Origin of the sequence: Rhodococcus sp. NPDC057529 (assembly GCF_042802055.1) — a bacterium.
Lineage (GTDB): Bacteria > Actinomycetota > Actinomycetes > Mycobacteriales > Mycobacteriaceae > Rhodococcus_F.
Genome location: NZ_JBHVEY010000003.1, coordinates 330,831 through 388,501 on the forward strand (window position 1 = coordinate 330,831; position 57,671 = coordinate 388,501).

Annotated in this window: 46 protein-coding genes and 1 pseudogene (1 of these 47 only partly in view); 20 read left to right on the plus strand and 27 right to left on the minus strand. The window is 65.0% G+C overall.

The genetic code is table 11. From position 1 onward, the window contains the following. Window positions 1-100: 100 nt before the first annotated feature. Window positions 101-937, minus strand: coding sequence for a mycofactocin-coupled SDR family oxidoreductase (locus tag ACFU5V_RS07485; RefSeq protein ID WP_276138991.1), 837 nt, complete (start codon window positions 935-937; stop codon window positions 101-103). Window positions 938-978: 41 nt separating this feature from the next. Beyond that, complete coding sequence (locus ACFU5V_RS07490; protein ID WP_378698072.1) at window positions 979-2,520, minus strand: aldehyde dehydrogenase family protein; 1,542 nt, start codon at window positions 2,518-2,520, stop codon at window positions 979-981. Window positions 2,521-2,797: 277 nt separating this feature from the next. On the opposite strand from ACFU5V_RS07490, the gene ACFU5V_RS07495 reads away from it, so the two are divergent. Next, the gene (locus ACFU5V_RS07495) at window positions 2,798-4,120 is read left to right on the plus strand and encodes an MFS transporter (protein ID WP_378439412.1); all 1,323 of its coding nucleotides are present in this window, start codon (window positions 2,798-2,800) and stop codon (window positions 4,118-4,120) included. Between the two features lie 79 nt (window positions 4,121-4,199). Here the strand turns inward: ACFU5V_RS07495 and ACFU5V_RS07500 are convergent, their stop codons facing one another. Both ACFU5V_RS07500 and ACFU5V_RS07505 read right to left on the minus strand, forming a co-directional pair. After that, the gene (locus ACFU5V_RS07500; RefSeq protein ID WP_378698074.1) at window positions 4,200-5,126 is read right to left on the minus strand and encodes an alpha/beta hydrolase; all 927 of its coding nucleotides are present in this window, start codon (window positions 5,124-5,126) and stop codon (window positions 4,200-4,202) included. A gap of 36 nt (window positions 5,127-5,162) precedes the next feature. After that, window positions 5,163-6,089 carry an alpha/beta hydrolase gene (locus tag ACFU5V_RS07505; protein WP_378698076.1) on the minus strand — a complete coding sequence of 309 codons (927 nt, stop codon included), beginning with the start codon at window positions 6,087-6,089 and terminating at the stop codon, window positions 5,163-5,165. Window positions 6,090-6,341: 252 nt separating this feature from the next. Here ACFU5V_RS07505 and ACFU5V_RS07510 point away from each other — a divergent pair, with 252 nt between their 5' ends. Beyond that, the gene (locus ACFU5V_RS07510) at window positions 6,342-7,208 is read left to right on the plus strand and encodes a helix-turn-helix domain-containing protein (protein ID WP_378698078.1); all 867 of its coding nucleotides are present in this window, start codon (window positions 6,342-6,344) and stop codon (window positions 7,206-7,208) included. 27 nt (window positions 7,209-7,235) lie between these two features. Here the strand turns inward: ACFU5V_RS07510 and ACFU5V_RS07515 are convergent, their stop codons facing one another. Next, on the minus strand, window positions 7,236-8,375 hold the full coding sequence (locus tag ACFU5V_RS07515) for a low temperature requirement protein A (RefSeq protein ID WP_378698080.1): 1,140 nt from the start codon (window positions 8,373-8,375) through the stop codon (window positions 7,236-7,238). A 25-nt stretch (window positions 8,376-8,400) separates the two neighbouring features. Further along, a complete protein-coding gene (locus tag ACFU5V_RS07520; protein ID WP_378698082.1) occupies window positions 8,401-8,775 on the minus strand; it encodes a DUF2255 family protein in 375 nt (124 codons plus the stop codon). A gap of 184 nt (window positions 8,776-8,959) precedes the next feature. On the opposite strand from ACFU5V_RS07520, the gene ACFU5V_RS07525 reads away from it, so the two are divergent. Both ACFU5V_RS07525 and ACFU5V_RS07530 read left to right on the plus strand, forming a co-directional pair. Beyond that, complete coding sequence (locus ACFU5V_RS07525; protein ID WP_378698085.1) at window positions 8,960-10,132, plus strand: CaiB/BaiF CoA transferase family protein; 1,173 nt, start codon at window positions 8,960-8,962, stop codon at window positions 10,130-10,132. 59 nt (window positions 10,133-10,191) lie between these two features. Beyond that, window positions 10,192-10,911 carry a nitroreductase gene (locus tag ACFU5V_RS07530; RefSeq protein WP_378698087.1) on the plus strand — a complete coding sequence of 240 codons (720 nt, stop codon included), beginning with the start codon at window positions 10,192-10,194 and terminating at the stop codon, window positions 10,909-10,911. A gap of 4 nt (window positions 10,912-10,915) precedes the next feature. On the opposite strand, the gene ACFU5V_RS07535 is transcribed toward ACFU5V_RS07530, so the two are convergent. From ACFU5V_RS07535 to ACFU5V_RS07570, 8 genes are all read right to left on the minus strand, one after another. Beyond that, complete coding sequence (locus tag ACFU5V_RS07535) at window positions 10,916-11,812, minus strand: helix-turn-helix transcriptional regulator (protein ID WP_378698090.1); 897 nt, start codon at window positions 11,810-11,812, stop codon at window positions 10,916-10,918. A gap of 38 nt (window positions 11,813-11,850) precedes the next feature. Next, window positions 11,851-13,257, minus strand: coding sequence for an MmgE/PrpD family protein (locus ACFU5V_RS07540; RefSeq protein WP_378698092.1), 1,407 nt, complete (start codon window positions 13,255-13,257; stop codon window positions 11,851-11,853). 129 nt (window positions 13,258-13,386) lie between these two features. Next, window positions 13,387-14,196 carry an IclR family transcriptional regulator gene (locus ACFU5V_RS07545; protein ID WP_378698094.1) on the minus strand — a complete coding sequence of 270 codons (810 nt, stop codon included), beginning with the start codon at window positions 14,194-14,196 and terminating at the stop codon, window positions 13,387-13,389. A 33-nt stretch (window positions 14,197-14,229) separates the two neighbouring features. Beyond that, the gene (locus ACFU5V_RS07550; RefSeq protein WP_378698096.1) at window positions 14,230-15,729 is read right to left on the minus strand and encodes an aldehyde dehydrogenase family protein; all 1,500 of its coding nucleotides are present in this window, start codon (window positions 15,727-15,729) and stop codon (window positions 14,230-14,232) included. 85 nt (window positions 15,730-15,814) lie between these two features. Continuing rightward, entirely contained in the window at window positions 15,815-16,834 is a 1,020-nt protein-coding gene (locus ACFU5V_RS07555) for a zinc-binding dehydrogenase (protein WP_378698098.1), read from the minus strand. Continuing rightward, a complete protein-coding gene (locus ACFU5V_RS07560) occupies window positions 16,834-18,801 on the minus strand; it encodes a hydantoinase B/oxoprolinase family protein (protein WP_378698100.1) in 1,968 nt (655 codons plus the stop codon). The genes ACFU5V_RS07555 and ACFU5V_RS07560 overlap by 1 nt, the downstream gene beginning before the upstream one ends. Before the next feature lie 5 nt (window positions 18,802-18,806). Further along, complete coding sequence (locus ACFU5V_RS07565) at window positions 18,807-20,846, minus strand: hydantoinase/oxoprolinase family protein (protein ID WP_378698102.1); 2,040 nt, start codon at window positions 20,844-20,846, stop codon at window positions 18,807-18,809. Between the two features lie 14 nt (window positions 20,847-20,860). After that, window positions 20,861-21,079, minus strand: a complete 219-nt coding sequence (locus ACFU5V_RS07570; protein ID WP_160097466.1) for a hypothetical protein — start codon at window positions 21,077-21,079, stop codon at window positions 20,861-20,863. Window positions 21,080-21,324: 245 nt separating this feature from the next. On the opposite strand from ACFU5V_RS07570, the gene ACFU5V_RS07575 reads away from it, so the two are divergent. Both ACFU5V_RS07575 and ACFU5V_RS07580 read left to right on the plus strand, forming a co-directional pair. Further along, window positions 21,325-22,290 carry an AraC family transcriptional regulator gene (locus ACFU5V_RS07575; protein WP_378438206.1) on the plus strand — a complete coding sequence of 322 codons (966 nt, stop codon included), beginning with the start codon at window positions 21,325-21,327 and terminating at the stop codon, window positions 22,288-22,290. 84 nt (window positions 22,291-22,374) lie between these two features. Further along, on the plus strand, window positions 22,375-23,244 hold the full coding sequence (locus tag ACFU5V_RS07580; RefSeq protein ID WP_378698105.1) for an alpha/beta fold hydrolase: 870 nt from the start codon (window positions 22,375-22,377) through the stop codon (window positions 23,242-23,244). A 21-nt stretch (window positions 23,245-23,265) separates the two neighbouring features. Here ACFU5V_RS07580 and ACFU5V_RS07585 read toward each other — a convergent pair whose 3' ends face one another. Next, complete coding sequence (locus ACFU5V_RS07585) at window positions 23,266-23,958, minus strand: GntR family transcriptional regulator (RefSeq protein WP_378438202.1); 693 nt, start codon at window positions 23,956-23,958, stop codon at window positions 23,266-23,268. A gap of 267 nt (window positions 23,959-24,225) precedes the next feature. Here ACFU5V_RS07585 and ACFU5V_RS07590 point away from each other — a divergent pair, with 267 nt between their 5' ends. Further along, window positions 24,226-25,512: an MFS transporter gene (locus ACFU5V_RS07590; protein ID WP_378438201.1), complete on the plus strand. Its 1,287-nt coding sequence runs from the start codon at window positions 24,226-24,228 to the stop codon at window positions 25,510-25,512. A gap of 64 nt (window positions 25,513-25,576) precedes the next feature. Here the strand turns inward: ACFU5V_RS07590 and ACFU5V_RS07595 are convergent, their stop codons facing one another. Further along, window positions 25,577-26,695, minus strand: coding sequence for an NDMA-dependent alcohol dehydrogenase (locus ACFU5V_RS07595; RefSeq protein WP_378431996.1), 1,119 nt, complete (start codon window positions 26,693-26,695; stop codon window positions 25,577-25,579). Between the two features lie 38 nt (window positions 26,696-26,733). Then, window positions 26,734-28,218 (minus strand): aldehyde dehydrogenase family protein, encoded by a 1,485-nt coding sequence (locus ACFU5V_RS07600; protein WP_378698107.1) that lies wholly within the window; start codon window positions 28,216-28,218, stop codon window positions 26,734-26,736. A 146-nt stretch (window positions 28,219-28,364) separates the two neighbouring features. Here ACFU5V_RS07600 and ACFU5V_RS07605 point away from each other — a divergent pair, with 146 nt between their 5' ends. After that, complete coding sequence (locus ACFU5V_RS07605; protein ID WP_378698109.1) at window positions 28,365-29,159, plus strand: N-acyl homoserine lactonase family protein; 795 nt, start codon at window positions 28,365-28,367, stop codon at window positions 29,157-29,159. Window positions 29,160-29,174: 15 nt separating this feature from the next. Here ACFU5V_RS07605 and ACFU5V_RS07610 read toward each other — a convergent pair whose 3' ends face one another. After that, window positions 29,175-29,384, minus strand: coding sequence for a hypothetical protein (locus tag ACFU5V_RS07610; protein ID WP_378698441.1), 210 nt, complete (start codon window positions 29,382-29,384; stop codon window positions 29,175-29,177). 138 nt (window positions 29,385-29,522) lie between these two features. Then, window positions 29,523-29,798 carry a hypothetical protein gene (locus ACFU5V_RS07615; protein WP_378698111.1) on the minus strand — a complete coding sequence of 92 codons (276 nt, stop codon included), beginning with the start codon at window positions 29,796-29,798 and terminating at the stop codon, window positions 29,523-29,525. 1,038 nt (window positions 29,799-30,836) lie between these two features. Between ACFU5V_RS07615 and ACFU5V_RS07620 the strand changes: the two genes are divergently transcribed. Both ACFU5V_RS07620 and ACFU5V_RS07625 read left to right on the plus strand, forming a co-directional pair. After that, window positions 30,837-32,105: a Glu/Leu/Phe/Val dehydrogenase gene (locus tag ACFU5V_RS07620; protein WP_378698113.1), complete on the plus strand. Its 1,269-nt coding sequence runs from the start codon at window positions 30,837-30,839 to the stop codon at window positions 32,103-32,105. A 324-nt stretch (window positions 32,106-32,429) separates the two neighbouring features. Further along, a complete protein-coding gene (locus ACFU5V_RS07625; RefSeq protein ID WP_378431987.1) occupies window positions 32,430-33,104 on the plus strand; it encodes a TetR/AcrR family transcriptional regulator in 675 nt (224 codons plus the stop codon). A 528-nt stretch (window positions 33,105-33,632) separates the two neighbouring features. Here ACFU5V_RS07625 and ACFU5V_RS07630 read toward each other — a convergent pair. Beyond that, window positions 33,633-35,153, minus strand: a complete 1,521-nt coding sequence (locus ACFU5V_RS07630) for a flavin-containing monooxygenase (RefSeq protein ID WP_378698115.1) — start codon at window positions 35,151-35,153, stop codon at window positions 33,633-33,635. 13 nt (window positions 35,154-35,166) lie between these two features. Next, complete coding sequence (locus ACFU5V_RS07635; RefSeq protein WP_378698117.1) at window positions 35,167-36,030, minus strand: alpha/beta fold hydrolase; 864 nt, start codon at window positions 36,028-36,030, stop codon at window positions 35,167-35,169. 739 nt (window positions 36,031-36,769) lie between these two features. Here ACFU5V_RS07635 and ACFU5V_RS07640 point away from each other — a divergent pair. Continuing rightward, window positions 36,770-38,329: a PucR family transcriptional regulator gene (locus ACFU5V_RS07640; RefSeq protein WP_378698119.1), complete on the plus strand. Its 1,560-nt coding sequence runs from the start codon at window positions 36,770-36,772 to the stop codon at window positions 38,327-38,329. Window positions 38,330-38,416: 87 nt separating this feature from the next. Next, window positions 38,417-39,640 carry an aminotransferase class III-fold pyridoxal phosphate-dependent enzyme gene (locus ACFU5V_RS07645; RefSeq protein ID WP_378698122.1) on the plus strand — a complete coding sequence of 408 codons (1,224 nt, stop codon included), beginning with the start codon at window positions 38,417-38,419 and terminating at the stop codon, window positions 39,638-39,640. Between the two features lie 348 nt (window positions 39,641-39,988). Here the strand turns inward: ACFU5V_RS07645 and ACFU5V_RS07650 are convergent, their stop codons facing one another. After that, a complete protein-coding gene (locus tag ACFU5V_RS07650; RefSeq protein ID WP_378431980.1) occupies window positions 39,989-41,110 on the minus strand; it encodes an ABC transporter ATP-binding protein in 1,122 nt (373 codons plus the stop codon). A 155-nt stretch (window positions 41,111-41,265) separates the two neighbouring features. After that, entirely contained in the window at window positions 41,266-42,504 is a 1,239-nt protein-coding gene (locus tag ACFU5V_RS07655; RefSeq protein ID WP_378431979.1) for an aspartate aminotransferase family protein, read from the minus strand. A gap of 414 nt (window positions 42,505-42,918) precedes the next feature. On the opposite strand from ACFU5V_RS07655, the gene ACFU5V_RS07660 reads away from it, so the two are divergent. Genes ACFU5V_RS07660 through ACFU5V_RS07685 form a run of 6 tightly spaced genes read left to right on the plus strand, consistent with a single transcriptional unit; the run spans window position 42,919 to window position 48,413 of the window. Next, a complete protein-coding gene (locus ACFU5V_RS07660; RefSeq protein ID WP_378431977.1) occupies window positions 42,919-43,956 on the plus strand; it encodes an extracellular solute-binding protein in 1,038 nt (345 codons plus the stop codon). 12 nt (window positions 43,957-43,968) lie between these two features. Next, window positions 43,969-44,868 carry an ABC transporter permease gene (locus ACFU5V_RS07665; protein WP_378431976.1) on the plus strand — a complete coding sequence of 300 codons (900 nt, stop codon included), beginning with the start codon at window positions 43,969-43,971 and terminating at the stop codon, window positions 44,866-44,868. Beyond that, window positions 44,865-45,686 (plus strand): ABC transporter permease, encoded by an 822-nt coding sequence (locus ACFU5V_RS07670; protein ID WP_378431974.1) that lies wholly within the window; start codon window positions 44,865-44,867, stop codon window positions 45,684-45,686. Before ACFU5V_RS07665 ends, ACFU5V_RS07670 begins: the two co-directional genes overlap by 4 nt. Further along, window positions 45,686-46,747, plus strand: a complete 1,062-nt coding sequence (locus ACFU5V_RS07675) for an Ldh family oxidoreductase (protein ID WP_378698124.1) — start codon at window positions 45,686-45,688, stop codon at window positions 46,745-46,747. Before ACFU5V_RS07670 ends, ACFU5V_RS07675 begins: the two co-directional genes overlap by 1 nt. Beyond that, window positions 46,744-47,964 (plus strand): M24 family metallopeptidase, encoded by a 1,221-nt coding sequence (locus ACFU5V_RS07680; RefSeq protein WP_378698126.1) that lies wholly within the window; start codon window positions 46,744-46,746, stop codon window positions 47,962-47,964. The genes ACFU5V_RS07675 and ACFU5V_RS07680 overlap by 4 nt, the downstream gene beginning before the upstream one ends. Continuing rightward, entirely contained in the window at window positions 47,958-48,413 is a 456-nt protein-coding gene (locus ACFU5V_RS07685) for a RidA family protein (protein ID WP_378698128.1), read from the plus strand. Before ACFU5V_RS07680 ends, ACFU5V_RS07685 begins: the two co-directional genes overlap by 7 nt. 1,449 nt (window positions 48,414-49,862) lie before the next feature. Here ACFU5V_RS07685 and ACFU5V_RS07690 read toward each other — a convergent pair. Next, window positions 49,863-50,696 (minus strand): fumarylacetoacetate hydrolase family protein, encoded by an 834-nt coding sequence (locus ACFU5V_RS07690; protein WP_378698130.1) that lies wholly within the window; start codon window positions 50,694-50,696, stop codon window positions 49,863-49,865. Window positions 50,697-50,878: 182 nt separating this feature from the next. Then, window positions 50,879-52,330 (minus strand): amidase, encoded by a 1,452-nt coding sequence (locus tag ACFU5V_RS07695; RefSeq protein ID WP_378698133.1) that lies wholly within the window; start codon window positions 52,328-52,330, stop codon window positions 50,879-50,881. A 98-nt stretch (window positions 52,331-52,428) separates the two neighbouring features. Here ACFU5V_RS07695 and ACFU5V_RS07700 point away from each other — a divergent pair, with 98 nt between their 5' ends. Then, window positions 52,429-53,466 carry a LacI family DNA-binding transcriptional regulator gene (locus ACFU5V_RS07700; RefSeq protein WP_378431965.1) on the plus strand — a complete coding sequence of 346 codons (1,038 nt, stop codon included), beginning with the start codon at window positions 52,429-52,431 and terminating at the stop codon, window positions 53,464-53,466. A 164-nt stretch (window positions 53,467-53,630) separates the two neighbouring features. Here ACFU5V_RS07700 and ACFU5V_RS07705 read toward each other — a convergent pair whose 3' ends face one another. Further along, on the minus strand, window positions 53,631-56,672 hold the full coding sequence (locus ACFU5V_RS07705) for a protein kinase (protein WP_378698135.1): 3,042 nt from the start codon (window positions 56,670-56,672) through the stop codon (window positions 53,631-53,633). Between the two features lie 342 nt (window positions 56,673-57,014). After that, a pseudogene (locus ACFU5V_RS07710) lies at window positions 57,015-57,593 on the minus strand (transposase); the annotation flags it as partial. A 19-nt stretch (window positions 57,594-57,612) separates the two neighbouring features. On the opposite strand from ACFU5V_RS07710, the gene ACFU5V_RS07715 reads away from it, so the two are divergent. Then, a protein-coding gene (locus tag ACFU5V_RS07715) for a LysR family transcriptional regulator (protein ID WP_378698137.1) crosses the window boundary here: on the plus strand, window positions 57,613-57,671 show its beginning. 835 nt of this gene lie beyond the right edge of the window; the window shows 59 of its 894 coding nt (coding positions 1-59); the start codon lies at window positions 57,613-57,615; its stop codon lies beyond the right edge, outside the window.

Genomic DNA, 57,671 nt, shown 5'->3' on the forward strand with positions numbered 1-57,671 from the left:
GCGCGAACCCGCACGGGCCCCCACGGAACCCAGAACACACCGAGGGTGACAAACCCTCCCGTCGGGGGGGAGGCGGGTTTCCGCCGCGGGAATTACCCACCTACTTGAGCGTCTGTCCGGCGTCGACCTTGAGCTCGAGGCCGGTCACGTAGCGCGCCTCGTCCGACGCGAGGAACGCGACCGCGTTGGCGATGTCCTCGGGCTCCACCCAGGGCACGTCCATGACGGGGATGGTGGCGAACCGGTCGGCCACGCTGTCGGGAGTGCGTTCCGCTTCGGGGATGTCGGGCGCGAACAACGCGTACGTCGGCGCGTTGTGGATCAGCTTCGTGTTGACCGACGTCGGCGCGACGCAGTTGACTCGGATGCCGAACGGGGCCAACTCCAGCGCCTGCGATTTCATCAGCCCGACGACGCCGTGCTTGGCTGCGACGTACGGCGACAAGTTCTGCATCCCCTTGATCGCCATGGTCGAACTGGTGAAGATCAGCGACCCGCCGGTTCCCTGGCGCTTGAGAATCGGGATCGCGGCCTTGGCGGTGTGCCACACGCCCTTGAGGACGACGTCCTGCGTGACCTGCCATTCGAGGTCGGAGACCTCCTCGCTGAGCCCGTACGACCAGATCCCCGCATTGGCGACGACGATGTCCAGCCGGCCCAGCTGCCGCACACCTTCGTCGAGCGCATGCTTCAGGGCGTCGTAGTCACGCACGTCGACCTGGGCGGTGACGACGTTGCGGCCCAGCGCCTTCACGCCCCGCTCGGTCTCTTCGAGGTCCGCCGGTGTCGACGGCGGAGCCACGTTGGTCTCGACGGGTGCGGCGACGTCGACGGCGATGATGTCGGCTCCGTCCCGTGCCAGGCGAAGCGCTTCCGCCCGCCCCTGACCGCGCGCCGCCCCCGTGACGAATGCGACCTTTCCTTCGAGTCTCGGCATCTGCCTGTCCCTTCTCGTGTCCTGAATGGGTTGTCGGTTGTTCAGTGCTGCGGCGGTGTCCCGAGGACCAGGCCGTAGGCGCGGCGGCTCAGATCGCCGGACATGTCGACCGTGATGGATTTATCCTGGGTGAACTCCGTGAGTGCGTCCGGGCCGAGCTCTCGACCGATCCCGCTCTGCTTGTGGCCGCCGAACGGGAGATGCTGAGACATGTTGTGCCAGTCGTTGATCCACACGGAGCCGGCTTCGAGTCGGTCTGCGACGTCCAGTGCGCGCTGGTTGTCCCGGCTCCAGACGCCGGCGGCCAGGCCGTATTCGGTGTCGTTCGCGATCTTGACGGCCTCGTCCACCGAGTCGTAGGCGATGATCGACAGCACCGGTCCGAAGATCTCTTCGCGCGCGATGCGCATGTCGTTGGTGACGCCGGTGAACACCGTCGGTTGAACCCAGAAGCCGCGGTCGAACTCGGGACCCGCAGGTGTTCCGCCGCCGTGGACGAGCCGGGCTCCTTCGGTCTTGCCGCTCTCGATGTAGCCGAGGATGCGTTCGCGCTGCGCCGCATTCATCACGGCGCCGACGTCGGTCGACGGATCCAGGGGGTCACCGATTTTCAGCGTTTCCAACCGCGCGACGAGACGGTCGACGAACTGGTCGTGAATCGAGGTCGGAAGGAGCAGTCGGGTGCCGGACTCGCAGGCCTGACCGGCGTGCAGGACGAACCCGTAGATGGTGCCGTCGACGGCGAGGTCGATGTCGGCGTCGTCGAGGACGATGTTCGGTCCTTTGCCGCCCAATTCCAACAGCACGCGCTTGATCGTCTCGGACGCGTTGGCCATCACCCGGCGGCCGGTGGCGGTCGAACCGGTGAAGGACACGAGCCGCACATCGGGGTGCTTGACGAGGTGCTCACCGACCGTCGGACCGTCGCCGATCACGACGTTGAGCACACCGTCGGGGAGGCCCGCGTCGCGCAGTATCGCCGCCAGTTCGAGGGCGAAACTCGGAGTCTTCTCGTCCACTTTCAGGACGACGCTGTTGCCGGCCGCCAACGCGGGGATCGACTTCCACACGGCGATGCTCGCCGGGAAGTTCCACGGACAGATTCCGGCGCACACTCCGACCGGTTCCTTCTTGACGAGCCCGCTGTGCAGTACCTGGCCGGTAATCGGTGCCGGCCGTACCCATTCGAACGTGCGGGTCAGCTCGGCGTAGTACTGCAGGTGCATCTGCGGAAATCCCACGGCGATCGCGAGCGCCGATCGGATCGGCATTCCGGTCTCGCGGGAGCTGATCGTCGCGATCTCCTCCATCCGGGCGGCGAGAGCGGTTGCGGCCCTGTCCAGTACGGCGGCCCGCTCGACGGGCGGTGTCCGGCGCCAGGAACCCTCCTCGTACGCGCGTCGCGCGGCAGCGACCGCGGTATCGACGTGATCCGTCGTCGCCTTCGCCGCGGTCGCCGTGATGTCCTCGGTGGCCGGGTTCACGATCTCGTAGCACTCCGCAGTGTCGACCCACCCGCCGTCGATGAACATCCGATAGTGCGGAATCCCGTTCTTCGTCACCGTGGGGCCTTCGTCTCGCATGCGCACACTCCGTTCTCGACTCCCGATCTGGTGGGTCCGAGATTCGCCCGGAGGCGACACGGGCGGAAGTGGCTTTCTCGGCCACCGAGAAGCAAAGAGTGAGGCCGGTCTCAATTCGCGGCCGCTGAGATCCATTTCATAAAAATGGATAATGTGTGATACACAATCACCGCGCGGCTGTTCCGGACGAACGACCTCGCCGGACAGCCGGTCTCGCACGCGATGTGCAAGCTTGCAGCAAGTGCGGATCCGCACACGAGCAGATTGGAACCCCGACATGTCACCAACGGCACCATCGACGGTGGCTGAATCGCCACAGCGCGAGCGCAGCCGATCCGAATCTCGTGGTAGGGCATGGGGGTTGACCGGACTCCTGGTGACCCTGTACGTCCTCAGCTCGGCCGACAAGGCCGTCTTCGGCCTGATCACGGTGCCGCTCCGCGAGGAGTTGCACCTGTCCGCCACCCAGATCGGCATGACCGGCAGCATCTTCTTCCTCGCCTACTCGCTCGGCGGGTTCCTCGCCGGTCCGCTGAACCGGATGCTGACGCTGAAGTGGGCGATCGCGCTCATCGCGGTCCTGTGGAGCGTGGTGCTGCTGCCGTTGATCGTGTGGGCGACGTTCGTCGCGCTCCTGATCAGCCGCACGCTGCTGGGTATGGCGGAGGGCCCGGCTTCGGCCCTGCAGCACACGGCCGCTTACTCGTGGCACGCACCGGCCAAGCGCGGGCTGCCGGGCGCAATGATCACCTCGGGCACGACCATCGCAAAGATCGTCGTCGTCCCCACTTTGGCGTTCATCATGCACGCCTACGGATGGCGGGCCACCGTCCTGGTGCTCGCCGCGGCATCTGCGCTGTGGGTCGTTCCGTGGCTGCTCACGTGGCGTCCCGGCCCGTACCTCGGTGTGGGCAAGCCCGGGGCGGAACAGGGCACCGCCGAACCCGCGGTGCCGTGGCGCCGCATCGTGTACTCGCGTACGTTCCTCGGTGGACTCCTCGCGGTGATCCCCGCGTACATGCTGATCAGCGTTGTCCTGCAGTGGCTTCCCTCGTACTTCGAGAAGGGTCTCGGGTATTCGCAGCTCCAGTCCGGCTGGATGTTCGCGTTCCCGAGCTTCGTCGGTTTCGCGGCGTTGATCGGCGGCTCGTACCTCAGTGACCGTGCGGTGGCACGCGGCAAATCGGTGCGCGCGGTCCGGGTCGTCGCGCCGGCGATCGGCATCATGATCGCCGGAGGCCTGTTGCTCGCGCTGCCGACGATTCCGTCACGCATGCTGACCGTCACCGCGATTTCCCTGGCCTACGGCCTGACCATCTCGGTGTTCCCGCTCTTCACGGCCACGATGTCGGAGATCTGCCCGCCCCGGCAGTTGGCCGGGACCCTAGGAGCATTCCTCGCGATGCAATCGATCGGCGGCGTCGTCGGGCCGTTGGCCACCGGCATCATCCTCGACGCGGCCGCCACGCCGGTCGCGGGCTACCAGACGGCGTTTCAGCTGATCGGCGCCGTCAGCGCGGTTCTGGCGCTGCTCGCCGTGGTGATTGCGGATCCGGCGAAGGACCGGAGCCGGAACCGGCAGACCGTCAGCGCGAGTTGATCCGACACTGGCCGAGCCGAGTCCGCCCGAGCCCCTGGTGATCCCAGGAGCTCGGGCGGATTTGATCGGGCCGGTGTTATCAGTTCTCGCCGGCGCGAGCCGCGAGGTTCTCCCGGAAGAACGGGGTCGCCTCCGCCACGGCGTGGTCGACGTACTTCGGCACGTCGTAGAAGTCCATGTGGGCGCCGCCCTCGACGACCACCAGCTTCTTGGGGCTGCGAACCCGGCTGTGCAGTTCAGTGGACATCCACAGCGAACCGGCTTCACTGCCCGCCACGATCAGCAGCGGTGCCGTGAACAGGTCCTCGACCAGGTGGAACGCGTCGAACGTGAAGATCCGCGAGATGCTCTTGGTGAACAGCTGCTTGTTCTTCGCGTTCGGGTGCTGCGCACGCGGGGTGAGGTAGTAGTCGTGCGCCTCGACCAGGTCGCGCGGAGTGCTGTCGTCCGGCTGTTCCGGAACGTACGGGATGTACGCCGGGTCGGCGCCCTGGGCCTCGGCGGTCCGCTGCTGCGCGACGGCCTGCAGTGTGGGCACCGCGGCCGCGTCGGAGTCGGTTCCGTACCAACCGCGTCGGAACGAGGTGCCGATGTTGACGGCGCTGACGGTGGTGACGGCCTTGATCCGGTAGTCGGTCAGGGCCGCGTTCACGGCGTATCCGCCGCCGGCGCAGACACCGAGAACACCGATCCGCTCGGCGTCCACGTAGTCCAGGCTCTGCAGGAAGTCGACGGCCGCGCGCACGTCGTCGACTCGCGCTGCCGGGTCCTCGAGGTGGTGGGGTTCGCCGCCGCTCTCACCCTGGAAGGACGCGTCGTAGGCCAGTGCCACGAAGCCTTCCTCTGCCAGCTTCGCGGCGTAGAGACCCGCGGTCTGCTCCTTCACACCGCCGCCAGGGTGCACGGTGACGACCGCCGCGTAGCTGCTCTGCGGATCGAAGTTGTCGGGCAGAAACAGGTTGCCGGCCATGGCGATCGGGCCGTTGGGGAAGGTGATGCTGTCCATTGCTGTATCTCTTTCTGATGGGGTTGTGCTGTTTGGTCAGAGGTTGGTGTCGTAGAACGGGATCAGGGCGTCGAGGGCGATCTTGACGGGCTCGGGCTGGTCGTAGAGGTCGTAGTGGGAGAAGCCTTCGGCGACTACGAGCTGCTTCTTCTCGGAGCGGGCGCGGCGGTAGATCTCGAGGCCGTCGCGGTAGGAGCCGAAGGCGCCGGGCTTGTCGCCGACGACGACGCACAGCGGCTGGGTGAGGAGTACTTCGGCGTGGGTGAAGGCGTCCCAGCCGTATCCCGCTGCTCGTCGTGAGACCAGGCTGCGGGTGGCGCCGTTGGGCTTCTCCCCGCGGGACGTCTTGTAGTACTCGGTGGCCTCGACCACGTCGAGTCCCATCCCGGCCGCCGCGTCCACGGTGGGCGGCAGCAGATTCTCGACGTTCGGTTCGGTGCCGCGGGCCTCGGCGGTGCGCTGCGCCGCGATCGCGTCCAGTGTGGCGATCGGGTCGTAGGCACTGAAGGCCTCGTGCAGCAGGTGGCCGAAGTTGACGCCGACGACGCTGCCGACGACCTTGATGCGACGGTCGGTCTTCGCGGCGCTGATGGAGTATCCGCCGCCGCCGCAGATGCCGAGCACACCGATCCGGTCGGCGTCGACGTAGGGGACGGTGACGAGGTGGTCGACGACGTAGCTGAAGTCCTGGACCCGCTGCGCGGGGTCTTCGATGAAGCGGGGTTCGCCGCCGCTGGCGCCCTGGTAGCTGGCGTCGAATGCGATGACGACGTAGCCGGCGTCGGCGAGGGCGGTGCCGTACACGTTGCCGGACGTCTGCTCCTTGCAGCTGCCGATCGGGTGTGCGCTGATGATGGCCGGGTATTTCTTCGATTCGTCGAATCCGGGCGGGAAGTAGATGTCCGCCGCGATGTCCCAGTACGGGGTCTTGACGCTGACGGTCTCGATCCTCTCCGTGGCCATGAATTGATTTCCCTTCGTCGTCCGCCGGAGCCCGGCGGTATGAATCTCACTGCGTCGTGGACGCTGAATGTCACTGCGTCGTGGACGCTGAATGTCACTGCGTCGTGGACGCTCGATGTCACTGCGTCGTGGGCGATGTCCTCGACCCGCACTCATCACTCTGCTGCGATCCGCGGGGCCCTACCAGAGGCCGGTTATCGGGGGTACCGGCAGCCACTCCCTCGGGCCGTCGGAGGTCCCTAGGCTGCAGGTATGGAGATCGCCAAGGAAATCAAGGACTTCCTGACGACCCGTCGCGCGCGCATCACGCCCGACCAGGTGGGCCTGCCCGCCGGCGGCCGGCGTCGGGTCGCCGGGCTACGTCGCGAGGAGGTCGCAATGCTTGCCGGAGTGAGCGCGGAGTACTACGTACAGATCGAACGTGGCGGCGTGTCGGGTGTGTCCGACGAGGTGCTGGACGCCATCGCGACCGCGCTGCGACTCGACGACGAGGAGACGAAGCATCTGTTCACCCTCGCCCGCGCCGCGGCCACGAAGCCCCGCAGGCGTAAGCCCGCCCGGGCGCGCGTCGAGATGCCGGAGCCGGTCCAGGCGCTCGTCGATGCGATGATCACCGCCCCGGCCGTCGTGCAGAACGGTCACCTCGACATCGTCGGCGCCAATGCGCTCGGTCGCGCGCTGTACGCCGACGTGTACGACCGCGTGGACGGCGCACCCAACCTGGCCCGGTTCATCTTCCTCGACCGCCGCGCCGACGAGACGTTCCCCGACTGGAACAACGCGGCCGACGACGCCGTCGCGATGCTGCGGGTGGAGGCGGCGCGGTCGCCGTATTCGACGGCGGTCACCGGTCTCGTCGGCGAGCTCGCCACCCGCAGCGACGAGTTCCGCACTCGCTGGGCGGCACACGACATCAAGGCGCACCGGCGCGGAACGAAACGGTTCCATCATCCCGTCGTCGGCGACCTCACGCTGCGCTTCGAGGCGCTCGAGGTGGCCAGCGCGGCCGGTCTCACCCTGTACGGATTCACCGCGGAGCCGGGTTCCTCCTCCGAGGAGGCCCTCCGCCTGCTGTCCAGCTGGATCGCCACCGACAGCGTGGCGCATCAGCATTCCTGAAATTCCCTGAAGCGGGCTACGGCGAGTTCAGGATTCGCTCGACGACGCGTCCCTGGTGAGGGTCACGGCCACCGCGAGGAGGATGAGGACCAGCGCGAGGACGACGGCGTAGGACGGCAGCCAGTACGCCGCGACGGAGGCCGATGCGAGCACGGCGGCGCCGACGGCGCGCGGAACCCAGCCGGTGTGGGTGGTGAGCCGGAAGTAGATCGCGTGCGAGAGCAGGTAGATCGCCGGACCCGCGAGCATCAGGACGCCGCCGACCCCTGCCCGGTCGTCGCCGGCGTGGGCGAGCACCAACTCGCTGCCCGCGGCGAACATGACGAGTCCGGTGACGACGCCGTAGATCACGTTGATCCCGATGTGCACGGATCGGATGGGGTTCTCGGTGGCGGCGATATGACTTTCCACGAGCTGTTCGGCGCGCCCGAAGTAGACGGCCCACAGGCAGACGAGCGCGACGAAGCACCCCGCCGCCAGCGCCAGCGTCAGTGCGTCGGAATGGTGGGCGGCGATCACCCGTCCCAGGGTGAGGACCGTCTCGCCCAGCAGGATGATGAGGAACAGTCGCATCCGCTCGAGCATGTGCTCGGCGTCGAACGGAAGTTGCTGCGTCTGCGTGCGTCCGCCCGGCAGCGGGTGTGCGCTCCAGGTGCCGACGAGGTCGACGAGCGCGGCCACCGCCCACAGCCAGAGTCGCCATTCCGGGTCGAGTGCGGCGCCGGCCACCCAGAACGGCGCCGAGACCGCGAACCAGATCAGCACGTGCAGGAAGTGTGTGCGGAGTCTGGGTGTCGGGGCGGTGGCCGCCGCGTAGACGGCGGGGCCGATCAGTGCCAGCAGCATGGGAACGATGAAGAGCCAGGGACTTTCGTCGAAGGCGTGCCCGATGCCGGCGTTCATGAACAGGCCGAGGCCCATCACCGTGATCGTCACGGCCCGGGTGGCGGTGCGTTCGATGTCGAGGAGGGTGACCTCGAACGTGGTGAACGCCCAGACCCCGCACACCGCAACGAGGGCCACGAGGGTTTCGGCGGCACCGTGCCAGGTCAGGTGGTCGACGAGGTGGTGCGTGAGCTGACCGATCGCCAGCACGAACACCAGGTCGAAGAACAGTTCGAGCGGCGAGACCTCACGGTGGGTGCTGCGGGCTTGCCTGACCATCATGGATTCCTCCTCGGCGCCCAGAATCCTATCCGGCGGCGTCGAGGCGGACGGTCGTTTCGGCGGCGGTATCGGCGACCATCGGTTCCAGCGCGGCGGGCTGGCTGCGGTACTTGGCCTTGTACGCCGCCTCGACCGCGGCGTTCGTCGCGGGGTCGTTGGCCAGGTGCAGGGTCACGTCGGTCTCGATGCCGTCGGCGCTGATGCGCGCGACGTTGTTCCGCATCGCGTTGCGGTACCAGCCGCCATCCGGGCCGAACGCGGACCGGATGTAGAGGTCGTCGGCGACGCGCACGACCCAGATCGGTATCCAGCGGCGCAGGGAGCCGTCGTTTCGGTAGCTGCTGATGTGCAGTTCCTCGGTGTCGCCGATGGTGTCGAGTTGGTCGCTGTGCCATGCCATGTCGTCATCTCCTGGTATCGGTGTGCGGAGGTCCGCGGCGATCTCCCTGGTCGGAGCGTAGAGCGGTTCCGGTGCGGGAGGGAGACGCTGCTGGCCCCCCTGTAGGCAGGGTTTCGCCCCTTGACATCCGCCGAATGGTGGATAATGTATTATATTGTTACTCGCGACACATGGAGGCACGCCCATGCAGCACAAGCCGCTCGACGGGATCCGCATCCTGGAGATCGGGGGGTACATCGCCCTTCCGTTCGCCACATCGATCCTGTGCGCGCTCGGCGCAGAGGTCGTGAAGGTGGAGAAGCCGGTCGTCGGGGAGGACTTCCGCCGCCACCAGAACGACGGCAGCCCCTACTTCCGCCAGTACAACACCGGAAAGCGGAGCCTGTCGATCGACCTGAAGCGTCCCGAAGGCGTTGCGCTGGTCAAGGCTCTCGTGCCGCACTTCGACGTCGTCCTCGAGAACCTGCGACCGGGCAAGTTGGCAGCGCTGGGACTCGGACCCGACGAGTGCCGCGCGCTGCGACCCGACCTCGTCTACGGGTCGGTGACCGGGTTCGGCTCGGGCGGCCCGCTGGCGAGCCGCCCCGCCTACGACACGATCGGGCATGCATTCGGCGGTCTCTATTCCCTGTTCGGCGACTACGCCCGGCCACAGCTGGCCGGCGGGCTGAGCGCGGACCTGATCACCGGTCTGAGTACGGCCACGGGTGTCCTCGCGGCGCTGGTCGGACGGCTGCGTACCGGCTCGCCGCAACACGTGGAGACGTCGATCATGGAGGCTGTCAGCGTTCTGGCGACCGATGGGATCACGCAGTCCTTCGAGCTGGGATACGACCCGAGCAGGCAGAGCAGGCATCCGCAGGCGCAGAACTTCTGCGTCAAGACTGCCACCGGGGAGTACCTGGCCGTCCACCTGTCGTCCTCGCAGAAATTCTGGCGCTCGCTGTGCACGGCGATGAACCGGATGGATCTCACCGAGGATCCCCGCTTCGCCGAGTACCGCCCCCGGGAGTCGAACTACCACGAGTTGGCCAAGATCGTCGAAGCCGAGTTCGAGCAGCAGTCGCTGCAGCACTGGGAGGACGCCCTCTCCGCCGCGGACGTGCCGTTCGCCCCGGTGCTGTCGATGACCGGATTCGTCGAGCACGAGCAGGTGGAATGGCTCGAACTGGTCGAACCACAGCAGGACGGGCTGGCGCTGATCCGGCCGCCGTGGCGGTTCGCGGGCGAACGCCCCGATCGAGCGGGCACCGCGCCGCGGGTCGGCGCCGACAGCCGCGACGTCGCCGCGGAGGTGTACTCCGCCGAGCAGATCGACGACCTGGTGCAGGCGGACGTTCTGTTCGTCGAGCCCTGAGCCTGATCGTGCCCGGGGCACACATATTCCGTATTCGAACGACGATGGGTGAGTAATCGATGTCTGCCGATGTATCGACCGAAGGGATCGTGGTGGGTCCCGTCGACGACGAGTCCGCCGTGCTGGAGAACCTGCTGGCGACACGGTGGAGTTGCCGCGCGTTCGAGCCGCGCGAGGTCCCGCGACCGCTCATCGAGCGCATGTTCACGCTCGCGCAGCGGTCCGCGTCGTGGTGCAACACGCAGCCCTGGCAGGTCGTCGTGACCAGCGGTGCGGGAACCGAGCGTTTCCGCGACGGTCTCGCGGAGTACGCGAAGCAGCACGGCGCCGCGTTCGAATTCGATCCGCCTGCGGAGTACCGCGGGGTCTACCGCGACCGGCGCCGGGCCAGCGGGTGGCAGCTGTATCAGGCCGTGGGAGTCGAACGCGGTGACCGCGCCGCGTCCGCACGCCAGTCGTTCGAGAACTTCCGCCTGTTCGGCGCTCCGCACGTCGCGATCATCACGACCGACGCCGAGCAGGGCGTGTACGGCGCGGTGGATTCCGGGCTGTACCTCGGCACCCTCCTGCTCGCGGCGCGGAGCCTGGGGATCGCCACGATCCCGCAGGCCGCCCTGGCGAGCCAGTCTCCGTTCATCCGTGAGCATTTCGGCATCGCGGACGACCGCAAGATTCTGGTGGGGATTTCCTTCGGCTACGCCGATCTCGACCACCCGGCGAACAGCTACCGGACCGCACGCGCGACGCTCGACGAGGTCGTCACCTGGCAGGACCGGTAACGACCTATTCGGTTGCCGTGGACGGTGTATCGGTGGCGGGACCGGCCGGAGCGCGGTCGGTCGCGGCCACGATCGTGAGCAGGCGCAGAGCCTGCTCGGACGGTGACTGCGGTTCCGCGGTGTACCCGACGAGGGACAATCCGCCCGCGCCGGTGATGTCGAAGACGTTGTAGGTCAGGGACAGGTCACCGACGTCCGGATGGCGGAACTGTTTGACGCCGTGCTGATGGGCCTTCACGTTGTGGGCGGCCCAGCGTGTGCGGAATTCCTCGCTCCGAGTTGCGAGTTCGCCGACGAGCCCGGTGACGACGGTCGAGTGGGGTGAGTGTGCGGCCTCCACCCGCAGCAGGGCCACGGCGTCGTCGGCCGCGGTGTTCCACTCCGGGAACACCTCGTCGGCGTGCGGGTCGAAGAAGATGAACCGGACGAGGTTCGGCACTCCCGTCGCCCGCGCGAAGACCGGCGCGTACAGCGTGCGGCCGAGCGGGTTGGCGGCGACGATGTCGAGGTGCCCGTTCAGCACGATCGCAGGCGAGTCGACCATGCCGTCGATCAGCGGCTGCACGCCGTCGGGGATTTTGCGGTCGTCCCGCCGCGGCGACCGCGCGGCGCTCGTCGTGGTGCCGGCGGCCCGCACCAGGTCGAACAGGTGCGCCGTTTCTTCCTCGGCGAGCCGCAGCGCGCGGGCGACGGAGTGCAGGACGTCGTCGGAGACTCCGGCGACGTTCCCGCGTTCGATCTGGGTGTAGTACTCGATGCTGACCCCGGCCAACTGCGCGACCTCTTCACGCCGCAGCCCCGGCACCCGACGTCGGCGCCCGGGCGGCAGGCCCACCTGCTCGGGGGTGATCTTCGCGCGCCGGGTCATCAAGAACTCTCTGACGTCCTTGGCGATGTCCATGGATCCACAGTAGGAACAAGACCGGGCGCCGGGAAGGGTCAGTCGCCCGGTGTCAGCGGCAGGAGCAGGGAGGCGACGACGTCGTCCACCTTGTCCAGGTACAGCACGTCGTGAATCATCGTGTCGACCACCCGCTCGGCCAGCGGATGCACCGAGTACGGCACGCACTTGCGGAACTTGTCGACGAAGTCCTGCTCACTGAACGGATTGTTCGGGTGCCCCTTGACGTAGACGTGTTCGGTGGTGATCGTGCGGCCGTCGCGCAGCGTGGTCGTGAGCCGTGCGCCCCAGTCCGACACGGACGGGTCCTCGGCAGCGGTGATCCTCGACATCAGCTCCCGGACGTCCTCACGTTGCCGTGCCTCGTCGGTGTAGGACTGCACGAAGACGCTCTTGTCGATCGCGGCGGTCGCGACGGCGTACGGCAGGCTGAACTGACATTCGGGGACCGTCCGCGGGTGCCACTTCACGTCGGTCGGCTCGCACACGGCGCGCCAGCCGGAGGTGGAGACGTCGATGTGCACGGTAGCGATGTCGTCGGGACCGAAGCCGTGCGTGCGCATCTGATCGAGGATGCCGTCGATGGAGGAGTGCGAGAAATAGCAGGCGCTGTACCCCTTGGTGGTGATGTTCGTCGTCTCCCAGCGCTCGCCCAGATCCCGGGTGAGCAGCTCGGGGTCCGTCTCCCAGCGGGCCGTGCGCAGGTAGCCGTTGGGTCCGGTCAGCACCTCCCGGCGGGGGCCGGTGATGCCCTTCTCCGCGAGGAGGCAGGCGGTGATCGCCGATTGGCAGACGAGGCCGTGGTGCACCCGGACCATCAGGGTGGCGGGTGCGTAGATCGCCATCGTGTGCGGCTGCGTCATCGTGCGGGCGATGCCCTGGGCGTTCTCGAGCAGTTCCTGGGAGAAGCCGAGGAGTTTGCCGACGGCCGCGACGGCTCCGAAGATGTAGTGGCCACCGCAATCGTGGGACTTCACGGCGGTGCTGATGACCTTGTAGGCCGAGCCCACGCGGATGAGCGTCTCCTGCCCGACGACCAGTGCCGTCAGGAATTCCTTCCCCGTGACGTCCGGCCGAAGCCCGGTGGCCGCCAGCAGACTGGCCACGATGTATTCGCTGATGTGCCCCGCTTCTTCGTGAAGATCGCCGCAGTCCATCGCGCGGGGCATCGGGCCGATCGCCAGTGCCGCCTCGGCCGCGGGAACGCGGCCACCGTAGAACGGCAGGACCGACTGCGGTGCGCCGCCCTTGTCCTTGACCAGATCCACGATCGCCGGAATCCCGTCCATACCGGAGCCGCCGATCATCACGGCCATGCAGTCCAGCAGGGTGTGCTTGGCATGCCGGACGACCTCGGCGGGGAGATCGTCGTAGTCGGTCTGCACCGCCATCCGGCACAGGGTGCTCATCGGATCTTCCGAGTTCTGGATCGCGAACTTCGTCATGTCGTCCCTCTTCTGCATCGAGATATCGCTGCCGGCAACGCAAATCGGCGTCCCGGTTCATGTCAGAAGGTCGCGCATGCCCCGGCTCGGGGATAGGGGGATTCTCGGCTACCGAGAAGACGAGTCCGGTCAGGGCACCTCGGTCGCGTGCCGGATCTGCTGCTTCAGCAGCGTCAACCGTGGCCCGTCGGCGGTGCGCGTCGCGCGGGAGATGCCGAGCGCGGTGGCGTGCAGCGCGGGCAGCAGGGTCGATGGCGCGTCGGCGCCGAACGCGGTGGTGACCGACAGTGCGCCGATCGCGGTGCCGTCGTCGGCGAGGATCGGCACGGCGATCGCCGTCGAGTCGGGGGAGATCCAGCGGCGGGCGACGACGTAACCGGTGCGCCGGGTCTCGTTCACGATCCGCAGCAGTTCGGCCCGGTCGACGACGGTGTGCTCCGTGAAGCGGGTGATCTTGCCGGTCGCCAGGATGTGCTCCCGCACCTCCGGCGGAGAGAACGCCACCAGCACGATCCCCGGCGACGACGCCAACGCGGGAAGCCGCACACCCGGCTGGGTCACGTTGGTGACACCCGGTTGCCGCGTCGACAGCGTTTCCACGTTGAGGACGTCGTTGCGGTCGAGTACCGACAGCAGGGTGGGGGCCTGCACCGCCGACCGCAGGTCCTCCATGTACGGCAGGGCGACCTCCCGGAGCGTGAGCGCACTCGACGACCGGGCCACCACCTCCCACAGGCGGGTGCCGATGCGCAGCCTGCGGTCGGGGTCGCGTTCGAGGAAGCCCACGTCGACGAGTTCGGCGACGATCCGATGCGCCGACGGCATCGGGATCGCGGTCCTGCGCGCGATCTCCGACGCCGTCAGGGGGCCGCCCGCCCCCTTGAACGACTCGAGCACCTCGACGACCCGCTCGATCATCGATTCACCGCGGGCGGGCATCGGTCCTCCTCGGCGTCGAGTGTGTCGTGAGGGCTAGTCGAGATTGATGTAGACGGCCTTCGGGTACAGATAGCCCTCCACGTGCTCCTTCGCTCCCTTCCAACCGTAACCGCTCATCTTGGTGCCGCCGAAACCGATGGCCGGGTCGAGGACGCCGTAGCAGTTCACCCAGATCGTTCCGGCCTTGATGTTCCGCGAGACCTGGTGCGCCGTGGACAGACTGCGGGTCCACACACCGCCAGCAAGCCCGAACGGTGTGTCGTTCGCCAGGCGCAGCGCGTCGTCCACGTCGTCGAACGGGATGACCGACGCGACCGGCCCGAAGATCTCCTCTTGGGCGATCGTCATGTCGTTCGACGCGCCGGAGAACACGGTCGGCTCGACGAAGAAGCCCGATGCCAAGTCGCCGCCGAGACGCGTGCCACCGCTCGCCAGGTGCGCACCTTCGCCGCCGCCGACGTCGATGTAGTGCATGACCCGCTCGAGTTGCCGCTCCGAAATCAGAGGGCCCAACTGGGTATTCGGGTCGAGACCGTCTCCCACCCGGATGGTCTTCGTGAACTCCTGCATGCGCTCGACGAACTCGTCGTGGATCGAACGCTGCACGAAGATCCGTGAGCCCGCGACGCAGACCTGCCCGCTGTTGGTGAACACACCCATCGCGGCGCCAGGCACGGCCTTGTCCAGATCGGCGTCGGCGAAGACGATGTCGGGCGACTTGCCGCCCAACTCCAGTTGCAGACGCTTGAGGTTGCCCGCCGACGCGCGGACGATGGCCTGCGCCGTGCCGATGGACCCGGTGAACGCGATCCGGTCGACGTCCCGGTGCTCGGCCAGGGCCTGGCCCGCGTCGGCGCCGTACCCGGTCACGACGTTGATCACGCCCTCGGGCACACCGGCTTCCATCATCAGGTCGGCCACCCGCAGCACCGACAGGGAGGCGTCCTCGGCAGGCTTGAGGACGGCGGTGCATCCGGTGGCGAGCGCCGGGCCGAAGATCCACCACAGGCCGATCAGTGGACCGTTCCACGGAATGATCCCGCCGACCACTCCGACGGGGGCGAGGGACTTGAGGGTGAGGAAGTCTCCGGGAAGCGAATTCGGGGGAGTCGCCACGGTCGCGGCATCGCATTGGGACGCGAAGAACTGCAGCACCTGCGAGGTCCACTCGGCGAGTCCGGTGGTCCGCTTCAGCGGCGCCCCCATGTCGAGCGTCTCGATCATCGCCAACTCGTCGAAATTGTCGAGGATGACGTCGTGGATCTTCAGGATCAGCTTGCGGCGCTGGTGCGGCGTCCACCGACTCCATTCGCCCTCGAAGGCGCGGCGAGCCGCCGCGACGGCGAGATCGACGTCCGTGGCGTCGCCGCCCGCGATGCGGCAGAGTACCTGCCCCGTCGCCGGATTGACGGTGTCGATCTGCCGGCCGGATGCGGCGTCGACCCACTTGCCGCCGATCAGATTCTTCTTCGATCCCTGGATGAAAGCGGGGACGGTGAGCGATGTTTCGTCTTGGATGAGCAATTCGTTCAACTCCTCCCGTCTCGGCGCCGGCCGAGACAGTCGTGGCCGGCCGGTTCGGCCGCGGGCTTGGTCGATGCGGTGACCTGTTCGGGTGTCAGAATTCGAAGACTCCCTTGCCGTCCGATTGCTTGTCGAACCACTGGTATGCCTCGACGGCCTGGTCCAGCGACCAACTGTGGGTGTAGAGGTCGTCGACGGGAAGCCCCTGCTCGACGATGAATTCGGCGCAGCGCCGCTGCTGGATCGTGGACATCGTCCAGGACGTCATGATCGTCCACTGCTTCTTGTACTGCTCCTCCGTCCGGAAGTGCACTTCGCCGGGGAGTCCGATGAAGCACGCACGTCCCCATTTGCCGAGGACGCTCAGCGCGTCGGCGCCCGCCACCCCCGACGTTTCGAGGATCATCTCCACGCCCTTACGGCCCGCGAGATCGGCGATCGTCGCGGACAGGTCGACCTCGGCCGAGTTCACGACCTCGCTCGCGCCGAACTTCCGTGCGCGTTCGAGTCGCGAATCGTTGACGTCCACCGCGATGACCCGGGCGCCGAGCGCCGAGGCGAGCATGGTCCCGGACAGCCCGACCGGGCCCTGCCCGAAGACGACGAGCGTCTTCCCACCGACGTCGCCGAGCCGCATGAGACCTCCCCACGCCGTTCCGGTGCCGCAGCCAATCGCGGCGCCCGCCTTGTAGCTGAGACCGTCGGGGAGCGGCAGCAGGGTCCGGGCCGGCACGACCGCGTACGGTGCGTGACCGCCGTGGGTGGTGATGCTCATGGTCTGAGCGTTCCCGCGGTCGCACATCTGTGGCCATCCGGAGCGACACTGCTCGCACACGTCGCACCCCCAGTAATGGTGGATCATGACGCGGTCGCCGACGGACGCCGTGTCGGGCGACACCCCTTCTCCGACAGCGTGTACGTCACCGCAGGGCTCGTGACCCTGTATGGTGTCGGCGCTCCCGCCGAAGGACACCGCGCCCCGGTAGAAATGTAGGTCGCTGCCGCACATTCCGGACGCCCGCATCCGGACAACTACTTCTCCCGGCCCCGGTAGCGGTGCCGGGAAGTCCTTGAGAACGACGCTGCCATCCCCCGGAAAAGTGATTCCCTGCATTATCGACCTTCTTCCTCGTTGCGGAGCGCCGCGGTGGCCTGCACGTCGATGCGCAGCCCTTCGGGATCGGACTTGGGGTCGCCGATCACGACGACGCCGTAGTCGCGGGCGGCGCCGGCGATGCTGACGTATTCGTTGCGCACGTCGGCGAGCACGCGTTCGGGGTCGCGGGCGAACGGGTCCCCCCAGCCGCCGCCGCCGTTGGTCAGGCACCGCAGGATCGACCCGGTCCCGGTCTGCCACACCTGCCTGCTGGCGAAATAGTGGTACTCGCCGTCGACCGGGTCCAGCGCCTTTGTCTCGGGGTCGAGCACGCCTGCGACGGGGATGCTGTCGGCGTAGACGTCGGGTGCGGTGCCCAGCATGCCCGGACCGTCCGCGCCGTCACGCGGCGGGAAGATCCAGATGGCGCCGTTGGGTCCGGGTTCGCCGCCGTTCGCGCCGACTCCGCTCGGGACCTTCGTGCGGAACGGCGACAGGTAGTGGCTGCCCTCGCTCAACCACAGTGTGTCCTTGAGGTTCGCGGCCCCACCGCGGAACGTGCCGGGACCGCCGGTGTCGATTGCGTGTTCCTTGCGCAGCATGACGACCGGCGAATCGTGCTCGATCGTCTCGGTGGCGGGGTCGAGGTTGTTGAGGAAGAACAGGACGGTGTAGCTGTCGCCGTCGCCTTCCTTCGTGGCCCCCCACGGCCCGTGCTCGCCGCCGCACTGGGTGGCGCTCGTCCACGGGGTTCCGTCGGCGGTCACGCCGGACGCATTGTGGGTGTTGGTGGAACCGTAGTCGCCCGCGACACCCTTCTCGCCGAGGGCCGGGTTGAGCGCGTCGAAGACGGCGGAGACGACGGCGCCCGACGCCTCCCAGAACATCATGATCCCGCCGTCGGGCGGCAGGGACGACACCAGCGTGCCCGGCGGGGTGGCGAGGTCGATGTTGCGCCAGGTGCCCGAGGTGAACGGCACCTCCGGGTCCAGAAGCATCGTCAATGCCACGCCGACAGCGGTTTTGGCGTCGAGCACCCCACAGTTGATGCACGTGCGAGCCTGCGGCGAGGTGCCGGACAGGTCGACTTCGATGTCCTGGCCGTGCTTGCGCAGCGTCACCTGCACCGTGTAGTCGACGCTGTCGTCGAGGCCGTCCGCATCGATCAGTGAAGATCCGGTGTACTCGCCGTCAGGAACGAGTGCGATGGCGTCGCGCATCCGCTCGGCGGACGTGTCGCAGGCGTACGTCAACGTCCCGAGATAGGCGTCCAGACCGTAGCGTTCGATGTTCTCGAGCACGAGTCGCTCGCCGAGCGCGAGTTGCTGGTAGATGCTCTTGAAGTCGGGCAGCAGCATCCCGCCCCACCGGGTGTTGTCGAAGATCAGGCTGAACGTCGAACGCACCGGTTCATCTTTGGACCACAACAGCATCGGCGGAATGACCAGACCGTTCTCGTACACGTTCGCCTTCGTGGCCGAGAATCCGCCGGGCACGGTGCCGCCCATGTCGAGTTGGTGGGCGCGCATGTTCACGAACGAGACGATCTTGCCGTCGACGAACACCGGGCGGATGAAGCACACGTCGTTGACGTGGGTTCCGCCGCGATACGGGTCGTTGCAGATGAGTACGTCACCGGGGGACAGGTTCTCGGGCCCGAACTCCTCGACGACGTTCCGTACGGCGTCGCCGAGCGTGCCGAGGAAGACCACGAGGCTGTTGCTGACCACGGCCATCGGATAGTTGTGATCGGGCGGACCGCTGATGGTGCACGCGAAGTCGTACCAGTCGCGGATGATCGGCGAGAAGGCCTCGCGCATGAAACCGGTGGACATGTGTTCCACCGTGTACCGCAGCCGGTTGAGGATCACGGCCGCGGTGAAGCGGTCGCAGCCGTAGGCGTCGGTGAACGTGGCGTCGGAGATGTCGCGCAGGCGAGTCGGTTCGGCGTCCGTAGAGGCGGGTGTCGCTTCGAGAGTGGTCATGGGGTTCACTTCCTCCGGATGATCAGTTCGCCGTAGCGGCCGACGGTGGCACGTTGCCCGGCTCCGATGTGCGTCGTGGAGAGTCCTTCGTCGACGATGGCGGGTCCTTCCAGAACATCACCGGCGCACAGGGTTCCGCGGTCGTAGACGTCGGCCTGCTGCGCGCCCTCGCCGTCGGCGTCGATGTCGCCGAGGTAGCGCAGTACCGTCGTCCGGACCGGCTGAAGGGGTTCGTCGCCGCGCTGCGGAGCCTCGGGGTAGTCGACTTTCGGGGTGTCGAGGACCGCCCGCACCCGGAACGTCACGCCCTCGACGGGCATCGCCTCGAAGCGGTTGCCGGAACGGTTCTCGTACGTGTCGTGGAACGACTGGACGATGGTGGTGATCGCGTCGGCGTCGATGGTGCCGTCGGGAACCGGCACGAACGGTGTCTCCCAGCTCTGTCCGGCGAGGTGAGCGTCCATGCTGCGGTGGAACGTCACACCGGTGGCCTCGTCGAGCCCTTCGCGCAGTTGCGATTCCATCTCGCCGAACAGCGCGTCGACAGTCGGCGCCGCGTCGGGGGTGAGGATCATGTACGCGCTGCGGTTGGCGGTGAACACCTGGTCCGCGGACAGCAAGCCCAGCGCCGAGAACAGGCCGGGATACGGTGGCACGATCACCTGCTTGCAGTGCACCGTGTCGAGCACCGCGGGCAGCAGCATCGGACCGGCGGCGCCGAACGCGACGAGGCTGTAGTCGCGGGGGTCCACACCGTTCTTGATCGCGACGTTGAACACGCCCTCCGCCATGTTGTTGACGGCCATTTCGTAGGCGTAGCGGACCTTCTGCGCCAGCGTGAACTCCGAATCGAGATTCTCGAAGGCCTGCCGGGACAGCACCGGATCGAGGTCCACCGCGCCGCCGGCGAACCGGCTGGGATCGATGATGCCGATCATCAGGCAGGTGTCGGTGGTGGTCGGCTGGGTGCCGCCGCGCCCGTAGCAGGCCGGTCCGGGAGAGGATCCCGCGCTGTCCGGGCCCACCTGGATCTCGCCCGCGGGGCCGATCGCGACGATGCTGCCGCCGCCGGCGCCGATGCTGGAGATGTCGTTCGCCAGGGCGTTGACGACGAGATCGTGCTCGAGTTCGAAGCTGGTGTTGACGAACGGTTCGCCCGCCGTGACGACGCTGATGTCGATGGAGGTGCCGCCGACGTCCGCGCAGAGCAGGTTGTTCTCGCCGATCAGCCCGCCGAAGTGGGCGCACCCGACGGTGCCGGCCGCAGGACCGGAGAAGACGATGCGGAACGGCAGTTCCATCGCGCGGCCGGACGGAACGAGGGTGGCGGCGCAGTCGGCGAAGTTGAGTTCCCCGCTGAAGCCGAGGTCCGCGAGGCCCTTCTCCAATTTGGCCGCGTAATCGGTGTAGATGATCTTCATCAGTGCGTCGATCACCGTCGTCGACGCCCGTGCATATTCCTTGGCGAGCGGCGAGACGTCGCTGGAGATCGAGCAGGGCACGTCGCCGAGGACCTCGCGGACCAACTCGCGCAACCGGATCTCGTGCGCCGGGTTCACGTACGCGTTGATCAGACAGATCGCGACACCGGTGACGCCGCAGCGCCGGAGCACGTCCAGTTCGGCGCGGGCCTGCGTTTCGTCCAGTTCGAAGAGCACGCCGCCGTCGGCGGTGATCCGCTCGTGGATGCCGCGCCGCAGGTACCGCTGGACCAGCGGCCGGGAGGCGTCACCGAAGCTGCGCCGCCACCGCGAGTCCAGGATGGCGTGCGCCGGGCGCCAGACCCGACCCATGTCGAGGATGTCGCGATGACCCTCGGTCGTGAGAAAACCGATCTTGGGCAACCGCCGGGTGATCACCGCGTTCAGGCCGTGCGTGCTCGCGTGGTTGAACACGGCGGCGTCCTCGACGCCGAGCGCCGCGGCACCCTCGAGGACCGGCCCGAACACCTCGGCGTAGTCGGTGGTGACCTTGGCGGTCTGGATCTGTCCGTCGCGCAGGGCGACTACGTCGGTGAATGTTCCGCCGACATCGACTGCAATCATCGTGGAATCCTTCGTCAGAGCAGGTCGGTGAGAAGTTGGATGGGCCCGAGCCGGGACCACGGTGAGCGGTCCAGCGACAGCAGGCACTGCTGGCACTTGACGACCTGGAACCAGCCGCCTTCGGACACCACGGGGTAGCGGCGGAGTTCCTCGGCGCCGCATCGCGGGCAGTGGCCGTCGACGGGGGTTCGTTCGAGAACCGGGGTGGGTGGGCTGTCGTGTTCTTCGGTCATGGTGGGCACAACTCCAGGTGCTCTCGGAGACGGGAGCGCAGGTGCGCTGGTCGTCACGACGCTATGGGGATGGGATCTACGTCACAATCCGTCTGGCGAAGGCCGGCATCCACTTTCCGAACGCCGCGAGCGGCGCACGTCCGCGGCTACCTGCGAATTTATCCCAATATGATGTATTATTTCCACCGGTACTACGACGGCGTGGGTGAAATCCGGCCACGCCGGGTCTCAGGAGGTGGCGGCGCGTGAGCGACCGACAGCTGAACTTCCGCACGGCGGATCTCGACGCCGCGCACGCCCAGGTCACCAAGGCGTTCGCGGGTCACGACGTGCACGTGCCGGACGATCGGGACGTGGATTTCCGGCTCGATCTCGCGCCGGCCCCGCGCCTGACGCTCGGCCGGATGTCGTACGGGGCGGCGGTGACCCTGCACGGGCCGCCTATGCGCCTCTGCTATCACGTGAATCTGCCCGTCACCGGTGCGAGCACGGTCGAGCAGGGCGGCGTCCGCCGAAGCTTCGTCGCCGGGGAGGCGGGTGTCGCCTTCGGTCCGCAGGCGCCCGTGCTGGTGCAGTGGAGTGCGGATTCGTGGCAGTACCACATCAAACTGCCGAAGGACCCGCTCGAGGCGCACGCGGCGAAACTGACGGGCCGCCCGATCGGGGAGGAGATCCGCTTCGATCTGACGTTCGATCTCCGGTCCAGCGCCGCGCAGGCGCTCGTCGCGACCGCCGGGTTCCTGTACGCGGAGCTCTCCCGACCGGACGGCATCTCCGCGATGCCCGCTGCCTGCCACGAACTCGAATCGGCGCTCATGACTCAACTGCTCATGACGGTGCCGAGTCAGCTCACTCCGGAGCTGCACGGAAAACCCGCCCACACCCGGCGGTCCAAGATCCGCGAGATCGTGGACTACGTCGACCGGCACGCGGAGGACGACATCACCACGGCCGATCTCGCGTCGATGGCCGGAGTGAGCGAACGCGCCCTGCAGGCGGGCTTCCGGGAGGTGGTCGGGATGTCGCCGACCGCCTATCTCCGCGGCGTTCGACTCGACCGGGTGCACCTCGATCTCGCGTGTGGCTCTTCGGGTTCCGTCACGGATATCGCCGCCCGCTGGGGTTTCTACCATCCCGGCCGGTTCGCTCAGCAGTACCGGGCCCGGTTCGGGTTCCTTCCCTCGGAGACCGTGTTGCGCTCACGACGCTGAGCCGGGTGCGCCACGTCGATTCGGGCGGCGGGGGTGCGGTGAGATCACTATATATAATGTTTCAACCTTGTGGCGGGAGGCGGCATGACCGTGGCGGAATCCGTTCGGCGGGAGGCCCTGGAGTTCCGGGGCGCCCACAGCGACAAGCTGATCGGCGACCGGTGGACGTCCCCGGGGCAGGATCGGGGAACCGTGCTGCTGCTGCACGGCGGCGGTCAGACGCGGCACTCCTGGGAGCGCACCGCGCGACGCCTGGCCGGCGCGGGATTGCACGCGATCACCGTGGATGCCCGCGGGCACGGCGACAGCGAATGGTCACAGGCCGGCTACACGCTGGATTTCTTCGTCGCCGACCTCCATGCGACAATCGCGCAGATCGGCACGGCTCCCGTCGTCGTCGGGGCATCCCTGGGCGGACGGACGGCGCTCGCGGCCGTGGGTGAACGGCCCGGGTCGGTGTCGGGTCTGGTGCTGGTGGACATCGCGCACCGCGTGGATCCGGACGGGCGGGAGCGGGTGAGGGACTTCATGGCCGGCGCTCCGAAGGGGTTCGCCTCACTCGAGGACGTCGCCGCCGCGGTCGACGCCTACCGCCCCGCGCCGCGACGACACCGGAATCTGGACGGGCTGAGGAAGAATCTCCGGCAGCGGGCGGACGGCCGCTGGTACTGGCACTGGGATCCGCGGTTTCTCGAGTTCACGACGGACGGTGCGAACTTCGACGTCGACCGGCTGTCACGGGCGGCCCGGAAGATCACCGTGCCCACCCTGCTGGTCCGCGGGAAGAAGTCGGACATGGTCACCGCCGAGGCGGCCGCCGAGATCCGCGACCTGGTGCCCACCGCGGAGGTGGTCGAGGTCGGTGCCGGTCACATGGTCGCCGGCGACGACAACGACGTCTTCACCGCTCACCTGCAGGACTTCCTCGTCGGCCGGGTGCGTCGGCAGGTCTGACCGGCACGATATGGCGGACGATCAGCCCGCGTTCGCCTCGGCGTGGGTATCCCACAGCCCGCGCTGCTCGAGTTCGTCGATCAGGTGATCCGCGCCGTCCAGGATGTGCGACTCCATGATCGTCTTCGCCCTCTTGCCGGCGTGCTTCTTCAACGCGTCGAGCAGGAGGGGGTGTTCCTCCTGGGTCGTGGTGATGTGGCCCTCGATGGTGGCGTAGAAGCGGTTCGGAAGATTCGTGACGACGGAACCGAGGAGGCGGGCGAGGCGCGGTGAGTCCGCGATCAGGTTGATCTTTCGGTGGAACGCGTGCCCGAGGGACGAAATGCGCTCGGTGTCGCCCTGTGCGATGGCGTCCTCGTGCTGCTTCAGGATTCCCTCGAGTTCGGCGATCTGCTGGGGCGTGATGTTCTTCGCGGCCCGTGCGGCCAGTTCGGCGGCCAGCTGAGCCTGGGCCCAGAACAGATCACGCACGTCCTGCTTCGTGAACGGGGCCACGACGAAGCCGCGCCGGGGGACCATCTCCACGAAGCCTTCGCTCCGCAGGGCGAGGAGCCCCTCGCGGACGGGTGTGGTGCTGACTCCGACAGCTTCGGCGATCCGCTCGATACGGAGGAAGTCGCCGGCACGCACCTCGCCGGAGATGATCATCTCGCGGACGTACGTGGCAACTTCCTCGGGCAGTTGCTGTCGTCTTGACCTGTCATTCAGGGGCATCGTCGGTCGCACCTTCCCGGATTCGAAAGACTCGACATAATGTACCATCCGCGCCCGCGTGGTCGGCCCCCGCGTGATCGGCCGCAGCCCGAGCCGCGCCCCGAAATGCCCGACCCCGGGCGTGGGAGCGCTCGTAACTCCGCCGCAAGGGCGCAGCTGTCGGGCCGGTCACATTTCCGGGTCGACATAATCCACGACACATCATATATTGTTCCGAGTGTGATCTGTGTCGCACCGACTGTCGGTGCTACGAGCGAGAGGGACCTGATGAGCACAACGAAGGATTGGGCGTCGCGCGTGGGGATGCGCCCGTATCAGATTGCATCCGTGGTCTTCTGCATGTTCCTGAACATGCTGGACGGATACGACGTCCTCGTGATGGGTTTCGCGATGCCGCACCTGCCGCAGGGCTTCGCGACCAATCCGGAGAAGGGCTACCTGATCAGTGCCGCCCTCGCGGGTATGGCGGTCGGCGCGATCGGCCTCGCCCGCTTCGCCGACGTCATCGGCAGGCGGCGCATCCTGCTGGTCGGCCTCGCGGCCAACACCCTGGGCCTGACCGCGTCGGCGCTGTCGAACGGTTTCGCGATGCTCCTGGTGACCCGCTTCGTCACCGGCATCGCGATCGGCACGATCAGCGTCGTCATCATCGTCCTCTGCCAGGAGGTCGTCCCGGCCAACCGGCGAAGTGTGGCGCTCGGCCTGGTCATGGTCGGCTATCCGCTCGGCACGACGCTCGCGGGCTTCGCGGGCGCCGGACTCGTGGCGCTGGCAGGCGGGGCGTGGCAGGGCATGTTTTGGATCGGTGCCGCGCTGGGGGTCCTGTCATTCGTGGTGACCGCCGCCTTCCTCCGCGAATCGGACGACTTCCTGGCACGCAAGGGAACGAAGACGGAAGCTGATCGGGCGGTCCCCGCGCCGCAGAGCGAGGTCCGTCTGCTCGGCCGGGAACTGCGATCGCGCACACTCCTCCTGACGTTCGGATACTCGATGCTCACCGCCGGGTACTACTTCGTCGGCACCTGGACGCCGCAGCTGATCAAGGACGCCAGCGGCGACGCGGGGAGCGGTGCGCTGGCCGGCATCATGATCAGCTTCGGTGCGGTGGTCGGTGGATGCCTGTTCGGTGCGTTCGGGTTGCGGTTCCCCGGCGCGCGGATCGCGGTGATCACCTCGGCCGTGTCCGCCGCGGCGATCGCCGGGTTCGCACTCACACTGCAGGGACCATTTGCACTGGCCATGGCCGGGCTTCTCGGCGCAGGCACGTTCGCGGCCATGTCCGGGTTCACCTCCACGTCGACGGTGGCGTACCCCGTGCTCGCGCGCGCCAAGGGCTACGGAGCGATGATGGGCGTCGCCCGCGGGGGTGCCATTCTGTCGCCGATCGTCGCGGGGTACGCGCTCAGTGTCATGACACCGCGCGCGATGTACCTCGCCGTCATCGTGCCTCTCGTGCTCGCGGCCGTCGCGGCGATGGCTCTCACCCGCATCACCCGTACCGTCGTGGCCGGCGAGACGAGGGTGGCGGCCCCGGCACTCGCCACTACCGAGTAGCCGGGACGGAGAAAAGAAGGGCCGCTCGGGGAGTTCCCGAGCGGCCCTTCGTGTGCGCGGATGATCAGTCGAACAGGATGACGCCGCGGATGTTCTTGCCGTCCTTCAGGTCCCGGTATCCCTGGTTGATCTCGTCGAGCCGGTAGGTGCGCGTGATCATGTCGTCGAGGTTGAGCTGCCCGGCCTTGTACATGTTCAGCAGCCGATTGACGTCCCACGTGCCGTTCGTCGAGCCGAAGACGCAGCCCTGCAGGCGCTTCTGGGAGAGGGTGAGGTCGGCGACCGGGATCGGAAGACCGATCCGGGAGTGCTCGCCGACGGCGGTGACGACGACGGTGCCCGCCTTGCGGACCGAGGCGAGTGCCTGGGCCACGTGCTCGGGTTCGAGCACGCCGACGGTGATGACGAGGGCGTCCGCGCCCTGACCGTCGGTGTACCGCTTGGCGAGTTCGGCGCCCTCCTCGATGGTCGCGACCGCGTCGGTGGCGCCGAACGTCTTGGCGCTGTCCCGCTTGAAGGCGACGGGATCGACGGCGATGACGTGCGAGGCGCCGGCGTGCCGGGCGCCCTGCAGCGCGGCGGAGCCGAGCCCGCCGATGCCCATGACGATGACGGTGTGCCCCGGCGCGACGTTGCCGAGATTGACTGCCGATCCCCAGCCGGTGCTCACACCGCAGCCGACGAGGCAGGCCTTGTCGAGCGGAATGTCCTTGTCGATCTTGACGACCGAGTTGATGGAGACCGTCGTCGTCTCGAGGAACGTGGAGATGCCGCACATCTGCCCCACCGGGGTTCCGTCGGTCGTGCGCACCCGGAACGTCCCGTCCGTCCAGCGCGGGCCTGCGAGGATGCCGGCGGCGAGATTGCACAGGCTCTGCAGGTTGGACGAGCACCAGCGGCAATGGCCACAGGACGGGATCGCGGAGAACACGACGTGGTCGCCGACCTCGATGCCCTTGTAGTTGGGGGACGCCTTCGTCACGATGCCCGCGCCCTCGTGGCCGAGCGCGAACGGGTACATGCCGACCGGGATGTCCCCGGTGACGTGGTGGTCGTCGGAGTGGCACATGCCGCTCGCGACGAGCTTGACCTGGACCTCGTCGTCGCGGGGATCTTCCAGTTCGAGGTCGATCACTTCCAGTTCGCCGGGGACCTGCCGGATGACTGCGCCGCGAGTTCTCATGCTTCTCCTTGGGGTTGGTGAATGGGATGTGACTGGTGTCAGTCGGCGAGCCGAGTGACCACGGACTTCGTCTCGAGGTATTCGGCGAGTGCCTCGGCGCCGTTCTCGCGGCCCCAGCCGGACTGCTTGTATCCGCCGACCGGCATTTGCACACCGCCCGCGCGGTGGACGTTGATGCCGATTCGGCTCGCCCGCAACCGATGAGCGATCGACTGGGCGCGGGCGACGTCGCGGGTCCAGACGCTGCCCGCGAGGCCGTATTCGGTGTCGTTCGCGGCGTCGACGGCGTCGTCGAGGTCGGTGAATTTCACGACGCCGAGCACCGGACCGAAGATTTCTTCGCGGATCATCGCCATCGACGGGTCGGCGTCGGCCACCACGGTCGGTTCGTAGAAGTAGCCGGTGTCGCCGATTCGGTTGCCGCCGGAGACAACCCGCGCCCCGGCCGCGACACCGCTCTCGACGTAACCGTGCACCCTGTCGAGATGCCGCTGCGAGATGAGCGGCCCGAGGTCGGCGTCCGGGTCGGTGCCGTAGCCGACCTTCAGGTTGCGGCCGAACTCGGCGACCCCGTCGGCCACCTCGTCGGCGATATCCCGATGGACGAACAGCCGGGAGCCGGAGGTGCAGATCTGTCCGGAGTTCCAGAAGATTCCGGTGGCGACGCCGGGGATCACGGTGTCCAGATCGGCGTCCGGCAGCACGATCATCGCCGACTTGCCGCCGAGTTCGAGCGAGACCTTCTTGAGGTTGCCCGTGGCGGCGTGCACGATCTGCCTGCCGACCTGGGTCGACCCGGTGAAACTCACCTTGTCGACGCCGGGGTGCGCGGCGAGCGGGGCGCCGACCCGCGGCCCGAATCCGGTGACGACGTTGACGACGCCGGGCGGCAATCCTGCGTCGAGGAGCAACCGGCCGACGGCGAGCGCGCTGAGCGACGCCTCCTCGGAGGGCTTGAGCACACATGAGCATCCGGCGGCGAGCGCCGGTGCCAGCTTCTGCGCGGTCGCGACGACGGGTGCGTTCCACGGCACGATCAGCGCGGCCACGCCGACGGCTTCCTTGCGGGTGTATCCCTGGAATCGCATGTCGGCAGGGCCGATCTCGACGCTCTTGCCCTCGATCTTGTCGGCCCAGCCGGCGAAGTACCGGAACTGATTGACCGCCTCGCCGACCATGAGGCGCGCCTGGGAGACGGGCATGCCCGCGTCCATGCTCTCCAGTGCGGCGAGGTCGTCGGCCCGCTTCTCCAGCAGGTCGGCGATGCGCCACAGGATCAGCGACCGTTGCTGGCCCGACAGTCGCAGCCAGCGCCCGTCGTCGAAGGAGCGGCGCGCAGTGGCCACCGCGGCGTCGACGTCGGCCTCGGTGCCCTCGGCCACCCGGGCCACCTGTTCCCCGGTGCCGGGATCGATCGCGGGGAACGACGCGCCCTCGGCCGCGGGCACCCAGGAACCGTCGATCAGGAGTCGTTCCGGCTCGACGAGTTCTTTCAGTGCCTGCGCACCCGTGGTCGATGTCATCTGCTACCTCCGACTGGTTTCCACACTGTTAGTACATAGTACAGAATATATAAAAGGGATTGTGATGCACGGTGCTTTGTATATCATGCGTGACGCGGCTCACACGGTGCCGTGATTTCCCCCTTCCGGGCTCGAGGAGGCACGACGTGGCCAGTTCCGGCACCATCAAGCATTTGTGGGCGCTCGACGCACCCATGCTGAAGGTCGACAAAAGCATCATGATCCTGGGTGCGGGCGGTGAGCTGGTGTCGCTGCCGTCGCCGTCGTTCCTGATCGAGCATGCGGAGCACGGACTGCTCATCTTCGACACCGGCCTCGCCGGCGCAGGCGATCCCGCATCCACCTACGGCCCGCTCGCGGAACTGTTCGCGATCGAATTCCCCGCCGAACGTGCCCTCGACCGCCAGCTGGAGTCGCTCGGATTCGCCACGGCCGACGTCGAGCGGGTGGTGATCTCGCATCTGCACTTCGATCACACCGGCGGCCTGGAGCATTTCGCCGGGGCGCAGGGATACATCGGATCCGGAGAGCTGCGGTACGCGCGCACGCCCGACAACCACGTCTCGGGCTTCTTCCGGCAGGAAGACCTCGATGCGGCCGATCGGATCGACTGGTGCGAAGTGCCTGCTGGATACGACCACGACGTGTTCGGGGACGGCAGCGTCGTCGTGCTGTCGATGCCCGGGCACACGCCGGGTTCGCTCGGGCTGAAACTCCGCCTGCCGGACGACAGCACGCTGGTCCTGTCCGGCGACGTCGCGCACATCCAGGACAACATCAGCTGTTGCGTCGGCATGCCTGCCGACTCCGACACCGTCGGCGCGATCGAATCGCTGAAGAAGCTCAAACTGCTTCGCAGCCAACCCAACACGACCGTGGTGGTCAACCACGACATCGACGACTGGAACCGCCTCCGCGCCAACGGGCGGCAGGTCGTCTAGCCTAGGTTCTCGCTGTTAGTTGCGCGGCCGGTGGGTTGTGATTGTCGAGGCGAGGAGTACGCCGCCGAGGTAGGTGATGGCGTCCTTGTCGTAGCGGTTTGCGACACCGTGCCAGTGCTCGAGTCGGTTGAAGCCACGCTCGACGGTGGTTCGGTGTGGGTAGAGCAGGTCCCAGTTCGCGGCGAGAACCGTGGCGTAGTCGGTGAGGTGTTCGGGGGTGGCCACTCGCTGGATTTCCGGACGGCATGCGGTGGCAGGGGGTCGTCCAGTTCGGCAACATCGCGGACTCGTGTCGGACGCTGGGAGGCCTGTGGCCGTCGGATGGGTGGTGAGGTCCACTGGTGTGGATGCTGGCTCCACCCATCAGAAGACACGACGGCCGGTGCGGGACAGTGTCTCAATGGTTTCGGTGATACGTGCCGTAGTGTCGGCGGCGGTGAAGCGGACCATGGCAACGATGTTGAATGTGTCGTCGTCGAGGCCGCTGTCGGCGATCATGAGGTCACCAGTATCTGTGACGGTCGTATCGGTCTTTCTCTGGTGCAGGTGACCGGCGTGTTCCGCCAGGTTCCGTTCCATCCTGTCCAGCACGTCGGTGTCATTGAGGAACCGATCATTCAAGTTGATTGATCCCAGCATGACTGGGCGAAGATCGCGTGCGACTTTGGGTCGCCCGATCACACTATCGCGCTGGGACCGGCACATTCGGTATGTGCCCTAGCGTCGTGGGCCAGTCAGCTCAGCAGCTTCTTTTGCTGGTGGTCGCTTATGGTGGGGGCGCCGTGCCGTTGGCGGAGACATGCGCGATCGCCGGGAGGTGGCGTGGCTGCGTGATCACCTGCAGGCCATCCAGAATCATCGCCAAGCGCCGACAACTGGTCGGATGAGAACAACTGGTCGGCAAGTTCGATCGGTTCATGGAGGAGCACGGGCTGCGTCTGCGCAGGCGGGAGTTCAAGGTGGATGCCCTGGTGACGATCACACGAAGGTGCCGGTGTCGCCCCGGTCCGAGGAGTTGCTGAGGACGAGGTGGACGGCGAGATGCTAGCGTGGGAGAGCACCGGGTGCGCGATCGGGTGCCGCTGGTTCGACGTCGTGCGGCTGACCCGCGATCTGGCGGATTCCAGTGATCGTCACAACACCTGACACTAATCGGAGGGTCGCGACGTACGACTCGACAGAGCGCGACGGAGGACACCCCGGCGCTGCTTTGACGGAGTAGGAGTAGCGGGAACAGTTCGCTCTGCTGAACCGTCTGGGGGTGAGTAACTCCGGGCGTGCCGACGCGTCGGGATCAACCGCCGAACCGGGACACGACGGCGGTTCGGGCGCACAATCACCACCGTTGCCGGCGAGACGGTGCACGTGCGAATGTGGGTGCCCGCGTCAAGGTGCATAGCGACGCAACCTCGGAGTTCGTCATCGTGAGCATCGACGGCGAGGACGCGGTGATTGAGTCGGTGCGCGACGACGTACCCGGTTGTGCATCGCCGGTCGGTCTGTAACTACAAGGATCGCAGGGTGGCTTCATCGAGGGGGTGTGATGATTCGCGGCAACTGTCTGAGCATCTTGATCCCGATCCGATCCGTATGGTTTGTTGATGTACCCCAAGAACTGCGCTTTTCTTGGTTCTGTTGCCTAGGGCAATGCGTCGGTTGCCAGACCAACATGGGCTCATGACTTCAACCGTCCATCTCGCTGGTGACACCACTCCCCTTGCTGCAGCTCGATCCCAACTCTCGGATGCGTGCCAAGTTCTGGGCTTGGGAGGCGGTGCATACGACATGCTCGCCGTGCCGAGGCGGGAGATGACCGTCTCCATCCCGTTGCGGCGTGACGACGGCAGTGTCGAAGTCCTCACGGGACACCGAGTCCAGCACAATCTTTCGCGCGGGCCGGCCAAAGGAGGTCTCCGATACAGTCCCCATGTCAACCTCGACGAGGTACGGGCACTCGCGATGTGGATGACGTGGAAGTGCGCTCTCGTCGATGTGCCGTACGGCGGGGCGAAGGGCGGCATCGCATTCGATCCAAAGAATTACTCGCAGGCCGAGCTCGAGCGTGTGACCCGTCGCTACACCAGCGAGATTGGAACCTTCATCGGACCCGAACGCGATATTCCCGCACCCGACATCGGCACGGACGAGCAGACGATGGCGTGGATGATGGACACATACTCGGTCGGCTATGGTCACACCGTGCTCGGTTCGACCACCGGTAAGCCATTGAGTCTGGGCGGTTCACTCGGACGCAGCTGGTCCACATCGCGCGGAGTAGTCCACATCGCCCTCGCCGCGCTGCGGCATTTGGGTATTGATCGCACCACAGCGACGGCTGCGGTCCAGGGCTTCGGCAAGGTCGGTCGAAGTGCCGCCCGTTTTCTCGCCGAAGCAGGGCTGCGGGTGGTCGCTGTGAGCGATCAGTTCGGAGCCACTATCTGTCGGGAGGGACTCGCGCTCGAATTGTTGGAGAAGCACGTCGATGCAACGGGCTCCGTCGTCGGGTTCGCGGGAGGTGACGAACTCGACCCGGGCGGACTGGTGCTCCTGGATGTCGATCTGCTCGTTCCCGCAGCGATCGAGGGCGTCATCCACGTCGACAACGCCTCGCTGGTCCAGGCCGCCGTAATCGTCGAGGGCGCAAACGGCCCGACCACTCCGGAAGCGGACCGGGTCCTCGAGGCACACGGCGTGCTGGTCGTTCCGGATATTCTGGCCAACGCAGGAGGGGTGATCGTGTCCTACTTCGAGTGGGTTCAGGCGAACCAGGCGTATTGGTGGACCGAGAAGGAGGTAGAAGCGCGCCTTGCGGAACGGATGGAGTGCGCGTGGGACTTTGTGCGGCGATACGCCGACGCACGTTCTCTTTCGCTGCGATCAGCCGCGACCTGTCTTGCCGTGGAGCGGGTGGCGGAAGCCCACCGCCTTCGGGGGCTCTACCCATGACCAGGATTGTCGGACTTCAGCTAGTGGACCGTCACAGCTGGGGAGATTGCCTCTTCGGATGGCTGGGGTGGGACAATTCCGGGACGGCAACGATGCGGTCAATGCTGTACTGCACTCGGTTTCACCGCGCCGCCGACGGATGCACGCGACTGCGTAGTGGACGCTACTGCCGGCGCTACGACCAGGCCTGGCTTGCGTAGGGTGGCCGGAAGAGGCGACCGTCGGACGGTGAATCAGGAGCTGACGGTGGTAGTGTACTCCCATGAATCGCGGGAGATTCGAAGGTGCGTGCGTCCCGCTGGCTGTCTCGAGGTGGGCTTTGTTATGACGTTGCTTCATGGGTCTGTTCCTGATGGGCCAGTTGGCCAACGCGAGCTTGCGAAACTGGATCGAAAGCAGCGAATTGCCGATGCTGCGGCTCGACTGCTCCTTGAGTTCTCATTCGACGAGATTACGACAAAGGCAGTGGCTGCTGCGGCGAATATTGGCGAGGCGACCCTTTTTCGGTATATCAACAGTAAAGAGGAGTTGCTGACAATTGTCTACGGGGATCAGCTTGACTCGGTACTTAATCGTATCGAGCAGGATGATGCTGTAGTCGCCACCCGCGGGCCTGCTGGGGGGGCATCCTCAGCGGCGTTCTATTTCTCTCGTATTCTGCACTCGTACCAGCTGCGTTGCGATTTTTACCTGCTGAACCCGGTCAACGCAGCGCTATATCTACGTGAGGGTTTCAATCCCGGATCTAGTGAGAGCGCTCGCCACCTTGCTCAAGGTGACCGGACTATTCGGTTGACCACGCACGTCCTCCGCGAGGGGCAGTCGAATGGGGCGATAATTGAATCGGTGGATCCCGGTATTGTGGCCCAGAATTGTCACGGAACCTACATTCACGAAATTGACCGCACACCAGTCCGAAACTTTGATCCCGCGTCTATCTGGGAACGGTTGGAACCACGGTTGTGCGCCCAGCTTGTGCCGCTGGCGATTCGAACGTGACAGCGCCTTAAGCGTTGAACGCGATCACCGGTCGCGAACCCGAATTAGTTGAGGGTGCACTCCCAAGCAGGTCTTTGTGCTAACAGGCGCGGCGCTACCTCGGGAGAGTGTTGGCGTGCGCGATGGCTGTCGAGCGTGAAGCGCGCATCTATCAAGCACGGTCACCTGTGGGCGGTCAGGCCCGCGCATGGACATGAATCTGGTGCTTGGCGCATTTGCCCTACGCCGCAGTTCTCTCGTGATGTCCGTGGTGGGATCTGATCATTTACAGTGACAAAGAGTTTCAAGTTGAACTTGGTCACGAATTGAGCTCAGGAGGACCCCAGCGCAGGCCTTCGGATGTAAGGCCTGCGCTGGGGAACGGGGAATGGGGCGCACGACGTCGATCAGGTTCGTCCAATTGGTGGCAAGACAAGGGATGAATGCCTGTCCATGGTCTGCCTCGAGCTCTCCATCCAGGGCGTGTACCTGGCGTGCGGTTGTCGAGGTGCCAGCGGTCGGTCACCGTACGCCAACCTCGTAGAACGACTAGGGGCGTGCCGCATCCACCACTGAGTCCGAAACCTGATACGAGGCGAGATCGAAGGTTCCATTCTCGCGACGGAACTGGCTCATGAAGTCCGGCCACAGTGTGGTGAGCCGGCCGCTGCGGGGATGCAGATACCAACTCGAGCAGCCACCGGCCACCCACACCGAGCCCTCGCTGCGTTCATAGATCGACTGGACGTAGGCTTCCTGGGTAGCAGGATCGGGTTCGATGACGAGATCATCACGCAGGATGGCCTCGATCCCGCCTCGGATGTAGTCGATCTGGGTCTCGACCATGTAGATGATCGAGCCTGCTCCCAGGCCTGTGTTCGGTCCCAGCATCACGAACAGGTTGGGGAAACCGTTGACCGTCGCACACGCGAAGGCTTTGCCACCTTCCTGCCATTGCTCCGAGAGGACCTCGGCGTTGCGTCCCCGAATGACCTTCGCAATCGGTAGATCTGCCGCCTCGAAACCAGTGGCAACGACGAGGACATCGAGATCCACGTGCTCGCCGTTGGCCAGCACGACACCCGTGGTGTCGATGCTCGCAATTCCCGCCGTTGCCAGCGTCACGTTGTCCTGAGAGATTGCGGGATAATAGTCGTTTGAGATCAGGATACGTTTGCAGCCGACCTCGAAGTGAGGGGTGAGTTTCTCGCGGAGGTCGGGATCACAGACTTGAGCGTGCATGTGTCCTAAGGCTGTTTGCCGGATCTGGTCGATGAAGGTCGGAACCCGACGGCGCTGCGGAAGGCGGGACTCGTTCTCCCAGAACAGGTGGTCGCGAAGACGTTGAGCGACTTTCGGGAGTCTGCTGACCATTCCCTTCTCTGCGGCGGAGTACACATGGTCCCGGCGCGGAACAATGTACGGCGCGGAGCGTTGAAAGACGGTCAGGTGGCCGGCCACCTTCTGAATCTCCGGCACGATCTGGATCGCCGAGGCGCCGGTGCCGATAACGCCGATCCGCTTGCCTGTGAGATCGGCATCGTGATTCCACCGAGCGGAGTGAAAGATCTCGCCTGCGAAACCCCCGATGCCGTCAATGTCGGGGTAAGCCGGATCCGACAGATGACCTGCGGCCGAGACGAGAACCGGGGCCGTGAAGATACCGGTAGGGGTCGTCACCGTCCACATCGCGTCGGCGTCGTCCCAGACTGCATCAGTGACCGTCGAGTTGAAGTGGATATGAGGGTAGATACCTTCTTCTCGTGCGGTGTCTTGGAGATATCTCCGGATCTCGGGTTGGGTCGCATACACGCGCGACCAGTGAGCGTTGGGGCGGAACGAGTAGGAGTAGAGGTGCGACTGGATATCGCACGCGGCTCCTGGGTAGGTGTTGTCACGCCAGGTCCCACCGACGTCGCCGGCCCGCTCCAGCATGACGAAGTCGGTTTCTCCAGACCGTCGAAGCTGTACTGCCAGACCAAGTCCCGAGAATCCTGTGCCGATGATGATGACCTTTGCTCTCTCGATTCCGACGCCGTCGTCGCTGGAGGAGTGTGGTGTGATGGTCATGGGCCGTGCCTTTCTATGCGTGGTCATTCTCGAGTACTCCGCCGGCAGCGACTGCATGCGGCTCGCGCACGAAATCGTCGATCAGTATGAAGACTTCCGACGGGCGCTCGGTCAGTACCCCGTGTCCGGAGTCCACTTCGACCAGCCGTGCGTCAGAAATCGCCCCGAACAGGAGGTAGGAGTGCCGGATCGGTGCTACTTGGTCCTGTGTGCAGCCGATGATGAGTGTGGGAGCAGTGATACTTTCAGCCGCGTCGGAGATGTCGACAGACCGGTTGAACCGCATTTTCGCGGCACGGTCCGGACCACCCGTGAGCACCTTCTGCCGCTCGTTCTCCAGCTCATGGGGAAGACGAGAGTTGACGAATTGCTGACTGTACTGGGTAAACACGGTGAAGTCGGCGAGCGCACGATGTCCACTGTCGTGCAAAGCGAACCACACATCGTTTCGCAGGCGTTGCTGTGTATCGGTCACCAGCCAGCCGGCGATCAAGACGAGGTTGTGCACAGCAGTCGGGTTCTCCGCCGCAGTTTTTGCGGCGATGACAGCGCCAAATGAGTAGCCGACGAGCTCGACCGGCGTCTCGGGTGAGACGGTCCGGATGACGGCGGATACCTGGCTGACGTAATGCTCCGCCATCTCGTCGGGGCCTAGTTCCTGAGTCGGATCGACAAACTCGAAAGCAACTACGCGATGTCGCATGGCAAGCATGGGGAAGAGTGCCCAGAAGTTCCCCTCGGCACTGCCGCCCGTCCCATGGCAGAGCACGACGGTGCGCTCCGATTGGCTGATGTGCTTGTGCCCCGAGTCGTAGAACTTCACTTCCTGATCTCCGACCGTTACACCACCGACTGTGACACCTGGAAAGAACGCCATCGTTTCCTCACTTCCGAACTTCCGACCGATTTAGTGAGAGCGTACTCCACTTTAGTTCGGTTAATCAAGGGTGTGAGATATGAACACGATGTCTACCTGCATGATTGACCCATCTATTGGATGAAGTGGTGTCTCATAAGTGTGCGAGGGTGACGGCGGTGGCAATCGGAACTACACCTCGTGCGGACCTCGGCGCGCGTGCGGGCAGGAGGAGTAGCCATCGCTGTGGCTGCTACTCGGGATCGTCCTGAATCTGGCGTGTTAAGCGCAGTGCCGCAGCGTATTTAGCGCGGCCTCATGCGCGAGCGTGCGCCCGAACTTCTAAATCCAGGATTCGGCGCGGGAGACGCTATCCGGCAGTGGGCGTCAGATGCGCGACGCAACGGGTGCGGCAGCGACAAGTAGCACGTGCCCGCGGTCCGGGCGAGGTCTTTCAGGATGGCGGTCGCGCGCACACACGCACCGCAGGAACTGAACATCTCTGTGGTCGGCGAACTTGCGTGGACTCGCCACGACTCATGGTTGGTTCGGCATTGTCGAACCCTGTGCGGTCGGCAGAGATAATCGGTCACTACGTAATCGCCACTCCGACCGCAGTGTCCGGACCTCGACCGCTTGGTGGGTTGGCTGCAGACACAAGTCCATGAGCGATACATAATGGTAGCCACAAGCGAAGCGGAGTCCCGGCAACGACCAGCTGGCGCCCTCTCTTCTTCGACTCCATGGGGGAGCAAACGCCATGACAATCACTGTCCGTCAGCTCGTCGAGCTCGGTCATCTCGGGCTCTCGGTCTGCGCGGGGGAGCGAGGTCTGGGGCGGGCGGTGACCTGGGCGCACGTCTCACAACTCGAACAGCCCGCTCAATGGCTCGAAGGCGGTGAGCTCCTCATCACCACGTCAGGGGTCGGTTGGCCGACGGAATCGGAGAGCCAGCGCGACTACGTCGAGAAGTTGATCGACCGCGGGGCTGCAGGGCTTGCAGTGGGCCGTCGGCAGCTCACCAACCGCGAGGCCGCAGGCGGTGCAGGTGGCCGCGACGTTCCAGCCGCGATCGACCCTACCGTTCTCGGACTCGCCGACACGGCAGGGTTTCCGCTGCTCGAGATTCCATACGACATCCCATTCAGCGCAATTACTAAAGTGGTCGCGGCGTCCAATGTCGGGGCATTACGCGACGGACTCGTCGACCACCTCCGCATCCTGGAGACAATGCGCAGTACGACCGAGCGAGGTCTGTCGGTGGGCGAGGTCTTCGATCGGCTCGAGAATGCGGCGCGATGCGACTTGTACTTGTGTGACCCAGATGGAGAACGACTGCTGCCGAGCATTCCTCCGCCACCGGCGAGTCTGCGCGAGCATCTGCCCTTGAAGGTTGGTACCTCGCCGGTTTTCGACGGCGGCTACGCCGTACCAATCGTGCTGGCCGGAGAAGTGACTGGCTATCTGTTGGCGCGGGAGAAACGCCCGGGCTCAGCCCGGCTCGCGAGCGTTCAGCACGCATCGACAATCGTCGCGGTCGAACTGAGCAACGCCTTCCGGGGATGGGAGGTCGAGAGACGCGAGGGTGCGGAGACACTCTTCATGCTCCTGACCGGCGAGGTGTACGCGGGAGCCCAGGCGCGTCGGCTCACAAAGGGGGGATTCGACATCGATCGCCGGCTTGTGCTGCTGGCCGTCGATCAGGCAGAAAGTCTCGACGCCGCCCTTAACTACCGGCTCCGCAGCCGCGGCATCACGCACCAAATGCTCCGACGTCAACACCTTTTCGTACTGTGCGCGGATGAGGAGGCCACGCTCGAGCTCATCGGTTCGGCGCCCGGCGTCGGGCATGTAGGTGTAAGTACGCCGCTGTCCGTCGACGGCCCGCTGATGGTCGCCGAGCGCCAGGCGCAGTGGGGCCTGGGGCTGGCACGTCGATGGCGCGAGCGCATCGTTCGCTACTCGGAGCGAGAGCGTCTCTCGGGCTGGCTTCCGCTCGAGGAATCGCAACTGGAACGTATCGTTGCGGAGATCCTAGGCCCGATCATCGAGTACGACCGCGCCCATGACTCTGATCTGATCCTGTCGCTGCGCACACTCCTCGGGCAGGATCGCCGTCACGACAGGACTGCGGCGGCACTGCACATTCATACACACACGCTTGCCTACCGACTGCGCAACATCGAGCGCATCACGAACCGCAAGCTCACCCGAGTCGACGACATCGTCGACTTGTCGCTCGCGTTACGCGCCGAGGACTTGCTCCAAGGCTTCCGGGACGACCATGGTCGCTCGACCCGGCGCGTTTTCGACCCGTAGACGTATGGCTCCGACGACAGATTTGTCAGGGGTCTTTGGCTCGGCGGCCAATACTCAGGGACGTTGTCCACTGCCAGCATTGGGCGCATGACAGTAGTGGACGATTACTTGTTATCAGAGAAGGTACTTCCGGGAGGTGCCGGCCGGACCGGTCTGTTCGTCGGCGGGCGTGTCCCACCGGCAGCCGTTCGTGGCGTCGGGTGCCGACTTCTCGACGAGACCGGTCGGTGGATCATCGATGCGCACAACAACTTTACCGTGCTGATTCACGGCCATGGATATGCTCCAGCCGTCAATGCAGTCGTCTCCCTGGCCGAGTCGGGTTCCTTTTGCTTCGGGGTGCCGCACAACACCGAGTACCAGTTGGCTGCGACAATCGCCGATCGAATCGAGAGTGTCGAACAGGTCCGCTTCACCAATTCCGGTACGGAGGCGGTGCAGACCGCAATGCGTCTGGCACGAGCCAGCACCGGCAGGTCGACGATGATCGGCGTGGGCGGTGCGTATCACGGTTCGGGGGATGCAGCTTTGGCAATCTCCGGGGGGTACCAGAAGGCCGGAATCCCGGCGGAGGTCAGCGCCTTGAGTCGGCCGGTGCCCTTCAATGATGTAGACGCGCTCGAGGCCGCCGCAGCGGAGGCCGGTGACGACCTGGCCATGATCATTGTCGACTTGATGGCCAACTACACCGGGCTGCGCCAGTTGTCCGACGAGTTCCTGCTGGCCGCGCGGCGGTTGTGCGACACCACCGGCGCGATGTTGGCGTTCGACGAGGTCGTCTCGTTACGCCACCATGTCGGTGGTCTGCAGGCGGCGGTGTCGGTGCGGCCCGACCTGACAACCATGGGCAAAATCATCGGCGGCGGCCTGCCAGTCGGCGCAATCGGGGGCAACACTCGGGCGATGGCATTGCTGGACCCGACGCGGCCGGGCGCGATCTATTCGTCCGGGACGTTTACCGGGAACCCGTTGACAATGGCAGCTGGTCTGGCCACCCTCGAAGGGCTGGATTCCGCCGCGATCGAGCGGATCAATTCCCTGGGCGCTCGGCTGCGGGAGTCGTTGGGTGCCCGGTTACCGGAGGGATGGGGCGTTCGTGGGTATGGTTCACTCGCGCGCGTCCTTCGTGCTGATGGTTCAGCAGCGCCAAGTGCGTTCTTTTGGAAGGCGCTCGATCATGGGCTGCTGGTGACTCCTGCGGCGCTGGTGGTGATTTCAACCGCAATGGACGACGGAGTGATCGACGAGATCATCGAGAAGCTGGTCGCGGCGGCTCGGGAGGTCACCGACGCGGAAAACGCCATTAGTTGAGTTCATATCCAGCGGCAAGGCCCTCGATACCCCCGTCAGAGGTATCGGGGGCCTTGCCGTCTACCCGCACTGGTTTGAGGAGTCGCTGGCAGCGGATCTACGGGTGGAGCATCGGTCCGGGTTGCGCGAGAATATGGCATCTGCGGAGGGCCGCATCGGCCGCCCGGAGCGGGGTTTACCCTGCATGGCCCACGCCACGGCAGCTGTACCTCATGCCTGACCTGAGCCGTATCACCAAGCCTCGAATGGTTCGCTGGGCTGGAATCGAGACTATTCTCGGCACTCCAGGCTGTGGGCGGTGACTCCGATCGCGCCTACAGCCTGGTATGGAGCAGTGCCTCGCGTCAGTCACGACCCTGACAAGATCGCCTTGCCGAGATGGCTGCTGGGCGGTACGACGAAGGCGTCCTTCTCGTCGAAGGTCAGTTCCACGGTCGACCCAATCGCCGGCACGTTGATCATTCCCGCCGGAAGGGCCACAGTCCAGGTCGCTCCGGCCTCGAGGTCAACGACGAGCTTGCTTGTCGCACCGAGATACACGACGTCGCGGACGTAACCTCGCAGCACGTTGCCGGAATACGAATCCGACTCGCGCACAATCCGGGTCCGCTCCGGTCGAATCACGAGAGTCGCCGCGGACCCGTCCGCCACCGCCGAGCGTCGTCCGCGGAGGGCAAGGGATCCGTAAGACACCGCCGTGGTGGCATCGTCATGGCGGGCTACACCGTCGAGCATGTTCGATTGTCCGAGGAAGCTGGCGACAAACCGTGACGAGGGACGCTCATAGAGGTCGGTCACGCTTCCCATTTGCTCGATCCGGCCCTCGTTGAACAGGGCGATGCGATCGGACATGACCAATGCCTCCTCCTGGTCGTGGGTGACACAGACCATGGTGATGCCGAGGTCGCGGTGCAACTCTTTGAAGCTGAGTTGCAGTGCCTCGCGGAGTTTCTTGTCCAGGGCACCCAGGGGTTCGTCCATGAGAAGCAACCGCGGTTTGAAGACGGTGGCTCGGGCTACGGCTACGCGCTGCTGCTGACCGCCGGACAGTTCACGGGGCAGGCGGTTGGCGTACTTGGTGAGTTGCACTTTCTCCAGCGACTCCGACACCGCCCGGGCGATTTCGCTCTTCGCGACTTTCCGTTGGCGAAGCGGGTACGCGATGTTGTCTGCGACGGACATATGTGGAAACAACGCATAGTGCTGGAAGACCATGCCGATGTTGCGACGGTGGGGTGGAAGTGCGCTGATCTGGGTGCCGTCCATGCGAACCTCACCCTCGGTCAGATCGACGAACCCCGCGATCATGTTCAGGGTTGTCGTCTTGCCGGATCCGCTCGGGCCGAGAAGGGTAAGGAACTCGCCTGGTTTGATGTGTAGATCAAGCGAATCCACAGCCGGCGGTGCGTCGCCGTAGCGCTTCGTGACGCCTATGACATCTACACTCGCGCCTGAAGTTGATGGGTCCATCGGTATTCCTCGTGTTTCTCCCCGACTATTGCAACAAAGTGTTGGCGGGGGCGTTGGTCGAGCCAGACGCGCGTAGCGCTGAGTCGATTGTGATCTGCGTGGGTGGACGGTGTGCGTCACCTCTTTCCAACTCGAGTCGACCTGACGGTCTGACCTCAAGACTGGTCTGCCTTTTGTACTACTGCAACAGCCTCGCTCAGTGCCGCGGCCGCGTTATCGATGAGCTCCTCTGTCATGGGAGTGGAGATTGCCGCGACGCCGTGTTTGGCCACAAGGATTCCGCGTTCGTATGCAGCCCACCACAATCGCCGCTGGGATTCCGCGACAGCGGCCGAGTCCGCCAGGCCAAGAGGGTATAGCCGCGACAGAGATCCCTGCCCTCGTGGTTCCCACCCGTAGGTGGCGAATGCGGTGGCAAGTCCGGCGCGGAACCGGTCGCCGAGCCGGGCCAGTCGCGCGATTTCGCGCTCGTCGAGCAGGTCGAGCACAACACTTCCCGCCGCCATGGTCGGCGGGTTCGCCGAGCAGGTGCCACCCCCTTCAAGGCCCGTGGAGCTGAAGACGTCGAGTTCCCGCATCCACCGGGCCTTCCCGACGACGGCGCCGGCGGCAAGCCCGCCGCCAATCGTTTTTCCCAGTGCGACCATGTCTGCCGGCACCGAGCGGGCGGTCGTCAGGCCACCGGTGTGCAAGCGGAAACTCACGACCTCATCGACAATGAGTGCTGCACCGAACTCGTGTGCGAGGCTTGCCGCAGCTTCGATGAATTCGTCGGAGGGTGGGATCATGCCGACCCGGTTGGGCAGTAGGTCCAGGACAATGGCTGCGATGCCACCGTCGCTCTGACGAACTGTTCGCTGGAGTGCATCGACATCGTCGAACGGAACGACCAGCGTGTCGGCGAGCGTGGACTTCGGCACCCCTCTCGCCGCGTGCGGTCCACCGGTCGGGAGGACTGTGTCGTTCCATCCATGATAGGAGCCGCGGACGACGACGATGGGGTCTCGGCCGGTTGCCGCTCGCGCTACTCGAATCGCGAGCATGGTTGCTTCGGTGCCTGAGTTGACGTAGCGGACTTGGTCCATAGCGGGGAACCGCCGTAGCAGGCGCTCACCGTGTCGAATCTCGTAGCGATGCGACATTCCGAACGAGCAACCGTCGGCAGCGGCATCGGAGATCGCCTGAACGACGTCTGGATGTGCATTTCCCAGAATGTTCGCGGTGAAGTTGTTGTTCATGTCGAGGACGCGGCGATCGTCCTCGTCGATAATCCAGCAACCCTCGCCGCGTGCCACCATCGGCGCCCATGGCGCTACCGCCATCATTCCGCGCCCGAAGCCGCCGGGCAGAAGTGGGTGTCCTGTCGGTCCGACGAACTGCTCGGTGAGGGGCACGTGAGTCGCAGGATCAAGACCTTCACTGACTGTCATATTTACTCCAGATCGGATTGCAGAACCGTTACTGCATCGTACGGTGCGTCGAATGTCGATGACAAGGGTGCTCGACGGGTGGGAACCAAATTCCGTATGGCGCGCAATCGAGGGTGCCACGCGGGAGTTTCGGGGACTGGGCGATGCGTCTACCATGGAAAATGCAGGTGTGAAGCGCACGATGGCGACTCCGCCCGAGTTCTCGGACGGGGCCCGTGGGTGGCTTGCGGAAAGGGATCGAGCCCCTCGGGTCTTGACGATGTTGGTTGCAGAACCGATACTGCTATTGGGTTGGTGCGCATCCTGCTCGCTTTGTCCACCCGACTCGCGTGTGAGTTTGATCGCCCACGCCAGCTCTTAGATCGAGGAGAAGGCCCCGTGAATGCACGTTGTTTTAACTTGGCGGCGATAGCCGCATTGCTCGCACTGACAAGTTCTGCTTGTGGTTCGTCGTCAACCACAACGAATTCCGACGCGATGACATTCGCCGGATTCGGCGGGGCGCTGCAGGCCAGCCAGACCGAGGCATGGTTTGAACCGTTCGCTGCTGCCAATGGCATCAAGGTCGACCAGACACAAAATTCTGGAGTGGCGCCACTTCAGACGCAGATCCAGAGCCGGAACGTCCAGTGGGACGTCGTCGAGGACGCGGCCTTCCAAGCCAACTCCGGGTGCGGCACCCTCTACGAAGAAATCCCGGACGTCGACCGCAGTCAGATCGATCCGAAGTTCCTCACCAATGATTGCGGCGTACCGATCGTCGAGTTCTCGTGGGTGCTCGCGTACAACTCCAAGAAATATCCGAATCCGCCTACATCGGTCGGTGACCTGATCAATACGAAGGACTTCCCGGGCAAACGTGGAATCAGCTCGTCGGCAGTCGACGGTCCCCTCGAAGCGGCCTTGCTCGGCGACGGGGTATCTGCGGACAAGTTGTATCCGCTCGACTACGAGAGAGCGATTTCGACGCTCGACACCGTCAAGAACGATCTCGTTCCGAAAGATTCGTACGCCGAACTCCAGGACGGTCTGGTATCCGGCAACCTGGACATGGCGCTGATCCCGAACGGACGGGCCTTCGATGCCAGCAAGGTCAATCCGGACATCAAAGTCGTCTGGAAGGACGCGATCACCTTCTATGACAACGCTCTGGTCGTGAAGGGTGCGCCGAACGCCGAAGCCGCCAAGTCCTTTCTCGCCTACGTCGCCAAGCCGGAAACCCAGGCGGCGCTCTCGCAATTGCTGCCCTATGGCGTGCTCACCTCCGGTGCGCCGCCCCAGGTGCCCAGCGAGATGGAGCCCTTCTATCCGGACAGCCCGAGCCATGGTTCCGAGCTCGTGTATCAGGACTCGACGTGGTGGTCTGAAAACCAGGATGCCGCTACCGCGGCTTGGACGAACTTCATCTCGGGGTGATCTGACGTGACAATGATCGACGAAACGGGTGTGGAGACCACGTCCAGCCCCACACCTCAACCCCACAGTCGGCGGCGTCTTCGCCGGCGCGGCCGAACATGGCCGCTGTTCATTCCCGCAGCGGTTGTGCTGGTGGTGTTCTTCGCCTACCCCACCGCAACGATGTTGCTGGCCGCGTTCACGGATTTTCGTGCACCGCAGGTGGCCGGCGCGGACAATTTTCTCTGGTTCTTCCAGACGGACGCCAACGTCACGATCCTGATCCGCACTCTGATGACGGCGTTCATCTGCACACTCGTGACAACGCTGCTCGCGTATCCGTACGCATACACGATGACGCTGGTGTCGGCGACGACGCGCACACTCATGATTGCAGCGGTTCTCATTTCCATGTTCGCAGGCATCCTGCTGCGGAACTTCGCGTGGATCGTGCTGTTGCAGCAGAACGGGTTGGTCAATAGCTCGCTGGCTGCGGTTGGAATCCCTCCGCAAACCTTCCTCGGCACTCCCACGGCGGTGATGATCGGCATGACGCACGTGCTGTTTCCCTATATGGTCCTGCCCCTGTATGCCGTGCTCCGCGGGATCGATCGGCGCCTGATATTGGCAGCGCAAAGCCTGGGGGCGACGCCACTGAGGGCGTTCTATCAGGTGTACGTACCGCTGTCGGTCCCGGGAATCTCCGCTGGTGCAGTACTCGTATTCGTACTGGGGCTCGGCTTCTTCATCACCCCGGCCCTGCTCGGGTCACCGCAGCAGGCCATGTTGTCCCAGCTCATGGTGTTGCAGTTCGATCGGATGGCCGCATTCGGCCGAGCGGGAGCAATGGCCGTGGTGCTCCTGGTGATCACACTGCTCGTCCTAGCAATCGTCCAAGTGGCAACTCGGCGCCGGAAGGGGCAGGAGCAGTGAACAGAATCCTCTCCGATGGAACCACGGCACGCTCGACGCTCATCCGCACCGTGATCGTAGTCTTCATTGCGTTGTGGCTGGTCGTTCCGCTCGTCGTCGTGGTGGGTTTGAGCTTCACGGGCCAACAATCGTTCGCCTTCCCTCCCACATCGTGGTCACTCGACTGGTACGACGCCCTGTCCGATCCCAAGTGGATCACCGCAGCCCGGAACTCGCTCGTGATCGGCACCGCCACCGCCGTCCTTGCCGCCGTCCTCGGAACAGCAGCGTCGTTTGCCTTGGTGCGATCGAACTCTCGAATCATGCGTTCCATGAAACTCCTAGTGCTCGCACCCCAAATCACACCCGTCGTCATCGTCGGCCTCGGCGTCTATCTCGTCTTTCTGAGATGGCAGATGGTGGGCACCTACCAGGGTTTTGTGCTCGCATATACAGGCCTCACATTGCCGTTCGTCGTGATTCCCGTGACGGCTGCACTCGAGACGTTCGACCGGAACCTCGAGAAAGCGTCCGCAAGCTTGGGCGCGGGGCCGCTCACCACCTTCTGGCGGGTGACCTTCCCGCTGATTCGGCCGGCGGTCCTCGGTGGCGCGGTGATCGCGTTCTTGTCCTCGCTCGACGAGGTGGTAATCGGGCTGTACCTATCCACGGCGCAAATGCGCACCCTTCCCGTGGAGATCTACCAAAGCATGACCGACCAGATCGATCCGACGGTCGCAGCAATCGGGGCTGTCGAGATCGCTTTCGTCGTAACCGGAGTCGTCGTAGCGCTCATGGTCCAACGGCGGCGTGCACGTCTACTAAAAGTTGAGGTTTGATGTCGAACAACGTTCAGGTCGCAGTTGCCGACGCTCGGGTCGTGGCTGCGGAAATTCTCGAATCGCTCGGAGCCCCGAACGATGTCGCCGAGATCGTCGGGAACCATCTCGTTGAGGCGGATCAGGTCGGACACGCCTCGCACGGCCTCGCCCGCCTACCGTGGTACTCACGTTACGTGCGTGATGGCGTCGTACGCCCCGACTCCGTCCCCAGACAGATCACCGGCGGCAACAGCTATGACGACGCCATTACGGTCTCCGCGGATTGGGGATTCAGCCACGCGGCCGCCTACCTGGCTACCGATCTTGCCGTCGACCGCGCACAGCGACACGGAACGTCCGCCGCTGCGGTCATCCGTTGCACCCATGTCGGCCGGCTCGGCGCATACGTCGAACGAGCCGCCGCGTCCGGATGCGTCGCCATCGCCACCGTCGGGGGAATGCGGGGGCCAGGGGTTGCAGTCCCCTTCGGTGGGAGTCGACCGCTATTAGGACCAAGTCCGATCGCCGCAGCCTTCCCGACGACAGGGGATCCCGTCGTCATGGATTTCGCAACCACCGAGGTGCCGCTCGGGAAGGTGATGGTCGCACAAAACGCGGGGAAGAAACTGGCAGTGGAGGGCCTCGTCGAGGCGGACGGCCGACCAACCGACGACCCGCAAGCGCTGACACGGGGAGGTGCGCTACGCACCTTCGGAGCCCACAAGGGATTTGCCCTGGCTACCATGTCCGAGCTGCTCGGAGGAGTTCTGACGGGCGCCGACAACTACCGAGACGACGGACCAGGAGGCCTCAGCTTCCGCGACGCGGGCCTGTTCCTCTTCGTCATCGCCGGAGACGCATTCGTAACCGCAGACCGGGTGCAGGCCCGAGCCTCCCAGTTGCGCGAAGCCATCCACGCAGTCCCCCCCGCCGACGGATTCGACGCGGTTCTCGCCCCTGGCGACCCCGAGTCCCGGAACCGTCGCGACGCCGCAGAACACGTCTCTCTCCCGACAAGCGTGTGGAACGACATCCAAGCACTTCTACCTTCTACCAGCAGCATTGGAGCCCAAAAGTGACCACAGTCGCAACCGGAACGACCATCGAACCGATCACGCACGCAGAGTATCTCGACCGACAGCATCGACTGCTCGAGGCACTGGACCGCGAAGGCTACGACGGGGCAATTGTGTGGGGGCGAGGCTCCACCAACGTCGACGGTTGCGCCGACCTGCTCTACCTCACCGGTCATCTGAGCGCCGTCAGCCACATCCTGGACAGCGAGATCCACTCCGCGCGGGGCCATGCCGGACTGGTGATCACCAGAGATCGACCGACGGTGCTGGTAACCGACTCCTACGACGCTGACCCCTCGACGATCCCAGTAGGCCAGGTGCAGCTGTCGATATCCGTCGATCGCGATCTCGGCAAGGCGGCACGAGAGATGGGATTCGCCGGCAAGCGAATCGCACTCATCGGAATGAGCGGCCTGCTCTACACGCACCACCGCGGACTCGAAGAAGGACTCGGATCACCCGAGACCAAGCTCATTCCCGCTGACGAGTTGCTGGTGCGACTTCGACTGGTGAAATCCGAACACGAAATCTCTCTGCTGCGAGAGGCGAGCCGCATCGGGTGCGAGTGGGTGATGAGGACTCTCCAGGCAGCAGTGCCCGGCGCAACCGAGGGCGAAGCCGTCGGCGAAGGTCTCAAATATCTTGCGGGGGCGGGCGGCTGGGCATACGACGTGGCCGTCTCCTCAGGCCCGTGCTCGCACCGATACCGTAATCGTCAGGCGTTGCCGACCTGGGACTCACAGCGCCGCCTCGAAGTCGGCGACCTCTTTCACGCCGACGTGTGGGGGCCGATCGCGCACGGATACTTCTGTGACCTCACCCGTTCCACAGTGGTCGGCGGTGCGCCCACCTCGTCGCAAGCGCGCTTGCTGAGCGACCCCGTGGACCTGGTGGAACATGTGACGGAAATCGTGGAACCCGGCGTGCAGATGTCAGCCCTGCAAGACCGGGCCTCCGCATGGCTGGCACGCCGCGACGGCGGCGCCGGCTCGAGCTTCGGGGCGATGATCCCATTCATCGGACACAGCCTCGGACTGGAATGCGAAGCACCGTTTCTTACCCGCCTCGAACACACGACGATCGAGCCCGGCATGGTCCTGGCGATCGAGTGCTTCCTTGGCGGCGAGACCGGAGAAGGCGCCGGCTTCGAGCACGTAGTCGCCGTGCGAGAAGGGCACCTCGAAGTTCTGACCCAATCCGCACCCTCGCGGCCGTGGTGAACCTTCGCACCATGGAAGTTAATCCACAGTCAAAGGAACGCAATGTGACGACACATCGAGTGCAGGTCAACAGTGATGAAGTACCTTCCCCGCGAGGGCATTTCAGCCATGCTGTTCGCGCCGGAAACACCGTATACGTCTCCGGAATGCTTGCATCACACAGCGACGGAACCGTGCTACACCCGAACGACGTCGCAGGGCAGACAAATGTGATCTTCACCAGGCTCGGACAGATCCTGACCGCGGCAGGAGGCCACATCTCCGATGTCGTCTCACTCACGACATACGTCACGTCTATTGCCGACCGCGGACCGGTCAACGAGCTTCGCAAGGAAGTCTTCGGTGAGTGTCGCCCAGCGAGCACCCTCGTCGAGGTCAGCGCCCTTGCTGCACCTGGTTCGGTGATTGAGATCGATGCGATCGCTGTCCTGTCGACCTCTCCGCGATAGGTTTTCGGCAACCACTCGGTAATGGGTCAGGCCGGGTTGGCAACGGCGTCAGCCTGAGGGGCCGGATCGGATCGCAGAGATTCGGCCCCTCAGCCTCGTTGCCGTGGCGACGGCACCTGCAGTTCCGAACACTTCCCAGCCCCGGTTAGATCTGTGAAATTCTATGAATCCTCGTGAGTATCGCCGATGGCGACAAAGGCGTCGCACGGCGTGGATCGAAACTAACCGTGAGCGCACACATCCTGACGCCGAGGCCGAGCGTCTTATCTAGTTCGCCAGTATGTGGGCTCCATACGGGGGCGCGACCGAGGAGGAGATCCTTGTGCACTTCGGTATGACGACGTGCAGATTCATCGAGCGATTGTGGCAAGTCATCCCTGAATCGAATTGTGCCACGGACGAGACACGTAGCTTGGCGAGCGCATACCCATACCACCGGCCAACCGGAGGATCCTCTCCCATCCAGTGAGTCCCTCAGCGGAGCTGTCACGGATGGCCCCTTCCGGCTGACGTTCAGGTACACCGTAGGCAGGAAGAATGTGGAACAACCACAGCAACAATGACATTCTTGACTTTGCACTGCTCTGGGAGCCGCTCGGCGGCCCCGCTCCGGAGAACGTGGAAGCCGCGTTCGCGATCGACATCAGCGAGTACCATCGCCGCCTCCAATCAGCTGCGCGATCTGCGTTGGCCCGACTGCAACAAGGTGCTACGTGTCCCGAGCACATATACGGCCTGTCCGCGATCACGACGGTCGAATCTAGCTCCGTCGACAGGGCCCGATGAGGCTCGCCCTCGGGAGTGGATTTCAGTCTTCCCACGGCGACGACAACGCAGAGCAGTCGGGTAGCCGTTACTCACATCCGCTTGGGGTGAGACACCCGATGGGAGTCAGGACCTGCCCCGTCGGGGGCACCCCCTCTGCTTGGTCTTTCACGATCCCTTGTCCTGATTGCGCGCGGAAACATCACACGCTTCCGTGCTACCTCACCGGCCAAGCCGTCACCATGCACGGAGGCTAGACGCTCGCCGGACCCCGACGCCTTCGGCAGCGGGCGGCGAGCGTTTCAAAGTGGATCCCGATGCTGGTACAGCCACAATTTCGGACGCGCCTTCGGTGAGCCTGTGCCGCTCTCGTTCTGTGGGTTTGCACTCGCCGGTTCGTGCGGACCCGCTCGTCCCTCAGAATCAACGAAGACCAAAACTGAAGCGGTAGACTTAAATTGATGCATCCAAACAGGTCCGTCGATCGAGTTCGCGGAACCCGGACGCGCCGCCATCTTTGATTGTGTGACACCCCCCTTTACGGACACGGTTGGTCCCTGGCCGGTGACGTCGCCGCCCGGCCAAGAACGAACCGCTATTGCCGAACTTGTGTGGATGTGTCGTCCCACGACTGTTGGCGCAGCCCAGGGCATTTTGGGTGCATCGCGTTGGTGGATGCCCCCCTTATCGACCGATGCTCAGCGAGGGTTCCCCGACGACGTCGTTGACCAGCGCGCCGATGCCCTCAATAGTCGTGGTCAAGCGTTGACCCTCTTGCAGGAAGAGCTGCGGCGAGCGGCCGACACCGACACCGTCGGGTGTTCCTGTGGCGATCACATCGCCGGGGCGCAGTGTCATGAAGGTCGACAGGTAGGAAATGACGGTCGGAATGTCGAAGATGAAGTCTCCGATGGTATCGCTTTGAACCTCGGTGCCGTCAACCGTGCAACTGATCTTCAAACCTTGGCATGCGGGAGGCAGCTCATCGGGGGTGACCATCATAGGGCCAACGGGCGTCGACGCTTCGAAGGTCTTTCCCTGCAGCCACTGAGTGGTCCGCTTCTGCCAGTCCCTCATCGAGATGTCGTTCAAGATCGTGTAGCCCGCGACGTAGTCCAGAGCAGTCGACGGGTCGACCCTTCGCGCGACTCGCCCGATCACCACGGCCAGTTCGGCCTCCCAGTCGACCGAGTCCGACTCGGCGGGGAGGGTAATGGGATCGTGCGCACCAATGAGCGAGTCGGAGTACTTGGCGAATACAGTCGGGTACTCGGGTAGCGCGCGGCCCATCTCCCGGACATGTCTCGCATAGTTGTGTCCGATACACATGATCTTCCCAGGCGTGGGGACGACAGGAGCGAGGTCTGCATCCGTGACCGCGACCGTCCCACCGGTTGGTTCGCCGGAGGCGCCTCGAAGCAACGCTCCCACATCGGGCGCATCGAGAAGTATCCACTGATCGTCGACCAAACGGCCTGCGCGGGTGCCTGCGGCAAGGCGCAGTGTGGCGTATCTCATTGTTCCTCCAGTTTTGTCTTCCAAAAGTCAGCTAGCGGTATGACTGCAGTCGGTTGTTCGCCTGCCGTATCGATTCGGCAGCCTTACTCGTGTGTGCCGGCCCACCGGGATGCGGCAGGTATCGAGTTGAGTCGGGAGGGGCGGTCAGCCATCGGGCCCGCGCTACGAGCAGTTTGGGCCTGTCACCTGCGGGCGTGGCTCGCCGCTCGGGTCACGACCCTCGCCGTGTCCATCCAGGAGTCCGGAGGCGCGGGTACCCCGAGGGCCGCTTCGATGACTCGGGCAACGTTGAGCGCGACGTCGTCCCGGAATGGCTGAGCCGCAATGTGCACGCCGACGGGGAGACCATCGGGGCCGGACCCCGCGGGCACACTGACCGCAGGACACCACGGGACCCAGTTGAACATTGACGTCAGGTCTAGACCATGTTTGCGGCCGTCATCCGTGACCTTGTGATAGCTGGCGTCGTCCCCCTCCACCGCAACGGCGGTGCGGCTCATCGTCGGTGACAGGAGTACATCGGCGGTTTCCCAGAACGTGGCCATTCGCTTCCACTGCAGCGTACGCAGATGCTCATCCTCTTTGAGCTCGACGGCCGAATACTTCTTGGCATTCGTGATGATCGACCACAGCCGAGGGTCCACGTCGTCCTGGACGCGCTGCAGGTCTGAGCCGTAGTGTGCGGCCAGGTGAACATGCCAGTGCCGAACCCATGCGTCGGCCATGCCCCGGTTCCATTCCGGCGCGGAGCGGGTCACGATGGCACCCGCGGCGGCGAGGATCGCGGCAGCGGCTTCCAGCCTCTCCACCACGTACGGCTCGACGCTGAAAAACCCGAGATCGGATGAGACGGCGATTCGCAGGCCCTCCACGGACCCTGGCGGGTCGAACGAGACGTGAGCTTTGCCGAGCGTGAGGGGGTCTGTTGCATCGGGCCCGAAGGCAACGGTGAGGCCTCGCACCAGGTCCTCGCTGGATCGGGCAAGCAACCCGTGGTGGGCGATGTCGTCCATCAAGGACGGCTGGTCGTCGTTGGGGATTCGACCCGCTGACGGTTTGATCCCGATGAGGCCCGTAAAAGAGGCGGGGATCCGAACCGACCCTCCCATGTCTGTTCCCTCGGCAAACGTCACGCATCCAGTAGCGACGGCGACAGCCGAGCCTCCAGAGGATCCGCCAGGGGTGGTGTCTGGGTTCCACGGGTTACGGGTGACTCCTGTCAAGGGGCTGTCGCAGAAACTCGAGTAGGCGACCTCCGACAGAGTCGTCTTCCCCACGATAATCGCGCCTGCGGCTCGGAGTCGGTGGACGAGTACCGAGTCACGGGTTGCCACCACGTCGGCATACGCGCGACTTCCGGACCGCATGCCCAGCCCGGCAACGGGTGTGGAGTCCTTGATTGCGATCGGAACACCGGCGAGCGGGCCCAGACTGAGGCCGCGTGCACGCTTCTGGTCGATCGCTGATGCGGCCTCGAGAGCGTAGTCGTCCGCGATCTCTGCGAAGCAGTTCAGACGCTTCTGGACACTTCTGCTACGGGCGAGGGCTTGCGTCGCGATAGAGACGGCCGTTCGACGGCCTGACTTTACATCGGCAGCCAGTGTCGCTGCGGAATCCCACAATGGCTCACTCATGGGTAACGGTCTCCGTCCAGTGGTGCACCGGTGATGCGTATCGAGTCATGTGCAGAATCGTTTCTCCAAACCTGCCGATAGTCAAGTAGGCTCAGGGCATGACTCGAGCACCTCGACCCAGCATCAAGGACGTTGCTTCCGCCGCCGGCGTGTCGCCGACGACGGTCTCTGATGCGCTCAGCGGAAAGGGGCGGCTGCCGATGGAGACAAGGCTGCGCGTACGGGAGGTGGCTGATCGACTGGGCTACCGCCCTAGTGCTCTGGCGCGGGGACTTCGTAACCAACGAGTGGGGTTCCTGGGATTCGTTCTGGTGCCCGCAGCAGCCGCCAGCGTTTCGACCGTGAACTACTGGATTCAGCTGCAGACGAAGGCGGCTGAGTTTGCATTGGACCGCGGGTACGCACTGGTAATGCTCCCTCCCGATCCTGAGGGTTTGACTCCGGTGAGCTTCCCCGTCGACGGAGTCATCGTCGTCGATCCGCTACGTGACGACCAGGTGCTTGCCACCCTCCGCAACCAACGGGTTCCGCTGGTGACCGTGGGGCGCGATCTGACGGGCGGTCCGGAACCGTGGATCGATGACGATCAAACCAACGGTGCGCTCAAGCTGCTCCAGGCCGTGGCGCACCCGGGCGATCGTGTCGCTCTTGTCACTCTTCCGACGCAGAAGTCGTACCTGCAGGACATCAACTCGGGAGTCCACTCCTGGCGCGGGCACGCTCCCGGGTATCCCATCATCCATACGGTCGAATCGGTCGAGGGCGAGGAGATCGACCCGGTGGTCGCACGGCTGATGCAGCACGAACCGCCGGACCTGATTCTGGGCGCCAACGAGCGAATAACCCTGTCGATCCACCGTGCCTTGAAGTCTGCGGGATACCGGATCCCAACCGACGTACGCCTCGCAAGCATGGTGGAGTCTCCAGACCTCGAGCGAGTGCAGCCGCCCATCTCCGCTGCGATTCAGCACCCCGTCACGTCAGCCGAAATGGCAGTCACCACGATCATCGACCTGATCCGGGGCAAAACGCCTCCCCCTTCCACGCTGATCCCGATGGACCTCGCGATCCGCGCCTCGGCGCCGGCAGTATCGGAGTGTGCCGATCAAACGGTTGGTGACGGCGTAGCGAGCTGACATAGTCGGGAGGGGATTGAGAACCGTCGAGACGAGCACTCACAAGCTCGACGTTTCCTCATGGGGGACATCCGGCCTGTTGTTCGAAAAGCGGCCTATTAACCGGGCCGCCCCATCCCGCTCTCCCTCGCCGACAGAGAACGCGGACTGCGATACCGGTAGCTTCATCCCTCCGTCAGCGCGTAATCGACCGCTCTCTCGTACTCCATCCGGCGACCGGACTGAAAGATCTCTTCAAAAATGATGTCACCCAATGCAATACGACATCCTTCATAAGCTTGTTCATGATAGGTCGCTAGATGCGGATACAGGAAAGCCACAGCGCCTTTTGATTCGGCAATCTCGGTGGCAGCTCCCAGCAGCACGGCGGCCCGTCGATAGCGCCCACCCTGCACTTCGGTCCACCCCAATGCCTCGAGAAACATGGCTGTACCCAGCGGGTCGATTCGATGACTTGTGCGCAGGCCCTGCTGCAGCAACGTGGTCGCGCGGTGCCGGTCTCCGAGGCGCCACATCGTGATGGATAACGACCAGCGGGCGAATCCCTGATAAGCCTTTTCACCTGCCGACTCGGTCGTCATCAGTGCCTGCTCGAAGCACTGGATCGCCCGGTCGAAGTCACCGGCCAGATCGGAGGCCAAACCCAACACCACGTATGCGTCCACCACGAACACGGGTTCACTGGCGGTGGTAGTGAACCCCTCCAGGGATCTGGTCAAGGCGGTGCAGGCACCATCAGGATCGCCGCCGGCGAGCGCGAGCAGACCGGCTGCGTGGGTGGCCAGTGCACGTGCCCGTGGATCGTCAAGTGTGTCAGCTGCTTCACGAGCCTGGGCGGCCCGGATGAATCCGGTTTCCAAATCGCGCTGTATCTGTGCGAAGAGGCTGGCAGAGAACAACGCCTTGACTCGGTCGGCCGTGAGATCGCCATCCTCGGCGTCCAGGAGCCGATCGAGCCATCGGCGCCCTTCGCTGAACATCCCTCGTAGGTTCCAGAACGGAAACAGCGCAGCAGCAATCCGGATACCATTGTCAACATCGTGAGCGACACAGTATTCGAGGGCCCCACGGATGTTCGGCAACTCCCTCTCGAGCTGGTCGACGAACTCGAGTTGGCGCGCACTGATCCAGTGCGATTCCGCGTCCAGCACCATTCTTTCGCACCAGTCTCGGTGGCGCCGGCTCAGGGCGTCAGTTTCGCCTGCTTGCTCGGCGCGTGCCCGCCCATAATCCCGTAGCGTCTCGAGCAAACGGAACCGCACCGTAGTGCCAGTGTCCTCCCTGATCAAGATCGACTTGTCGACCAATGACGTCAGCAGGTCGAGAATTTCGTCGTCGCCTCGGCCCGCACCGCAGACCTTCTCGGCGGCATCGAGGTCGAAACCGCCGACAAAGGTCGACAGTCGCCACCACGTGCTCTGTTCCTCCGCTGTGCACAGCTCGTAACTCCAGTCGATGGACAGTCGTAGAGTCTGTTGGCGATTCGGCGCGCTTCGGTTGTGTTGCGTGAGAATGGTGTAACGCGTAGACAGCCGCTCCCGTAGCTGTTCGACGGACATGGCCCGCAGTCGGCCGGCCGCCAGTTCGATTGCGAGCGGCAATCCGTCGAGGCGATCACAAATGTCGTAGACAGCGTGTGCATTGGTGCCGGTGACCTCGAAGGTCGGCACCCGCACCTTCGCACGCTCGGTAAAAAGGGCGACGGCGTCCGACCGTGGCAGCGTGTGCGGACCGGGCGCATGATCACGACCGGGCACGGTCAGCGGGGGAACCCGGAACACCGCTTCACCGCCGATGACGAGGGGCTCTCGACTGGTCGCCAGAATGCGCACGTCGGGGCACGACCGCAGCACTGTTTCGGCTAGCTCGGCGACCGCGTCAATGAGATGCTCGCAGTTGTCGATTATCAGCAGGAGATTTCGAGCGCGGAGGAATTCGATCAGAGCGTCGGTGCGCGTCGTTGCCGGAGCTTCTCGAATACCCAACGTCGCGGCTACCACGTCGCTGAGCAGAGATTCGTCGGTGAGTTCCCCCAGTTCCACCAGCCACGCGCCGTGCTGGAAACCGGGTGCCAGCTTCGCCGCCACACGTAGCGCCAACCGCGTCTTGCCGACACCGCCGATACCGGTCATCGTCACCAGACGTGATGCGGATAGCAGGCTCTTGATCTCGCTGAGCTCGGTGTGGCGGCCGACGAAACTGGTGAGCTCGGCAGGGATATTGCCCTTGCCAACGAGCCCCGTGGAAGGCCCGGTGGAAACGGGCGCGGGGCTGGAACCCAAGCCGAGTGGGCGAGAGCTGCCTGGTTCAGTCCGCACGAGAATGTCGTCCAGGGCAAAGCCGTGCCGGTCCTGGACGAGTCTGAGCTGATCACCGAGTTCGGCGGCCGAACCGTACCGATCCCCCGGAGCGACCGCCATCGCGCGCTCGATAACCGCGCTGACGTCTTCGGAAATGCCGTGTTCGCCGAGAGTCGGCGTCGGGGCGGTCGTAATCCGCAGAAACTGAGCGACGAGCTGTTCACCGCTGCGGCGTTCGAACGCGGCGTGACCGGTGAGAGCACAAAACAGTGTCGCGCCCAAGCTGTAGATGTCCGCAGCCACCGAAGGTGCTGCCCCACCCAGGACTTCAGGCGCGATGAATGCCGGCGACCCGGTCACCGCTCCCGAGGTGGTCTCGAACCCGCCTGCGACATGCGCGATACCGAAATCGGACAATTGCGGCTCGTCGTAGTCGGTGATCAGAATGTTCCCGGGCTTGACGTCGCGGTGCACGATGCCCTGACGGTGCGCGGTCTCGAGCGCTCCGGCCATCTTCACCCCGAGCCGCAACGCCTGGTCCAGCGGGAGGGGACCGTGCTCTCGGATCAGTCGATCGAGAGAGTCCCGAGGGTGATATTGCATCACGATGTAAGGGCGCCCGCTATCGGTGGCGCCGACCTGGAAGATATTGACGATGTTCGGGTGCCCGGTCAGCCGCCCCATGGCCCGTTGCTCGCGCAGAAACCGGGACCGGTTCTCGTCGTCGAGGTCGGCGTCGAGGACTTTGACCGCGACCACGCGGTCGAGGGCAGGCTGATCGCAGCGGTACACCACCCCGAAACCTCCGCGACCGATCTCGACGGGGTTATTCAATCCCTGAACATCGAAATCCGTTGCTCTCATGCGGCGGACATCGCGCTGAGTTGCCTCAGGATCGTCGGTCATCGTGTGACCTGTCTACTCAAACCGCGACGTCAGGGACGCTTTCACGGCCGTCACCTCACCAGTTGCTGTCGACAGTGACCGATTGCATTGTCAAGGTCGATACCCATCATATTGCCAGCCTCGCTTGCTCGGCGTGCGATATGCGGAGGCGGTGGTAGGGGACCTCCCCGGAAGATCGGACGTCAAGAGCGGTCGGTTTGCGATGGCTCTTGCAGTTCGCCAACTCTGCCTAGCGTCCACCATCCATGCGGCACGGCGATGGGCGGTGTTCCGGCACGCATGTGCTGCATGTGGTTCTACGTTCTGTCTGCCAATTGCGCGGCCGATCGGTTGTGTTGTTGAGGCGAGGAGTACGCCGCCGAGGTAGGTCAAGGCGTCCTTGTCGTAACGGGTTGCCCCACCGCGACAGTGCTCGAGTCAGTTGAAACCACACTCGACGGTGTTTCGGTGTCGGTAGAGCGCGGGATCGAAGGCCGGTGGCCGTCCACCCTGGGAGCCCTTCTCCTTCCGTCGTGCGGTCTGATCGCAACGTTCCGGGATCGTGGAGCACTCGCATCGATCACGCCCTGCGGCGTTCCCGAGGCGGATGGACGTGCCGTCGACGAGGACATGGATCTTCGCCGCGTGCTGGTGGGCCGGCACGCTGGTCGAGTCGATCGAGACCAGAGCCGCCAGTGCGTCGTCGCCGACGTCGTTGGTCGCGTGCACGGCGTGGACCATCGCCTCGTGGGTTCTGTCGATCGACCAGCGCTGGTGGCGTTCCCAGATCGGTTGCCAGGCCCCGAACTCGTCGGGAATGTCCCGCCACGGCGAACCGGTGCGGAATTGCCAGCAGATCGCCTCGAGGGTCACGCGCTGGTCGTTCCATGCCCGCCACGCCGCGGAGACGACGCGGGCGACGGCTGGCCGCCCCGGACCCCATGGTCGCTAGACTCGGGTGGTGGACATCCGGGACGCCGAATACCTGGTCGCCGTGGCCGATCACGGCAGCGTCACCGA

Bases quoted from the DNA above. Each gene is read 5' to 3' on its own strand.
- ACFU5V_RS07485 (WP_276138991.1), bottom strand. From the start codon at position 937: ATGCCGAGACTCGAAGGAAAGGTCGCATTCGTCACGGGGGCGGCGCGC.
- ACFU5V_RS07490 (WP_378698072.1), bottom strand. From the start codon at position 2,520: ATGCGAGACGAAGGCCCCACGGTGACGAAGAACGGGATTCCGCACTAT.
- ACFU5V_RS07495 (WP_378439412.1), top strand. From the start codon at position 2,798: ATGTCACCAACGGCACCATCGACGGTGGCTGAATCGCCACAGCGCGAG.
- ACFU5V_RS07500 (WP_378698074.1), bottom strand. From the start codon at position 5,126: ATGGACAGCATCACCTTCCCCAACGGCCCGATCGCCATGGCCGGCAAC.
- ACFU5V_RS07505 (WP_378698076.1), bottom strand. From the start codon at position 6,089: ATGGCCACGGAGAGGATCGAGACCGTCAGCGTCAAGACCCCGTACTGG.
- ACFU5V_RS07510 (WP_378698078.1), top strand. From the start codon at position 6,342: ATGGAGATCGCCAAGGAAATCAAGGACTTCCTGACGACCCGTCGCGCG.
- ACFU5V_RS07515 (WP_378698080.1), bottom strand. From the start codon at position 8,375: ATGATGGTCAGGCAAGCCCGCAGCACCCACCGTGAGGTCTCGCCGCTC.
- ACFU5V_RS07520 (WP_378698082.1), bottom strand. From the start codon at position 8,775: ATGGCATGGCACAGCGACCAACTCGACACCATCGGCGACACCGAGGAA.
- ACFU5V_RS07525 (WP_378698085.1), top strand. From the start codon at position 8,960: ATGCAGCACAAGCCGCTCGACGGGATCCGCATCCTGGAGATCGGGGGG.
- ACFU5V_RS07530 (WP_378698087.1), top strand. From the start codon at position 10,192: ATGTCTGCCGATGTATCGACCGAAGGGATCGTGGTGGGTCCCGTCGAC.
- ACFU5V_RS07535 (WP_378698090.1), bottom strand. From the start codon at position 11,812: ATGGACATCGCCAAGGACGTCAGAGAGTTCTTGATGACCCGGCGCGCG.
- ACFU5V_RS07540 (WP_378698092.1), bottom strand. From the start codon at position 13,257: ATGACGAAGTTCGCGATCCAGAACTCGGAAGATCCGATGAGCACCCTG.
- ACFU5V_RS07545 (WP_378698094.1), bottom strand. From the start codon at position 14,196: ATGCCCGCCCGCGGTGAATCGATGATCGAGCGGGTCGTCGAGGTGCTC.
- ACFU5V_RS07555 (WP_378698098.1), bottom strand. From the start codon at position 16,834: ATGCAGGGAATCACTTTTCCGGGGGATGGCAGCGTCGTTCTCAAGGAC.
- ACFU5V_RS07560 (WP_378698100.1), bottom strand. From the start codon at position 18,801: ATGACCACTCTCGAAGCGACACCCGCCTCTACGGACGCCGAACCGACT.
- ACFU5V_RS07565 (WP_378698102.1), bottom strand. From the start codon at position 20,846: ATGATTGCAGTCGATGTCGGCGGAACATTCACCGACGTAGTCGCCCTG.
- ACFU5V_RS07570 (WP_160097466.1), bottom strand. From the start codon at position 21,079: ATGACCGAAGAACACGACAGCCCACCCACCCCGGTTCTCGAACGAACC.
- ACFU5V_RS07580 (WP_378698105.1), top strand. From the start codon at position 22,375: ATGACCGTGGCGGAATCCGTTCGGCGGGAGGCCCTGGAGTTCCGGGGC.
- ACFU5V_RS07585 (WP_378438202.1), bottom strand. From the start codon at position 23,958: ATGCCCCTGAATGACAGGTCAAGACGACAGCAACTGCCCGAGGAAGTT.
- ACFU5V_RS07590 (WP_378438201.1), top strand. From the start codon at position 24,226: ATGAGCACAACGAAGGATTGGGCGTCGCGCGTGGGGATGCGCCCGTAT.
- ACFU5V_RS07595 (WP_378431996.1), bottom strand. From the start codon at position 26,695: ATGAGAACTCGCGGCGCAGTCATCCGGCAGGTCCCCGGCGAACTGGAA.
- ACFU5V_RS07600 (WP_378698107.1), bottom strand. From the start codon at position 28,218: ATGACATCGACCACGGGTGCGCAGGCACTGAAAGAACTCGTCGAGCCG.
- ACFU5V_RS07615 (WP_378698111.1), bottom strand. From the start codon at position 29,798: ATGCTGGGATCAATCAACTTGAATGATCGGTTCCTCAATGACACCGAC.
- ACFU5V_RS07620 (WP_378698113.1), top strand. From the start codon at position 30,837: ATGACTTCAACCGTCCATCTCGCTGGTGACACCACTCCCCTTGCTGCA.
- ACFU5V_RS07625 (WP_378431987.1), top strand. From the start codon at position 32,430: ATGACGTTGCTTCATGGGTCTGTTCCTGATGGGCCAGTTGGCCAACGC.
- ACFU5V_RS07630 (WP_378698115.1), bottom strand. From the start codon at position 35,153: ATGACCATCACACCACACTCCTCCAGCGACGACGGCGTCGGAATCGAG.
- ACFU5V_RS07635 (WP_378698117.1), bottom strand. From the start codon at position 36,030: ATGGCGTTCTTTCCAGGTGTCACAGTCGGTGGTGTAACGGTCGGAGAT.
- ACFU5V_RS07640 (WP_378698119.1), top strand. From the start codon at position 36,770: ATGACAATCACTGTCCGTCAGCTCGTCGAGCTCGGTCATCTCGGGCTC.
- ACFU5V_RS07645 (WP_378698122.1), top strand. From the start codon at position 38,417: ATGACAGTAGTGGACGATTACTTGTTATCAGAGAAGGTACTTCCGGGA.
- ACFU5V_RS07650 (WP_378431980.1), bottom strand. From the start codon at position 41,110: ATGGACCCATCAACTTCAGGCGCGAGTGTAGATGTCATAGGCGTCACG.
- ACFU5V_RS07665 (WP_378431976.1), top strand. From the start codon at position 43,969: ATGATCGACGAAACGGGTGTGGAGACCACGTCCAGCCCCACACCTCAA.
- ACFU5V_RS07675 (WP_378698124.1), top strand. From the start codon at position 45,686: ATGTCGAACAACGTTCAGGTCGCAGTTGCCGACGCTCGGGTCGTGGCT.
- ACFU5V_RS07690 (WP_378698130.1), bottom strand. From the start codon at position 50,696: ATGAGATACGCCACACTGCGCCTTGCCGCAGGCACCCGCGCAGGCCGT.
- ACFU5V_RS07695 (WP_378698133.1), bottom strand. From the start codon at position 52,330: ATGAGTGAGCCATTGTGGGATTCCGCAGCGACACTGGCTGCCGATGTA.
- ACFU5V_RS07700 (WP_378431965.1), top strand. From the start codon at position 52,429: ATGACTCGAGCACCTCGACCCAGCATCAAGGACGTTGCTTCCGCCGCC.
- ACFU5V_RS07705 (WP_378698135.1), bottom strand. From the start codon at position 56,672: ATGACCGACGATCCTGAGGCAACTCAGCGCGATGTCCGCCGCATGAGA.